The 56,847-nt window shown below is 67.6% G+C and carries 49 protein-coding genes, 1 tRNA gene and 1 pseudogene (1 of these 51 only partly in view); 29 read left to right on the top strand and 22 right to left on the bottom strand.

From position 1 onward, the window contains the following. A protein-coding gene (locus AAG816_RS14785; RefSeq protein ID WP_341990418.1) for an L-lactate permease crosses the window boundary here: on the top strand, positions 1 to 1,160 show its 3' portion. 502 nt of this gene lie to the left of the window's left edge; the window shows 1,160 of its 1,662 coding nt (coding positions 503-1,662); the start codon falls outside the window, past its left edge; the stop codon is at positions 1,158 to 1,160. A gap of 45 nt (positions 1,161 to 1,205) precedes the next feature. Here AAG816_RS14785 and AAG816_RS14780 read toward each other — a convergent pair whose 3' ends face one another. The 3 genes from AAG816_RS14780 to AAG816_RS14770 form a co-directional block, all read right to left on the bottom strand. After that, a complete protein-coding gene (locus AAG816_RS14780; protein ID WP_341990417.1) occupies positions 1,206 to 2,522 on the bottom strand; it encodes an extensin family protein in 1,317 nt (438 codons plus the stop codon). Positions 2,523 to 2,670: 148 nt separating this feature from the next. After that, positions 2,671 to 3,573 (bottom strand): RNA polymerase sigma factor RpoH, encoded by a 903-nt coding sequence (gene rpoH, locus AAG816_RS14775; protein ID WP_341990416.1) that lies wholly within the window; start codon positions 3,571 to 3,573, stop codon positions 2,671 to 2,673. Positions 3,574 to 3,689: 116 nt separating this feature from the next. Beyond that, entirely contained in the window at positions 3,690 to 4,760 is a 1,071-nt protein-coding gene (locus AAG816_RS14770) for an RluA family pseudouridine synthase (RefSeq protein ID WP_341990415.1), read from the bottom strand. On the opposite strand from AAG816_RS14770, the gene AAG816_RS14765 reads away from it, so the two are divergent. Then, positions 4,759 to 5,112, top strand: coding sequence for a hypothetical protein (locus tag AAG816_RS14765; RefSeq protein ID WP_341990414.1), 354 nt, complete (start codon positions 4,759 to 4,761; stop codon positions 5,110 to 5,112). The two genes, AAG816_RS14770 and AAG816_RS14765, sit on opposite strands and share 2 nt — an antisense overlap. A 30-nt stretch (positions 5,113 to 5,142) precedes the next feature. Here the strand turns inward: AAG816_RS14765 and AAG816_RS14760 are convergent, their stop codons facing one another. After that, a complete protein-coding gene (locus AAG816_RS14760; RefSeq protein WP_341990413.1) occupies positions 5,143 to 5,814 on the bottom strand; it encodes an LON peptidase substrate-binding domain-containing protein in 672 nt (223 codons plus the stop codon). A 9-nt stretch (positions 5,815 to 5,823) separates the two neighbouring features. Continuing rightward, complete coding sequence (gene trxA / locus AAG816_RS14755) at positions 5,824 to 6,744, bottom strand: thioredoxin (protein WP_341990412.1); 921 nt, start codon at positions 6,742 to 6,744, stop codon at positions 5,824 to 5,826. Positions 6,745 to 7,055: 311 nt separating this feature from the next. Between trxA and AAG816_RS14750 the strand changes: the two genes are divergently transcribed. The 7 genes from AAG816_RS14750 (at position 7,056) to AAG816_RS14720 (ending at position 15,113) form a co-directional block, all read left to right on the top strand. Then, positions 7,056 to 10,508, top strand: coding sequence for an AAA family ATPase (locus AAG816_RS14750; protein WP_341990411.1), 3,453 nt, complete (start codon positions 7,056 to 7,058; stop codon positions 10,506 to 10,508). A gap of 176 nt (positions 10,509 to 10,684) precedes the next feature. Then, positions 10,685 to 11,071 carry an AtpZ/AtpI family protein gene (locus AAG816_RS14745; protein WP_341990410.1) on the top strand — a complete coding sequence of 129 codons (387 nt, stop codon included), beginning with the start codon at positions 10,685 to 10,687 and terminating at the stop codon, positions 11,069 to 11,071. A 127-nt stretch (positions 11,072 to 11,198) separates the two neighbouring features. Beyond that, positions 11,199 to 11,951 carry a F0F1 ATP synthase subunit A gene (locus AAG816_RS14740; protein WP_341990409.1) on the top strand — a complete coding sequence of 251 codons (753 nt, stop codon included), beginning with the start codon at positions 11,199 to 11,201 and terminating at the stop codon, positions 11,949 to 11,951. Positions 11,952 to 12,000: 49 nt separating this feature from the next. After that, positions 12,001 to 12,228, top strand: coding sequence for a F0F1 ATP synthase subunit C (locus AAG816_RS14735; RefSeq protein WP_341990408.1), 228 nt, complete (start codon positions 12,001 to 12,003; stop codon positions 12,226 to 12,228). 100 nt (positions 12,229 to 12,328) lie between these two features. Next, positions 12,329 to 13,060: a F0F1 ATP synthase subunit B gene (locus tag AAG816_RS14730; RefSeq protein WP_341990407.1), complete on the top strand. Its 732-nt coding sequence runs from the start codon at positions 12,329 to 12,331 to the stop codon at positions 13,058 to 13,060. A gap of 122 nt (positions 13,061 to 13,182) precedes the next feature. Continuing rightward, on the top strand, positions 13,183 to 13,677 hold the full coding sequence (locus tag AAG816_RS14725) for an ATP F0F1 synthase subunit B (RefSeq protein WP_341990406.1): 495 nt from the start codon (positions 13,183 to 13,185) through the stop codon (positions 13,675 to 13,677). 167 nt (positions 13,678 to 13,844) lie between these two features. Continuing rightward, the gene (locus AAG816_RS14720) at positions 13,845 to 15,113 is read left to right on the top strand and encodes a GDSL-type esterase/lipase family protein (RefSeq protein WP_341990405.1); all 1,269 of its coding nucleotides are present in this window, start codon (positions 13,845 to 13,847) and stop codon (positions 15,111 to 15,113) included. 141 nt (positions 15,114 to 15,254) lie between these two features. Here AAG816_RS14720 and AAG816_RS14715 read toward each other — a convergent pair whose 3' ends face one another. Beyond that, positions 15,255 to 15,716, bottom strand: a complete 462-nt coding sequence (locus AAG816_RS14715) for an Hsp20 family protein (RefSeq protein ID WP_341990404.1) — start codon at positions 15,714 to 15,716, stop codon at positions 15,255 to 15,257. 252 nt (positions 15,717 to 15,968) lie between these two features. On the opposite strand from AAG816_RS14715, the gene AAG816_RS14710 reads away from it, so the two are divergent. Further along, a complete protein-coding gene (locus AAG816_RS14710; RefSeq protein WP_341990403.1) occupies positions 15,969 to 16,628 on the top strand; it encodes a hypothetical protein in 660 nt (219 codons plus the stop codon). 296 nt (positions 16,629 to 16,924) lie between these two features. Continuing rightward, the gene (locus AAG816_RS14705) at positions 16,925 to 17,869 is read left to right on the top strand and encodes an alpha/beta hydrolase (protein ID WP_341990438.1); all 945 of its coding nucleotides are present in this window, start codon (positions 16,925 to 16,927) and stop codon (positions 17,867 to 17,869) included. A 19-nt stretch (positions 17,870 to 17,888) separates the two neighbouring features. On the opposite strand, the gene hisN is transcribed toward AAG816_RS14705, so the two are convergent. Together hisN and AAG816_RS14695 are read right to left on the bottom strand one after the other, a co-directional pair. Beyond that, complete coding sequence (hisN, locus tag AAG816_RS14700) at positions 17,889 to 18,671, bottom strand: histidinol-phosphatase (RefSeq protein ID WP_341990402.1); 783 nt, start codon at positions 18,669 to 18,671, stop codon at positions 17,889 to 17,891. 1,205 nt (positions 18,672 to 19,876) lie between these two features. After that, entirely contained in the window at positions 19,877 to 20,764 is an 888-nt protein-coding gene (locus AAG816_RS14695) for an N-formylglutamate amidohydrolase (protein ID WP_341990401.1), read from the bottom strand. A 316-nt stretch (positions 20,765 to 21,080) separates the two neighbouring features. On the opposite strand from AAG816_RS14695, the gene AAG816_RS14690 reads away from it, so the two are divergent. From AAG816_RS14690 to AAG816_RS14660, 7 genes and pseudogenes are all read left to right on the top strand, one after another. Next, the gene (locus tag AAG816_RS14690) at positions 21,081 to 21,446 is read left to right on the top strand and encodes a response regulator (RefSeq protein ID WP_341990400.1); all 366 of its coding nucleotides are present in this window, start codon (positions 21,081 to 21,083) and stop codon (positions 21,444 to 21,446) included. 90 nt (positions 21,447 to 21,536) lie between these two features. Continuing rightward, a tRNA-Val gene (locus tag AAG816_RS14685) sits at positions 21,537 to 21,611 on the top strand. Positions 21,612 to 21,859: 248 nt separating this feature from the next. Beyond that, positions 21,860 to 22,933, top strand: a complete 1,074-nt coding sequence (gene hemH / locus AAG816_RS14680; protein ID WP_341990399.1) for a ferrochelatase — start codon at positions 21,860 to 21,862, stop codon at positions 22,931 to 22,933. A gap of 107 nt (positions 22,934 to 23,040) precedes the next feature. Beyond that, positions 23,041 to 24,651, top strand: coding sequence for an FAD-dependent oxidoreductase (locus AAG816_RS14675; RefSeq protein WP_341990398.1), 1,611 nt, complete (start codon positions 23,041 to 23,043; stop codon positions 24,649 to 24,651). Between the two features lie 106 nt (positions 24,652 to 24,757). Continuing rightward, positions 24,758 to 25,666: pseudogene (locus AAG816_RS14670) on the top strand (SPFH domain-containing protein); the annotation flags it as partial. Positions 25,667 to 26,029: 363 nt separating this feature from the next. Next, positions 26,030 to 26,470, top strand: a complete 441-nt coding sequence (locus AAG816_RS14665; RefSeq protein WP_341990397.1) for an NfeD family protein — start codon at positions 26,030 to 26,032, stop codon at positions 26,468 to 26,470. Positions 26,471 to 26,918: 448 nt separating this feature from the next. Further along, positions 26,919 to 28,007: a methyl-accepting chemotaxis protein gene (locus tag AAG816_RS14660; protein ID WP_341990396.1), complete on the top strand. Its 1,089-nt coding sequence runs from the start codon at positions 26,919 to 26,921 to the stop codon at positions 28,005 to 28,007. Positions 28,008 to 28,187: 180 nt separating this feature from the next. Here AAG816_RS14660 and bla read toward each other — a convergent pair whose 3' ends face one another. Next, on the bottom strand, positions 28,188 to 29,072 hold the full coding sequence (gene bla, locus AAG816_RS14655) for a class A beta-lactamase (protein ID WP_341990395.1): 885 nt from the start codon (positions 29,070 to 29,072) through the stop codon (positions 28,188 to 28,190). Positions 29,073 to 29,166: 94 nt separating this feature from the next. Between bla and AAG816_RS14650 the strand changes: the two genes are divergently transcribed. Further along, positions 29,167 to 30,048, top strand: coding sequence for a LysR family transcriptional regulator (locus tag AAG816_RS14650; protein WP_341990394.1), 882 nt, complete (start codon positions 29,167 to 29,169; stop codon positions 30,046 to 30,048). Positions 30,049 to 30,051: 3 nt separating this feature from the next. On the opposite strand, the gene AAG816_RS14645 is transcribed toward AAG816_RS14650, so the two are convergent. From AAG816_RS14645 to argB, 7 genes are all read right to left on the bottom strand, one after another. Further along, the gene (locus AAG816_RS14645; protein ID WP_341990437.1) at positions 30,052 to 30,348 is read right to left on the bottom strand and encodes an addiction module antidote protein; all 297 of its coding nucleotides are present in this window, start codon (positions 30,346 to 30,348) and stop codon (positions 30,052 to 30,054) included. Between the two features lie 108 nt (positions 30,349 to 30,456). After that, positions 30,457 to 31,470: a KpsF/GutQ family sugar-phosphate isomerase gene (locus AAG816_RS14640; protein WP_341990393.1), complete on the bottom strand. Its 1,014-nt coding sequence runs from the start codon at positions 31,468 to 31,470 to the stop codon at positions 30,457 to 30,459. A gap of 70 nt (positions 31,471 to 31,540) precedes the next feature. Then, positions 31,541 to 32,173: a chloramphenicol acetyltransferase gene (locus AAG816_RS14635; protein ID WP_341990392.1), complete on the bottom strand. Its 633-nt coding sequence runs from the start codon at positions 32,171 to 32,173 to the stop codon at positions 31,541 to 31,543. 96 nt (positions 32,174 to 32,269) lie between these two features. Continuing rightward, the gene (locus AAG816_RS14630) at positions 32,270 to 32,965 is read right to left on the bottom strand and encodes a DUF1045 domain-containing protein (RefSeq protein ID WP_341990391.1); all 696 of its coding nucleotides are present in this window, start codon (positions 32,963 to 32,965) and stop codon (positions 32,270 to 32,272) included. A gap of 129 nt (positions 32,966 to 33,094) precedes the next feature. Further along, on the bottom strand, positions 33,095 to 34,372 hold the full coding sequence (locus AAG816_RS14625) for a GGDEF domain-containing protein (protein ID WP_341990390.1): 1,278 nt from the start codon (positions 34,370 to 34,372) through the stop codon (positions 33,095 to 33,097). An 89-nt stretch (positions 34,373 to 34,461) separates the two neighbouring features. Further along, a complete protein-coding gene (locus tag AAG816_RS14620; RefSeq protein WP_341990389.1) occupies positions 34,462 to 35,214 on the bottom strand; it encodes a pyrimidine 5'-nucleotidase in 753 nt (250 codons plus the stop codon). Between the two features lie 87 nt (positions 35,215 to 35,301). Continuing rightward, positions 35,302 to 36,207, bottom strand: a complete 906-nt coding sequence (gene argB, locus AAG816_RS14615) for an acetylglutamate kinase (protein ID WP_341990388.1) — start codon at positions 36,205 to 36,207, stop codon at positions 35,302 to 35,304. A gap of 381 nt (positions 36,208 to 36,588) precedes the next feature. Between argB and AAG816_RS14610 the strand changes: the two genes are divergently transcribed. The 3 genes from AAG816_RS14610 (at position 36,589) to scpB (ending at position 40,310) form a co-directional block, all read left to right on the top strand. Beyond that, on the top strand, positions 36,589 to 38,160 hold the full coding sequence (locus AAG816_RS14610; protein ID WP_341990387.1) for a hypothetical protein: 1,572 nt from the start codon (positions 36,589 to 36,591) through the stop codon (positions 38,158 to 38,160). Between the two features lie 141 nt (positions 38,161 to 38,301). Next, complete coding sequence (locus AAG816_RS14605; protein WP_341990386.1) at positions 38,302 to 39,477, top strand: CaiB/BaiF CoA-transferase family protein; 1,176 nt, start codon at positions 38,302 to 38,304, stop codon at positions 39,475 to 39,477. After that, a complete protein-coding gene (gene scpB / locus AAG816_RS14600; RefSeq protein WP_341990385.1) occupies positions 39,474 to 40,310 on the top strand; it encodes a methylmalonyl-CoA decarboxylase in 837 nt (278 codons plus the stop codon). The genes AAG816_RS14605 and scpB overlap by 4 nt, the downstream gene beginning before the upstream one ends. 22 nt (positions 40,311 to 40,332) lie before the next feature. Here scpB and AAG816_RS14595 read toward each other — a convergent pair whose 3' ends face one another. After that, on the bottom strand, positions 40,333 to 41,655 hold the full coding sequence (locus AAG816_RS14595) for a globin-coupled sensor protein (RefSeq protein ID WP_341990384.1): 1,323 nt from the start codon (positions 41,653 to 41,655) through the stop codon (positions 40,333 to 40,335). A 426-nt stretch (positions 41,656 to 42,081) separates the two neighbouring features. Between AAG816_RS14595 and AAG816_RS14590 the strand changes: the two genes are divergently transcribed. Further along, complete coding sequence (locus tag AAG816_RS14590; RefSeq protein WP_341990383.1) at positions 42,082 to 43,212, top strand: alpha-D-ribose 1-methylphosphonate 5-triphosphate diphosphatase; 1,131 nt, start codon at positions 42,082 to 42,084, stop codon at positions 43,210 to 43,212. A 51-nt stretch (positions 43,213 to 43,263) separates the two neighbouring features. Beyond that, the gene (locus AAG816_RS14585) at positions 43,264 to 44,118 is read left to right on the top strand and encodes a GNAT family N-acetyltransferase (protein ID WP_341990382.1); all 855 of its coding nucleotides are present in this window, start codon (positions 43,264 to 43,266) and stop codon (positions 44,116 to 44,118) included. A 12-nt stretch (positions 44,119 to 44,130) separates the two neighbouring features. On the opposite strand, the gene AAG816_RS14580 is transcribed toward AAG816_RS14585, so the two are convergent. Next, positions 44,131 to 44,958 carry a DUF3313 domain-containing protein gene (locus tag AAG816_RS14580; protein WP_341990381.1) on the bottom strand — a complete coding sequence of 276 codons (828 nt, stop codon included), beginning with the start codon at positions 44,956 to 44,958 and terminating at the stop codon, positions 44,131 to 44,133. 334 nt (positions 44,959 to 45,292) lie between these two features. On the opposite strand from AAG816_RS14580, the gene AAG816_RS14575 reads away from it, so the two are divergent. The 3 genes from AAG816_RS14575 (at position 45,293) to AAG816_RS14565 (ending at position 47,847) form a co-directional block, all read left to right on the top strand. Next, the gene (locus tag AAG816_RS14575) at positions 45,293 to 46,369 is read left to right on the top strand and encodes a histidine kinase dimerization/phosphoacceptor domain -containing protein (RefSeq protein ID WP_341990380.1); all 1,077 of its coding nucleotides are present in this window, start codon (positions 45,293 to 45,295) and stop codon (positions 46,367 to 46,369) included. Between the two features lie 42 nt (positions 46,370 to 46,411). After that, positions 46,412 to 47,281, top strand: a complete 870-nt coding sequence (locus AAG816_RS14570; RefSeq protein ID WP_341990379.1) for an alpha/beta hydrolase — start codon at positions 46,412 to 46,414, stop codon at positions 47,279 to 47,281. 113 nt (positions 47,282 to 47,394) lie between these two features. Continuing rightward, a complete protein-coding gene (locus AAG816_RS14565) occupies positions 47,395 to 47,847 on the top strand; it encodes a pyridoxamine 5'-phosphate oxidase family protein (protein WP_341990378.1) in 453 nt (150 codons plus the stop codon). Between the two features lie 166 nt (positions 47,848 to 48,013). Here the strand turns inward: AAG816_RS14565 and AAG816_RS14560 are convergent, their stop codons facing one another. Beyond that, a complete protein-coding gene (locus tag AAG816_RS14560) occupies positions 48,014 to 48,505 on the bottom strand; it encodes a hypothetical protein (protein ID WP_341990377.1) in 492 nt (163 codons plus the stop codon). Between the two features lie 440 nt (positions 48,506 to 48,945). On the opposite strand from AAG816_RS14560, the gene AAG816_RS14555 reads away from it, so the two are divergent. Next, on the top strand, positions 48,946 to 49,542 hold the full coding sequence (locus AAG816_RS14555; protein WP_341990376.1) for a cupin domain-containing protein: 597 nt from the start codon (positions 48,946 to 48,948) through the stop codon (positions 49,540 to 49,542). Between the two features lie 158 nt (positions 49,543 to 49,700). Here AAG816_RS14555 and AAG816_RS14550 read toward each other — a convergent pair whose 3' ends face one another. Then, entirely contained in the window at positions 49,701 to 53,177 is a 3,477-nt protein-coding gene (locus tag AAG816_RS14550; RefSeq protein WP_341990375.1) for an indolepyruvate ferredoxin oxidoreductase family protein, read from the bottom strand. Between the two features lie 363 nt (positions 53,178 to 53,540). Between AAG816_RS14550 and AAG816_RS14545 the strand changes: the two genes are divergently transcribed. Then, positions 53,541 to 54,572, top strand: a complete 1,032-nt coding sequence (locus AAG816_RS14545; protein WP_341990374.1) for a DUF977 family protein — start codon at positions 53,541 to 53,543, stop codon at positions 54,570 to 54,572. Positions 54,573 to 54,748: 176 nt separating this feature from the next. On the opposite strand, the gene AAG816_RS14540 is transcribed toward AAG816_RS14545, so the two are convergent. Together AAG816_RS14540 and AAG816_RS14535 are read right to left on the bottom strand one after the other, a co-directional pair. Further along, entirely contained in the window at positions 54,749 to 55,729 is a 981-nt protein-coding gene (locus AAG816_RS14540) for a nickel/cobalt transporter (RefSeq protein ID WP_341990373.1), read from the bottom strand. 74 nt (positions 55,730 to 55,803) lie between these two features. After that, positions 55,804 to 56,415, bottom strand: coding sequence for a DUF1007 family protein (locus tag AAG816_RS14535; protein ID WP_341990372.1), 612 nt, complete (start codon positions 56,413 to 56,415; stop codon positions 55,804 to 55,806). Positions 56,416 to 56,847: the final 432 nt, after the last annotated feature.

Raw genomic sequence — 56,847 nt, 5'->3', positions numbered from 1 at the left:
ATGGCGCGCTGGGCACCCCCATCCAGGGGCTGGCCAGCGTCACCGGGCTCGATCCCTATCTGCTGGGGGCCATGGTCGGGCGGCAACTGCCGTTCTTCTCGCTGATCGTGCCGTTCTGGCTGATCTGGGTGTTCGCCGGCTGGCGCGGCATGATGCAGATCTGGCCGGCGATCCTGGTCACCGGCGTGTCCTTCGCCGTGCCGCAGTTCCTGATCTCGAACTATATCAATCCCTGGATCGTCGACATCGGCGCCTCCATCGTCTCCATGGCCTGCCTGGTGGCCTTCCTGCAGGTCTGGCAGCCCAAGGAACTGTGGCTGTCGGCCAAATTGCGCACCAAGGATGACAGCGCGCTCACCATGCCGCCACGCCCGGCCATCACCCGCACCGCCTCCCGCAGCGAGGTGATCTGGTCGTGGGTGCCGTGGGTCATCCTGTCCCTGGTGGTGGGGATCTGGGGCACGGGCTGGTTCAAGGCCTGGGTGAACCCGATCTTCACGGTCAACTTCCCCATCGAGGGCCTGCACAACCAGATCCAGAAAGTGCCGCCGGTGGTGGCGGCACCGGCGCGCGAGGGGGCGGTGTTCGCCTTCACCTACCTCTCCTATACCGGCACCGGCATCCTGATCGCGGCGATCCTGGCGGCGGCGGTGATGAAGTTCTCGCCGCTGCGGCTGATCAAGGCCTATGGCGAGACCTTATGGGTGGTGCGCTATTCGCTGCTGACCATCGCCGCCATGCTGGCCATCGGCACCCTCACCCGCTACTCGGGCGTGGATGCCACCTTGGGGCTGGCCTTTGCCCATGCGGGCTTCTTCTATCCCTTCTTCGGCACTCTGCTGGGCTGGCTCGGCGTGGCGCTGACCGGATCGGATACCGCCTCCAACGTGCTGTTCGGCGGCTTGCAGAAGATCACCGCCGAGCAATTGGGCCTCAGCCCGATCCTGATGGGCGCGGCCAATTCCTCCGGCGGCGTCATGGGCAAGATGATCGATGCCCAATCCATCGTGGTGGCCTCCACCGCCACCAACTGGTTCGGCCACGAAGGCACCATCCTGCGCTTCGTATTCTGGCATTCCATTGCGCTGGCCTGCCTGGTGGGCGTGCTGGTGATGCTCCAGGCCTATGTCTGGCCGTTCACCGCCATGGTCATTCACTGATCGCCTCTGGCCCGGTCGGCATCCCGCCGGCCGGGCCAGATCGCATCAATCCTCGCCGGGGATCGCCCGCGGCAGAGGAATGGGGGAGGCCTGCGGAATAGGAATGGAATAATAGCGCCGCACCGCGATGCCGGCTTCCGTGAACGGCCCCTTGGCGGTGGTCGGCCCGGGGGCGGCATAGGACATGGGACCGGGCGGGCGCGGCTGCGACGGCAGCGACCCCGGCGGCAGCAGCACCGGCTGATGGGCATCGCCCGGCTGGGCCGGCTGGGGCTGGCCCAGGGGCGGCACGCCCCGCACCGGCTGCGCCTGGACCTTCCACCCCGGCGGATAGCCCTGCTGCGGATAGGCCGAGGGCGGCGCCGCCTGCACCGGCTCGCCCCGCTGATTATAGCCCTGCTGGGGATAGCGCTGTTGCTGCGACTGCGGCGCGGACACCTCCGCCGGCAATCCCTGGACGCCATAACCGGGCCGCGGCTGGATCGGCTGGGGTGCGCCGGGTTGCGGCTGCTCGGCCTGAGGCGCCATCTCCGGCGCCTCCTGCGCCTCCTGCTCCGGTTCCTCAGCCTGGGCGGGAGGCTCGGCCTGCATCTGCGGCAGGGGCGCCTGCATGACCGGCCCGCGCGGCTCGATGCCGCCCTGCGGGAAGCCCGGCGCGGGGGCGGACGTCATCAGCGGCGGCGGCTGCATCAGTTGCGGCTTGGGCTTGCAGATCAGGCGCGGATTGTTCCGGCGCATCAGATCCACGTGGATATGGTCGTAGTGAAAGATGTTGGAGCCCGGCGCCAGCACCGTGGTGAAGGCCTCGCAGGCCCCCGCCTGCACCTGGAGCAGGAAGCCGCGCGCCTCTGCCGGGCCGCGCCAGCCGTTCTTCACCGAAATGTCCATGCCGTTGGCGAAGCGGAAGCCGGCTACGTCCAACGCATTGCCGAACGCATGCTCGGAGATCTTGGCCCCGGCCTGACCATTCATGCCGCGGCAGGAATAAGAAGAGATCTGCTTGATCGCCACCACCGGCGCGCCATACCAGGCCATGGCGGCGGGCTGCACCACTTCGGCAAGCCACACATCCAGTTCCCGGATCATCGGGCAGGCCAGCGTCGCCTTGGGCTCGATGCCGATGGTGCCGTCATTGAGGGCGGCCACCTTGAACGGGTGCTCCATGCCGCAGGCGCCATTGCCGTCGATGCCGCGCATGGGCTCGATATAGACCGAAGGCACCACGCCTTTTTCCGCCAGGCACTTCTCTTCCGCCTGGGCGCGCCAGGGCTCGCGCCGGTCGAACATGTCGAACCGGCAGCCGGTGAGCAGCCCGATGCAGAGCAGCGGGGCGAGAAGAGACCAGATGACACCGCGCGACATGCGGCAAATCTGGCCGGTCTGTCATTGAGACCGCGTTAAGACCCGGCCGGGCGCAGCGACTTTTTCCGCCCGGACCGCAGAAAAAAACCGTTCCGGCCAAAAGCCGAAACGGTTTGGATACCAATGGCCGGCGCCAGATACCGCCGACTCAGGCGTGCGCTGGCTCGGCGTCAGAGCTTTCGATGTCCCGCACCCGGTCCACCACCGCCTTCTGCACCTTTTCGAACGCCCGCACCTCGATCTGACGCACCCGCTCGCGGGAAACACCGAACTCGGTGGCCAGTTCTTCCAGCGTGATGGGGTCTTCCGACAAACGCCGCGCCTCGAAGATGCGGCGCTCGCGCGGGTTCAGAACACTCAGCGCGCCCGACAGAGCGGTGCGCCGGTTGTCCAGTTCCTCGCTCTCCACCAGGATGGCTTCCTGGTCCTGGCGGTCATCGGCCAGCCAATCCTGCCATTCGCCGCTGTCGCCATCATCGCGCAAGGGCGCGTTCAGCGAGGCGTCGCCGGACAGGCGGCGGTTCATGTCCACCACATCCTGCTCGGTGACGCCGAGCTTGGTGGCGATGATCTTCACCTGGTCGGGGCGCAGATCGCCCTCTTCCAGCGCCGAAATCTGGCTCTTGGCCTTGCGCAGGTTGAAGAACAATTTCTTCTGCGCCGCGGTGGTGCCCATTTTCACCAGGCTCCACGAGCGCAGGATATATTCCTGGATCGAGGCGCGGATCCACCACATGGCATAGGTGGCGAGGCGGAAGCCCTTCTCGGGCTCGAACCGTTTCACCGCCTGCATGAGGCCGACATTGCCTTCCGAGATCACCTCGGATATGGGCAGTCCGTAGCCGCGATAGCCCATGGCGATCTTGGCCACGAGCCGCAGATGGCTGGTGACGAGCTTATGGGCCGCATCGCGGTCCCCATGCTCCCGCCAGCTCTTGGCGAGCATGTATTCCTGCTGGGGCTCCAGCATCGGAAAGCGCCGGATCTCCTCGAGATACCGGGAAAGGCCGCCCTCAGCTGAGGGAATCGGCGCGTGTCTGGAAACGGCCATGGCGGCCTCCTTCTCTCGTGGCCCTCCGCCCGAGCGGCCACCTGCACGGCCGCTAAAAGCCGACCGCAACCGCGGAATATAGAGAGAAGAACGCCGCCGGGATAGGGAGGATCCCCTCACGCCCCCGCGAGCGCAGCCTTCAACCGTTCCAATTCGACAGGAAGCGGGCTTTCGAACGACAGCGTCTCTCCCGTCACCGGATGGGAAAAGCCCAGGCGCGCCGCGTGCAGCGCCTGCCGGTTGAGGTCCAGCAGCATGGAACGGCCTTCATCGGACAGCAGGCTGGCCTTGGTGCGGAAGCCCTGGCCGTAGACCTCGTCCCCCAACAGCGGATGGCCGATATGGGCCATGTGCACGCGGATCTGATGGGTGCGCCCGGTCTCCAGCTGGCATTCCACCAGGCTGGCAATGGGCTCCCCTGCGGCGTTGCTGAAGCTTTCCACCAGTTCCCAATGGGTGATGGCCATACGCCCGGACGGGCGCACGGACATCTTCTGCCGGTGGGCGGGGTGGCGATCGATGGGCGCATCCACGGTGCCGCGCAGCGCCGGCACGCCCCAGACGAAGGCCAGATAGGCCCGCTCCAGCGGCCCGGTGCGGCCATGGTCGGCAAACTGCTCCGCCAAGCCCTTGTGGGCGGCATCGCTCTTGGCCACCACCAGCACGCCGGAGGTATCCTTATCCAGGCGATGCACGATGCCCGGCCGGCGCACGCCGCCGATGCCTGAAAGCGTGGCGCCGCAATGGTGCAGCAGGCCGTTCACCAGCGTGCCGCTCCAATGGCCGGGCGCGGGGTGGACCACCAGGCCGGCGGGCTTGTCCACCACGATCAGATGGTCGTCTTCATAGACAATGGCGAGATCCATGGCCTCCGGGGTCGGCTCGGCGGGCTCGGGGGCCGGCACGGCCACGGTCCAGACCTCGCCGGCATTGACCCGTTGCGCGGCGTCTCCTACCACTCGCGTGCCGACGGTGACCTGGCCATCGGCCACCAGCCGCTGCAACCGCGTGCGGCTGAGGCCGGGCAGACGCCCGGCGAGAAAGCGGTCGGCGCGCACGCCGGCATCTTCGGCCTCGGCGGTCAGGACGTGCGCGGTGGCGCCGTCCGCCAAGCCGGCCTCATCCCCGATCGCAAGATCGAGGATCTCGTCTTCGTCCAAAATCTCATGTCCCAAAGGCTGACCCATGTTTCCGCGCCCGTCCGATCCGGTATCAAAAGACGATCTGGACCAGCTGACGCCCGAGCAGGCGCACGTGGTGCGCAAGCTCAAGCGAGTTTCATTGGTATCCGGGCTCATCATGGCGCTCGGTGTTGCGAGCGTCCTGGGTGTCATCGGCTATCGCATGATGCGAGGCAAGGCCGTCGTGGCCGGCGATGTCACCGCAACCTTGCCCAAAGGCGCCCGCATCGTCTCCACCGCGGTCGCCGACCGCTTGCTGGTGGTGACGCTGGATGTGGCCGGAACCCCGGAAGTGCGCACCTATGATCTGAGCACCCTGGCGCCCGTGGGCCGCCTGACCTTCGCCACCGCCCCCTGAGGGGCGGCGACGCCGGCACTGTCGTCGCGTCTACTGCAGCGAGCTTTCCCCGTCACCGGGCATGCGGGCCAGCATCATCTGGGTGATGGCCACCAGCATTTCCGCCCGCGACTTCAGGTCCGTCGCCTCCAGCAGCGCCTGCTTTTCCAGCGCGCCATAAGGCGACATCACCGAGAGCGCGTTCACCAGGGTCTCGGTGCCCGCCTGCTCGATGCCGTCCCAGTCGGCCTCCAGCTTGTTGGCCTCCAGGAAGGCCGCCAGCGCTTTCAGCAGCGCAGTGCGATCCACCGCGTCCTCGCCCACATTGGCATCGAAATCGTGGGCGAACGGCGCCACGTCGATGCGGAACTGGCGATAGGGCGTATCCGCGGCCAGTTCCTCCAGCACCTTGAAGCGGCACACGCCGGTCAAGGTGATGAGATAACGGCCATCGCCGCTCTCGCCGAACTGGCTGAGCCGGCCGAGACAGCCGACCTTGAACAGGGCCGGGCCGCGATCATCGTCGGGCTGGCTCTCGTCCGGCTGCACCATGCCGATCAGGCGGTCGCCGGCCAGGGCATCGTCGATCATGGCGAGGTAGCGCGGTTCGAAAATGTTCAGCGGCAGCTCCGCGCGCGGCAGCAGCAGCGCTCCCGACAGCGGGAACACGGGAACCACCTCGGGAACATCCGACGGTGTGATGATGGGACGATGCTTGGCCACGGACAGTCCTCAGGCGAACAAGATCGCCGACAGCTTTCTACGCCCGGAGACCGTCAGCGGATCGGTCGGCCCCCAGGCTTCGAACAATTGTACCAGTTGCTTGCGCGCCCCGTCCTCATTCCAGGTGCGGTCGCGCTTGACGATTTCCAGCAGATGGGCGAGCGCCTCGTCGCGGCGGTTTTCCGCGTTCAGCGCCAGCGCCAGATCAAAGCGAGCCTGATGATTGGCGGGGTCCGCCGCCACATCGGCCTCGAGGCCCGAGGTCTCCCCCAGCGAAGCCGCCTGCCGCGCCAGTTCCAGCGCCGCGCGGGCCGCCGCCACGGCGGGGTCGTTGGCTTTCGCCGCCGGCACCTGCGCCAGCATGGCTTCCGCCTGATCCAGATCCTCGAACAGGATATGGGCGCGCACCATGCCGGCCAGCGCCTTGAGATTCTCCGGCTCCGCCGCCAGCACATGGGCGAAGATCTCGGCCGCACCCGCCGCATCGCCCGCTGCCAGAGCAGCGTCGGCGGCTTCCAGGATCTCACCGAGGTCCGGGGCAGCCCCGCCGGTCAGGCGCTCGATGAAGGACACCACCTGCCCCTCGGGCAGCGCGCCCATGAAGCCATCCACCGGCTGGCCGTTCACGAATGCGAACACCGCCGGGATCGACTGCACGCCGAGCCGGCCGGCGATGGCCGGGTGCTCGTCAATATTCATCTTGGCAAGCTTGACCTTGCCCTTCTGCGCCCGCACGGCCTTCTCGATCACCGGACCGAGGGTCTTGCACGGGCCGCACCACGGCGCCCAGAAGTCCACCAGCACCGGGCGGGTCTTGGACTCCTCGATCACGTCGGCCATGAAGGTCTGCGTGGTGGTGTCGATGATCAGATCATCGCCGCCCGCCTGCGCCGCGCCCTGCGTACCGCTCGCCTTGTTGAAGAGCATCATGGTCGCCCTCGAAAATCTGTCCCGCCGGCCCGAACGGCCGTTGCGGCTCCCGCCCCTTAGATGGGCGCTCTCCGGCACAACGCAATCGCTGTCCGCGAGGCGCTTCTAGAGCCACAGCGCCCGTGAGGGAAGCCACCGCCGCCGCATTGGCGGGCGAAATCGCCGGAAAGCACGGCCAACGCCATCGTCAGACACCTTTGGATGACGGCCCCGCGCCTGTGGACGGCGGGGCGTCTGCGCCTTGCGGTGGCGCGGCGCGGGGGGCAGGCTGAATTTGACCTTCACGCATGGGGCTGGCACACCGCCAAGCAATGAAATTCAACCGCCTGCGGCTCGTCGGCTTCAAGACCTTCGTCGAGCCAACCGACTTGTGGATCGAGCCCGGCCTCACCGGCGTCGTGGGCCCGAACGGCTGCGGCAAGTCGAACCTCGTCGAAGCGCTGCGCTGGGTGATGGGCGAGAGCTCCCATAAAGCCTTCCGCGCCAACGACATGGACGACGTGATCTTCTCCGGCACCACGGGCCGGCCATCGCGCAACATGGCGGAAGTGTCGCTCCAGCTGGACAATGCGGACCGCACCGCCCCCGCCGGCTTCAATGATGACGACATATTGGAAGTGACCCGCCGCATCGATCGCGGCGCCGGCTCCCATTACCGCATCAATGGCCGCGACGTGCGCGCCCGCGACGTCAACATGCTGTTCGCCGACGCCTCCACCGGCGCCCGCTCCCCAGCTTTGGTGCGGCAGGGGCAGATCGGCGAGATCGTCGGCGCCAAGCCCGCCGCCCGCCGCCGCATCCTGGAAGAGGCCGCCGGCGTCGCCGGCCTGCACGCCCGCCGCCATGAAGCGGAGATGCGCCTGAAGGCGGCCGAGACCAATCTGCTGCGGCTGGAAGACGTCATCGTGCAACTGGCCGCCCAGGTGGAAGGCCTGCGCCGCCAGTCGCGGCAGGCGATCCGCTACCGGGCGGTGGCGTCCGAAATCCGCAAATATGAGGCGACCCTGCTCTGGCTGCGCTGGACCGAGGTCACCACCACCCTCGCCCAGGCCGAGCGCGCGGTGGAAGCCATGGTGCGCGACGGCGCCGAATGCACCCGCGCCCAGGCCGAGGCAGCCCGCCTCCAGGCCATCGCCGCCCATGCGCTGCCGCCCCTGCGCCAGAGCGAGGCGGAAGCCGCCGCAGCGCTGCAGCGCCTGACCATCGCGCGCGGCGAATTGGATAAAGAAGAAGCGCGCCTCGCCACCCGGCGGCAGGATCTGGAACGGCGGCTGGCGCAACTGGTGCAGGATCTGGAGCGCGAGACCGCCCTGTCGGCGGATGCCGAGAGCGTGCTCGCCCGCCTGGAGGAAGAACAGGAGATCCTCACCGAGGAGCAGGCCGGCGCGCTGGATGCGGAAGACGCCGCCAGCGCCGCCTTGGCTCAGGCGCAGAGCCGCCTCGCCGCCGCCGAGCAGGATCTGGACGAAAAGACCCGCACCTTCGCCGATCTCAGCGCCCGCCGCACCGGCCTGGAGCAGACCATCCGCGACCTGCGCCAGCGCCTGGTGCGCAGCGCCGCCGAGCGCGCCTCGGTGGAGGCGGAAGAGCGCCGCCTGAAGCTGGACGCCGGCACCGCCGATCTGGACGCCCGCCGCCTGGAGGCGGAAGCCGCCCGCGAACGGCTCGCCCACGGGGAAGAAGCCGCCGCGGACGCGGAAGCCACCCACGCCGCCGCGCGCCGCGCCCTCGACGAGGTGCGCCCGGCTTTGGCCGAGGCCGAGCGCCGGTTCGGCCGGCTCGACACCGAAGTGCGCACCCTCACCAAGCTGCTGCAATCCTCCGACAGCCGCTTTCCCCCCGTGGCCGACCTGTTGTCCGTGGCCAAGGGCTATGAAATGGCCCTGGGCGCTGCCTTGGGCGACGATCTAGACCTGCCCGTGGCCCCGGAGGCGCCCGCTCGCTGGGCCGGCTCTGCCGTGATGCCCGGCGACCCCATCCTGCCCGTCGGCGCCGAGCCGCTGGCGGCCTTCGTCTCCGGCGCTCCGGCCTTGATGCGCCGCCTGGCCCAGGTGGGCATCGTGGAGGCCGCCGCCGGCCCGCATCTTCAGGCCCAGTTGCAGCCGGGCCAGCGGCTGGTGTCCCGCGCCGGCGATCTGTGGCGTTGGGATGGGGTGGTCGCAGCCGCCGATGCCCCCACCGCCGCCGCCCGGCGATTGGCGGAACGCAACCGGCTCGCCGATCTGGAGCTGGAAGCGGAGATCGCCCGCGATGCGCTGGAGGAGGCCCGCGCCTTGCTGGCCACGCGCGACAGTGCTCTGCGGGTCGCCGCCAATGCCGAGGCGCAAACCCGCGAAGCCCGCCGCACCGCCCAGCGCGCCGCCGAGACCGCCCGCGAGCTGGAAGCCGCCGCCGAGCGCAAGGCCACCCAGCATATCGCCCGCCTCTCCGCGCTGTCCGAAGCCCGCGACCGCCTCACCGCCGCGCGGGAGGAAACCGAAGAAAGCCTGATGGAGGCGGAGACCACGCTGGCGGACCTGGAGCCGCCGGTGCTGATCGACGCCACGCTTGCAACCGCCCGCGGCGAGGTGGCCCAGGGCCGTGCCGGCCTGGCGGAGGCCCGCGCCACCCTCGACGGCCTCCAACGGGAGCGCAGTGCCCGGCAGCGGCGCCTGGAAGCCATTGCCGGCGAGCAGCGCTCCTGGAGCGGCCGCGCCGGCGGCGCCGGGGACCGGCTGGCGGCCATCGATGCCCGCCGCGCCGAAGCGGAAGCCGAATTGCTGGCCAGCGAGGATATGCCGGCCCAGATGCTGCAGCAGCGGCGCAGCCTGCTCAGCCAGCTGGAGGCGGCGGACGCCGCCCGCCGTGCCGCCGCCGACCGCCTGCAAGAGGGTGAGGCGGCACTGGCCGCCGCCGATCGCGCCGCCCGTGATGCGCTGGAGGCCATGTCCGCCGCCCGTGAGGAGACCGCCCGCACCGAAGCGCGCCTGGAAGCAGCCCGTCAGCGCCGCGACGACGTGATGCGCGAGATCGCCGATTCTCTCGAAGGCCCGCCCGAGACCGCCCGCGAACAGGCGGAACTTGTGGAGAACGGCCCGCCTTTGGATATTTCCGCCATCGAGATGGCGCTCGATCGCGCCAAGCGCGAACGGGAGCGCTTGGGGGCGGTGAACCTGCGCGCCGACCTGGAATTGACCGAGGCCGAGACCCAGCACGACACGCTGGTGACCGAGCGCGACGACCTCAATGAGGCCATCCGCCGGCTGCGCGGCGGCATCGCCAGTCTCAACCGCGAAGCCCGCGAGCGGCTCCAGGCCTCGTTCATTGTTGTGGATGGCCACTTCCGCAAATTGTTCGACACCTTGTTCGGCGGCGGCGAAGCCCAACTGGTGCTGACCGATGCGGAGGACCCCCTGGAGGCCGGCCTCGACATCATCGCCAAGCCGCCCGGCAAGAAGCCCCAGACCCTGTCGCTGCTCTCCGGCGGCGAGCAGGCGCTCACCGCCATGGCGCTGATCTTCGCGGTATTCCTGACGAATCCCGCCCCCATCTGCGTGCTCGACGAAGTGGACGCACCGCTGGATGATTCAAATGTGGAGCGCTTTTGCGCCCTCATGGACGAAATGACGCGCCTCACCGACACCCGTTTCCTGGTCATCACCCACAACCCCATCAGCATGGCGCGAATGGACCGCCTGTTCGGGGTCACAATGGCCGAACGGGGCGTTTCGCGGCTGGTGTCGGTGGACCTCCAGAGCGCCGAGCGGTTACGCGAGGTGAGCTGAGCGTGGGCCCCACGTTGTCGCAGGCAACATTTTTTCTTTTCAGATCAAATATTTAATTCAAAAACCGCCGTTCTTGACACTCATTTTTGCCGCAACTATGGTGCCGCGCGGTTTCGGCGGGCAGGGATCGCTTAGCGCATCCTTTCGCGCCCCGCCTGAAACCGGAGCAATGCAGCATGTCTGAACCCTCGGATTCCCCGGAACGGAAGTCTGATGGTTCGCCCGTGACGCAGGGGTCGCATATACCGGACCCTGCGCTTTCCGAACGGCTTCAGCGGCTCAATGCCGCGCTTGACAAGGCGCGGCCTAGAGACCAATCGCAACCGGCGGGATCACGGCGCGACACGTCCACCTCGTCGGCGATGGCCTTGGCCTTTCGCCTTGGCGCGGAGTTCGTGTCAGGTGTCCTCGTCGGAGCCCTCGTGGGCTGGGGCCTGGACAAGGTGCTTGGCATCGCGCCGTGGGGGATCATCGTCCTCACGTTGGTCGGGTTCGGGGCGGGCGTTCTGAACATGATGCGCGCGGCCGGGGAAACCGGATCGCGGAAGGGGCCGAAAGCCTGACAGCCTCGTGCTGCGGGTGGACGGTTCGACTTGAACGAGAGTTTGCGGCGCAAGCCCAGGCTTTTTTGCGGCTCCGGCCGCTTGGATGACGCGGCCGCAAACGGCCGCTGGAGACAGGGGCCGTCGGATGACCATTGATCCGATCCACCAGTTCGAGGTCCAGCGCTACGTCGAGCTGCTGAGGCTCAGCGGCGTCACCGTCTCGTTCACGAATTCTGCCGCCTTCATGGTGGGCATCGTCGCCACCATTTTCCTCTTCCTCACCTATGCCACCCGTGGCCGCACCTTGGTGCCGGGCCGGCTGCAGTCGGTGGCGGAGATGAGCTACGAATTCATCGCCAAGATGGTGCGCGATTCCGCCGGCACCGAAGGCATGGTGTTCTTCCCCCTGGTGTTCTCGCTGTTCATCTTCGTCTTCGTGGCGAATGTGATCGGCCTGGTGCCCTACACCTTCACCATCACCGCCCATATCGTCGTCACCGCCGCTCTGGCGCTGCTGGTGATCGGCACGGTGATCATTTACGGCTTCTGGAAGAACGGCACCCACTTCCTGCACCTGTTCGTGCCGTCGGGTGTTCCGGCCTTCCTGCTGCCCTTCGTGGTGCTGATCGAGGTTGTATCCTTCCTCTCGCGCCCCATCAGCCTTTCGCTGCGTCTGTTCGCCAACATGCTCGCCGGCCATATCGCGCTGAAGGTGTTCGCCTTCTTCGTGGTCGGCCTGGGCTCCGCCGGCTTCCTGGGCTGGATGGGTGCGACGCTGCCCTTCTTCATGATCGTGGCACTCACCGCGCTCGAACTCTTGGTCGCGGTGTTGCAGGCCTATGTGTTCGCGGTGCTCACCTCGATCTATCTCAACGATGCGGTCCACCCGGGACACTGATCGTCCCACCCGCACGGCCAACCAACGACGTTTTTCAAGGAGCAGATCAATGGAAGCGGAAGCTGCAAAGTTCATCGGCGCCGGTCTCGCCTGCCTCGGCATGGGCCTCGCTGCGATCGGCGTCGGTAACATTTTCGGCAACTTCCTGTCCGGGGCGCTGCGCAACCCGTCGGCTGCCGATGGTCAGTTCGCTCGCGCGTTCATCGGTGCGGCGCTCGCCGAAGGTCTCGGCATCTTCGCGCTCGTCGTCGCCCTCGTCCTGCTCTTCGTCGCCTGATCTTTCCGATCCGGCGTTCCGGGCTTCGGGGTTTCCCCGAGCCCCGGAGCGCAGTCAGGTCAGATGAGTTTCCAGTGAAGAGAAGGCAGGCGGGCGAGCCATGAACAAGACATGGAAGCTGGCTGCGGCACTCGCCGTTTCGGGCATGGCCATCCTGGCCATTCCGGCGGCAGCCGACAGTCTCGATCCAGCATCGGTTTCCGGGCGGCAAGGCGCGGCTCCGATGGTGGTCGCCCAAGCGGCGGCGCCTGCGGCTCCGCATGCGAACGCGCCGGTGGTCCATGCCGCCGGCGAAGAAGCCGGGCATGGCGAAGGCCATAGCGGCGGGTTCCCGCCGTTCAACCCCACCAATTTCGCCTCGCAGCTGCTGTGGCTCGCCATCAGCTTCGGTGCGCTCTATTTCCTCATGAGCCGGCTGACGCTGCCGCGCATCGGGCGGATTCTGGAAGAGCGGCATGACCGCATCGCCAAGGATCTGGCCGAAGCCTCCCAGCGCCGCGCCGAAAGCGAGGCGGCCCAGGCCGCCTATGAAAAGGCCCTCACCGAGGCCCGCAGCAAGGCCAACGCCATCGCCGGCGATGCGCGGAACCGGCTCAATGCCGAGACCGACGCCAACCGCAAGGCGCTGGAAGCCAGCCTGAATGCCAAGCTCGCCGATGCGGAACGCAGCATCGAGGGCACCAAGACCACGGCGCTGTCGCATGTGCGGGGCATCGCGGTCGATACGGCGAACACCATTGTGACCACCCTGGTGGGCACCCATCCCGGCACTCAGGATGTGGAAAACGCCGTGGACGCGGCGCTCGCCAGCAAGGCCGCCGCCAGCGCGTGAGACCAGGGGCGCACCAGCGCCCCTGCGATCGGACGGAACTGCGCCGCGTGACGCTCACGCAAACCGCCCGGCCCCGGCTGGGCGGGCCTATGTCAGACTAGAGAGCGATCGAGGACCCTCCCATGAGCGACATGCAACTGGCCGAACTTTGGGTCGCCATCGCGTTTCTCGTATTCGTCGGCATCCTGATTTACACCGGCGTCCACACCACCATCATCAAGGCGCTCGACACGCGCGGCGCCAAGATCGCCGCCGAGCTGGACGAAGCCCGCCGCCTCAAGGAAGAGGCGCAGAAGCTGGTGGCCGAATACAAGCGCAAGCAGCGCGAGGCGGAAGCCGAAGCCGAATCCATCGTCACCGCCGCCAAGGCCGAAGCCGAGCGCCTCGCCGCCGAGACCAAGGCCAAGCTGGAAGATTTCGTCGCCCGCCGCACCCGCATGGCGGAAGAGAAGATCGCCCAGGCCGAGCATCAGGCCCTGGCGGATGTGAAGGCGTTCGCCGCCGACGCCGCCGTCCAGGCCGCCGAGCGCATCCTGGCCGCCACCGTGCACGGCACCGCCACCGCCGACCGACTGGTGGGCAAGGCGATCGAGGACGTCCGCTCCAAGCTCAACTGAGCCGCCCAAAGCGGTTTCGATTTCTCAACGCCCGCCTCGCCCTGCGACGCGGGCGTTTTGCATTTCCAGCGGTTTCGCGCGTAGGCCACGGCTGCCGCGGCCCCTCGTCAGGCCTCCAGTGTGGGGATGGCCTTGAAAGCGCCAACGGCTTGGTCCAACACTTGCGCATGCTCGACCGCCTGACGTTCCGCGCCCTGCTGCTTCGCGTCGTCCTCGGCCTTATGGTCGTGGGAGCGGTGCTGGGCACGGCCGCCCCGGCCGCGGCGCAATTCTTCGACAATCCCTTCGTCATGCGGCCACCCGCAGCGGTGCCGGCGCCCTCGCGCAGTGCACCGGCATGGCGCCCGGACAACTTTCTCGGCATCCCGCTGCGTCCGCAGGAACGCCTGACCGAGCCGCCGCAGGAGCCGCAGGCCAAGCGCACGCCGCCGCCGGAGCCGGAAGGCGTGGTCTATTCCAATGCCGCCGATGCCATCCAAGGCAAGAAGACGCCCCCCACCCGATTCATTCTTGTGGTCGGCGACCGCTATGGCCGCCAGGTGGCCGAGGGCCTTGCGGATGCCTATGTGGGCGAGCGCGCCAGCCCCGCCGTGGTCGCCGCCACCGAAGATCCCAGCGGCTTCATGCCCACCCCGTTGGACTGGCTGACCCGCCTGCCCGCCGCATTGGAAGCCGCCCGCCCCAATGTCACCGTCCTGGCCATGGGCTCCGATGATCTGGAACCCATCAAGGACGGAGACATCCAGGCGCCGCCGCTGTCGGAACGCTGGACCGAACTCTATGGCAAGCGGGTGGACGATGTGCTCGCCGCCGCCCGCGGCCGCACCGGACGGGTGATTCTGGTGGGCCTGGCGCCGGTGCAGTCTGCCACCGTCTCGGCGGACTACGAGCGACTGAACGAGGTGCTGCGCGCCCGCGCCGCCCGTACCGGCGCGGTGTTCGTGAATGTGTGGGACGGCTTCGTGGATGAGGACGGCAAATATATGGGCTCCGGCCCCGCCGTGGACGGCCAGCGCCGCCGCCTGCGCCAGGCCGATGGGGCCCGCTTTACCCGCGCCGGAAGCCGCAAGCTGGCCTTCTTCGTCCAGAAGGAGCTGACGCGCATGCTGGCCGAGCCGGTTCCGGCCGTGGATGCCGCGCCGGTGGACGGCACCCGCCCCCCAATCTCGCTGAGCGACGGGCCGCGACCGGCCAATGCACTGCTGGGCGGGGCGAGCCCCTTTCCCGGCACCCGCGCCCCACCGGTGGCCACCACCGTCTCCGCCGGCACCGCCGATCCGGCCCGGCTGTTGCTGGAGGGCACTCCGGCGCCGCCGCAGCGGGGCCGCACCGACGATTTCACCTGGCCGCCCGCGGCGCCCGGCGCCACGCCACCCACACCGGCGCCCGCGGCGCCCGCCGCCGCCCTGTCCCCGGCGCCTGCCAGCCAGCCCTGACCAGCCAGCCCTGAGCGGGGATTTCGTCGCCGTGCGGTCGCGGCGACGCCCCTGACACGAAAACGCCTCCGACACGAAAACGCCCCGGCCTCACGGCCGGGGCGCCTGTCATGCGGGGATCTCCCGAGACTTACGCCGTCATCAGGCGGCGCGGGCATCCAGGGTCTGCGGCCCGGCGCCGGTGGTGATGGGGATCAGGCGGGGCTTCTTGGCCTCGGGAATGTTGCGCACGAGGTCCACGTGCAGCAGGCCGTTCTCAAGCACCGCGCCTTTGACTTCCACGTGGTCAGCCAATTGGAAGCGCCGCTCGAACGACCGCGCGGCAATGCCGCGATAGAGCACCTGGGCGGTGTCCGCCGTTTCCGGCGCCGCCTTCCCACCGCGCAAGGCGAGGGTGTTTTCCTTCACCTCGATGGTGAGTTCGTCCGAGGTGAAGCCCGCCACCGCGACCGTCACCCGATAGGTGTTATCGCCGGTACGCTCGATATTGTAGGGCGGGTAGGTGGGCGCGGCCTCCACGCTGCCGGCGGAATCCAGCAGCGAGAACAGCCGGTCGAAACCCACCGTGTTGCGATAGAGCGGGGACAGATCATAGCTACGCATCAGCACATCCTCCTTTGAAGCGACATGCGCAAGGACCCGCCGAAGGGCCGGGTCCCGGTTCAACGCCGTCCTCATGGACCGGCGCCGGTCTCGATCTGGGAAGCGGCTTCGCCTCCGTCAAGGGGGCGCCTTGAACAAATGAACCGCCCGTGAACGGCGCGCTCGGATGGCATTCACCTTGATGAACTATGGTTCAAGCGTCGCCGCTTTGGGGGAGGCTGGCGCTAACGGTTCATCTTGCGGGAGAAACCGATGCCCAAGCTCCCTGCGCTCGCGCTCATTGTCGGCCTCGCCTGCGCTGTCCAGCCTGCGGCGGGCCAAGCGGACGAGAGCCGCATCGCAAACGCGGCCCCCGCCTCTGCCGCGCCCGCCCCGGCGCCGGGTTTCGCGCCGTCCCACGCCACGCCGAACCTTGCGTCGCTGGCGGTGGCCGTGGGGGAGGTGGATGGCTTTCCAGCGGCATCGGTGCCGGCCCCCAGCGCCCCGCCCTCCGCGCGGGCCACCGCGCGCGATCCCGCGCCCGATGGCTCGCCGGACTTCTGGGGCCTGCCCGGCGGTCGTGCGCAGACCGCGCGGGCCGAAGATGCGGCGCCACCGGCGCCGGGGCTTCTCATTGATGCCTCCACCGGGCAGGGGCCGGACGGGGGACCCAGCCACCAGCGCCTCCCGGGGGCCTATGCGCCCTATCAAGCCAACCCGCCGATCCTGGAGCAGAAACTGGATGCGGCGGCGCTGCTGAGCAGCCTTCAGGCCCGCGGCTTCACCGACGTCAGCCACCTCAAGCTGCGCGGCAGCGCCTATGTGTGCGAGGCGACCGGCCCCCGCCGTGAACGGGTGCGCCTGGTGGTGGATGCCGCGTCCGGCGCCATATTCGGTGTCGAAGTGATCGGATACGACAGCCGCCGGAACTGACCCCGGACCAAGCCCACTGCCGCGCCCGTCCCGCCCGCGCCCTGGGCCGACCACCGGCGAGCGGGCGGAGTGGCACGGGAGGGCGATGCGCCGCGCGGCCCTGCGCCCCAGCCCTCCGATCGGCACGGGATGCGTTGTCGGCTCGGGCGCAAGCGTGTAACGCTGCGGCGGAAGCGGATCATCGGGAAGGCTCCTTCCCGGTGCGAATCCGGCTCCGGCGCCCCGCGCGGTGCCGTTCGCCGCCGGAACTGGTGGGCGCTGACGGCATCCGCGCCTTGCATGTGCACCTGCCCCGCATGAGCCTCCATCCCACCCCCGCCAATCCGGTGCCCGAAGGTGCCGTCAGTGGCTTTGTCACCACCACCGATGGGGTGAAGATCCGCTTCGCCCGCTGGCGTCCGGCCGTTGGCGGTCGCGGCACCGTCACGCTGCTGCCGGGGCGGGCCGAGTTCATCGAGAAATATTTCGAGGTGGTGCGCGATCTGCTGGATCGCGGCTTCGCGGTGGCGATTCTCGACTGGCGCGGCCAGGGCGGCTCGCAGCGGCTGCTGCGCAATGCCCGCAAGGGCCATGTGCGCCGCTTTTCCGATTATCAGCTGGATCTGGAGGCGTTCGGCCGGCAGGTGCTGCTGCCCGATTGCCCCGCCCCGCACTTCGCTCTGGCCCACTCCATGGCCGGCGCCATCCTGCTGCACGGAATTCTGGACGGCCGGCGCTGGTTCGACCGCGTGGTGCTGTGCGCGCCGATGCTGGAAATCGGCCTGGTGCGCCAGCGCCGGTTGGCGCGGGCGGCGGCAACCACCCTCAGCACGGCCGGCTTTGCCCGCGCCTTCCTCCCTGGCGGCGGCCCCACCGCTGTCACCGAACTGCCGTTCGAGGGCAATCTGGTCACCTCCGACCCGGAGCGCTATGCCCGCACCGCGCAGATCACCGCCGCCGTGCCGGAACTGGGCCTCGGCGCGCCCACCATCGGCTGGGTGCATCAGGCCTATCTGGCCATGGACCATCTGCGGGCGCCGGACATCCTGCGCCAGATCCGCCAGCCCTTGCTGATGATCGCCGCCGGCAATGAGCGGGTGGTGTGCAACGTGGCCATCGAGCACATGGCCTCGCGGCTGATCGCCGGCGCCTATGTGACGGTGCCCGCCGGCCGCCATGAACTGCTGATGGAACGCGACATCTTCCGCGCCCAGTTCTGGGCGGCGTTCGACGCCTTCATTCCCGGCAGCCCGCTGGTCTGAGCCGCTGGCCGTGTCGGCTCTAGCCCTGAAGGCGCTTGAGCACTTCTGCGTGGACGGCGCGACTGCCCGCCGCCACCACCCGGCCGCCCTGGGCGGCGGAACCGCCTTCCCAATTGGTGACGATGCCCCCTGCCCCTTCGATGACTGGGATCAGGGCGACGATGTCGTGGTCCTTCAGCCCGCTCTCGATCACCACGTCCACCAGGCCGGCCGCCACCATGCAATAAGCGTAGCAATCGCCGCCATAGCGCGACAGGCGCACCTGTTCCTCCACCCGGTGGAAGGCGGTGCGGTCCTCGCCCTGCATCAGCAGCGGGCTGGTGGTGAACAGGATGGCGTCTTCCAGCCGCCCGCAATCGCGCACATTCAGCCGGCGCTTGCCCGCCGGGCCGAGATAATGGGCCGAGCCGCCATCGCCGAAGAAGCGCTCGCCGATGAACGGCTGGTGCATCATGCCATAGACCGGCGCGCCGTCCTTCAGCAGGCCGATCAGCGTGCCCCAGGCGGGCATGCCGGAGATGAACGACTTGGTGCCGTCGATGGGATCCAGCGCCCACACATAGGTGGCGCCGGAGCGGTCGGCGCCGAATTCCTCGCCAATGATGCCATGGTCGGGAAAGGCCGAGAGGATCATCCGGCGCATCACCTGCTCGGCGGCGCGGTCCGCCTCGGTGACCGGATCGAACGCCCGGCCATGGGTCTTGTCCTCGACCACCAGCGCGGTGCGGAAGAAGGGCAGGATCGCCTCGCCCGACTTGGTGGCAAGGTCATGGACGAAGGCATCAAGGGCCACGGCGGTCATGGGGCATCCCAGGCTGGAGGCGCCCTGCGGTCAGGGCCGCTTGATCCTTAGAGCGCGCGGCGCGGGGACGGAAGCGCTTTGCGCCGCGCGCGGGACGCATCGGCCCATTCAACGCCGTGTTCGGTGGATACGGCCAGCGCGGCGGCGAGACTCACCCGCAGGCCTAGCCCCCCGTCTCAGCGGCGTGCGTGCAGCGCAACCGGTGCGGCACCGTTGCATTTTAAGGCACCGGCTGAGCGTCTTCGGCGCGCATTCTGGGCGGGCGGCCGACAAATCCCTGCAAAGACAGGAGAGTTCATTTTTAGAGCATGCCCAAACTATCATCACTTAACCGGCTTGATGACAGGGGGGTACAGGCTCATATTGATGCGGCGCGGTAGGGCTTGCCTTACCGCTGCCCTCCTTGGGCGTTTCCTCCCTAGACTTGGGCCGCTCCCCGTGAGCGGCCCCTTTCTTTTTGGGGGTCGCTCTCCGAGCCCGTGGTCGCGAGCGCTGTCCAGCACCTCGCGCAAGCAGTCGCCCCCATCCCATGATCGCCGCGCAGTGGTGGACGATCCCGGATCACCCACCGGGACACACACGCTTGGCGTGATGCCGCGCCACCTGCGGATGCCACCCCGGCGCTGGGCGCCGCAGCCCATTGAACGGCCGCATCTTCACCGGCTCAGCCAGCAGATCATCGCGGACCGCCCCTGCGTCCGCTTGGCCGCCGCATCGATGGGCGCTCCGGAGATCCTCCCACGTGCTCACCTCACGCCCAAGCCACGCCCCTCGGGGACGCGACTCGTCCGCAAGCGCTGCCAAAACCAGTGCAGCGCGATGGAGCGGAGTGGGGACGGACGGTGAGGAGGCGCCGCAATGGCGCACTTCATAGCTTGGGGTGTAAAAATTTCTTCTTATTTTTCAATAACTTGCATCTTATATACAAGCCTGCGACAAACCAGCACTTGATTTCTGGCAGCGCAATCGGCTATTGCTGCATTGCGACATAGCGATTGGCGTCGCTGTGTTGCATGCCCTCCTTGGGCGTTTCCTCCCTAGACTTGGGCCGTTCGCTTGCGGACGGCCCCTTTCTTTTTTGGGGCCCGCAATGCCAGCGGGAAAGGCCGGTGCGTTTGCCGCATCTCGGTCTCACCGGCAAATTCGTATATCTGCCATTCGAAAAACGCAAGGCGGGATTTCACGATCCCGTGTCGTGCGCGCCACTATTCCGCTGCGGCACGCGGGGCCGCAAGTTCGGTGGCCGCCAGATCGAACAGGCGCAATGCCACTGCCGCCAGATCGGCCCGTACCTTGTAGAAATCCGGACCCCGCTGGTACGTGGCCTCGTCCATGTACAGGCCGCGGTTGATCTCGATCTGCACCGCATGCAGGCCGGCGGACGGATTGCCATAGTGCTCGGTGATATAGCCGCCCGCATATGGCTTGTTGCGCACCACCACATAGCCGCGCCCACGCAATTCCTGCTCCAGCACGTCCGCGATCACCGCCGCGCAGCTGGTGCCGTAGCGATCCCCCAGCACGAAGTCCGCCCGCGGCATGTCTTCCCGCGCCGGGCCGGAGGGCATGGAATGGCAATCCACCAGCACCGCGGTGCCGAAGGTGCGGTGGGTGCGCCCGATCATCCGCCGCAGCGTCTGATGATAGGGCTTGTAGAAGGTCTCGATGCGTTCCATCGCCTCGGCGACGGTGAGGCGCTTGAGATAGATCTCCTGCGAATCCCCCACCACCCGGGCAATGGTGCCGAGCCCCCCGGACACCCGGATCGAGCGCGTGTTGGCGAAGGCCGGCAGGCGACCCTCGAACATGCGCGGATCCAGTTCATAAGGCTCGCGATTGAGATCCAGGAAGGCGCGCGGAAACAGCGCCCGCATCAAGGGCATGCCCGCGGACACCACGTCGGCGAACAATTCGTCCACGAAGCTGTCCTCGGACCGGCGCAGGGTCTCGAAATCCAGCCGCGTCTGTTCCACGAAGGCGCGCGGATAGATCCGCCCGCTGTGCGGCGAATTGAACACAAACGGCCCGGCCGGCGTCTCCGGCATCAGAATCTCGAACGGCGGGTCGATGGTATCGGCGAGGCAGGCTGTCATCGATGAACGCAGGATCCGCAAGACGAGGGCGGGCAAACCCGGCCATGGGGTGGAAACCACCACCTTGTGACAGGCCCGCCATCATGCGCAAGTCAAAGTCCCCTTGTGAAGGCACTTCGCGTAGGCTCTAAAAGCCGGGGCGCGCGGGCGCAGGTCGCCTGTGCCCGTGCCCGCGGGCAAGATGGCGCCCGTTATTCGCGCACAACCGGGCGAAGGTTCACTTCGAATTTACCCGATTGGGCCACACAAGCCTCAGGGGCCCAGCGCCCATCGTCGCCCGCAGACGCGGCACCGGACAAGATCAAGGGGATAGGGCGTGTCGAAAATTCTGCTCGCCGAGGATGACAACGACATGCGGCGGTTCCTGGTCAAGGCACTGCAGAATGCCGGATACCAGGTGGCCTCGTTCGACAATGGCCGCTCCGCTTACGAGCGGATGCGCGAGGAGCCGTTCGAACTGCTGCTCACCGATATCGTCATGCCGGAAATGGACGGCATCGAGCTGGCGCGCCGCGCCACCGAGCTGGATCCCGATTTGAAGGTGATGTTCATCACCGGCTTTGCGGCGGTGGCGCTGAATGCGGATGTGGAAGCCCCCTGCGAGGCCAAGGTGCTGTCCAAGCCGTTCCACCTGCGCGACCTGGTGAGCGAAGTGCACAAGCTGCTGGCGGCGGCCGCCTGAACCGAGTTATCCACCCCTCGTCCAACAAGCGCACGCGCATGCCTTGCGTCGCTGAAGGCGAGCCGATATAGAAGCCTCCTCCTGGCGGATGGGCGCGTAGCTCAGCGGGAGAGCACCTCGTTGACATCGAGGGGGTCACAGGTTCAATCCCTGTCGTGCCCACCATCCGCCCCTCCCGATTATCGTTGCAGCTCAAAGCATAGACGGCACGCGTCGGGCTGCGCATTGGATGCCATGCGCCGACGATCCAAGCGGCCCGCCGGTCCGTATCACCAGCCAAGCCGTGGCCATGCGCCGTGGTTCTCTCCTGGCCTGCGCATGCTGTCCTGCGGCCCGGTGCGCCCCGCGCGGCCACCGCGCGCATTGACGAGCACGCGCGCGCAAGGCCATGTCGCGTTCCAGAGGTGCCTTGAATGATCCCCACCGAGACCATCCCCCCCGCGCCCGCCGGCGATCCGCGCCATTTTCCCGACGGCCATCCGAAGGTGCCGTTCGGGCGCATCGGCGTGCTGCTGGTCAATCTCGGCACGCCGGAGGGCACCGATTACTGGTCCATGCGGCGCTATCTGAAGGAATTCCTGTCCGATTCGCGGGTGATCGAGGTCAACCGCGCGTTGTGGTGGGTGATTCTCAACGGCATCATCCTCACGGTGCGCCCCGGCCGGAAGGGCAAGGACTACGCCACCATCTGGAACAATGAGCGCAACGAAGGCCCGCTGAAGACCATCACCCGCTCCCAGGCGGAGAAGATGGCGGCCATGATCGCCGGGCGCGATCCGCGCGTGGTGGTGGACTGGGCCATGCGCTACGGCAAGCCGCCCATCGCCGAGCGCATCGAGGCGCTGCAAAAGCAGGGCTGCGAGCGCATCCTGATCGTGCCCATGTATCCGCAATATGCCGCCGCCACCTCGGCCACGGTGTGCGACAAGGCGTTTGATGCGCTGAAAGCCATGCGCTGGCAGCCCTTCATCCGCGTGGCGCCCAACTGGCATGACGACCCGGTCTATATCGATGCCATCTGCACCTCGCTGGAAGGCCATCTCAAGGCGCTGGATTTCGAGCCGGAGGTGATCCTGGCCTCATTCCACGGCGTGCCGAAATCCTATCTGCTGAAGGGCGATCCCTATCACTGCCAGTGCGCCAAGACCGCCCGCCTGATGCGCGAGCGCCTGGGCATGTCGGCGGAGAAATTGCGCCTCACCTTCCAGTCGCGCTTCGGTAATGAGGAATGGCTCCAGCCTTATACGGACAAGACCGTGGAAGCCCTGGCCAAGAGCGGCGTGAAGCGCATGGCCATCGTCAATCCCGGCTTCACCGCCGATTGCCTGGAGACCCTGGAAGAAATCGGCGTCGAGAATGCCGAGATCTTCCATCACAATGGCGGCGAGAACTTCGCCGCCATCCCCTGCCTCAATGACAGCGACCAGGGCATGCGGGTGATCGAAGCGGTGGTGCTGCGCGAACTCTCCGGCTGGATCGCCCCCTGAGCCTGTCTCGCGATCTCCCGGCGGCCCCGCCGCCGGGGCCGCTCCGACGCCTTGTTCCACGGCCCGGCTCAAGCTAGCGTCGCGCCGGCTCGGCAGGGGATCAGACGATGGCGGACTTTCAGGCACTCACCCGGCGCAAGCTCATCCTGCGCATGGGCCAGCTGGGGGGCCTGGGCCTCGCCTTCGAGGCCTTGTCCGCCCTGGGTTTCCTGGCCATTCCCCCGGCCCGCGCCGAACCGCCGCGCCTGCCGCCGGATCTCGGGCGCGGGCGCAGCGTGGCGGTGATCGGCGCCGGCCTCGCCGGGCTGTGTACCGGCCTGCTGCTGGCGCGGGGCGGCTTCGACGTCACCATCGTGGAAGCCAACGGGCGCTGCGGCGGGCGCAGCTATACCCTGCGCAACGGCCAGTCCTTCGCCGAGACCGACGGCCCGCGCCAGAGCATCGATTTCATCGGCGAGGGCGCCTATTTCAATGCCGGCGCCGGGCGCATCCCGCGCAATCACGGCGTGGTGCTGGACTGGTGCCGCCGCCTGGGCGTGGCGCTTGAGCCCTATATCTTCATGTCCGAGACCAACCTGTTCCAGAGCGACGCCTTCAACGGCGGCCGGCCGGTGCCATTGGGCGATCTGCGCTACAGCCTCTATGGCGCTTTGGCCGAACTCTTGGACAAGGCGATCCGCCGCCAGGCTTTGGACCTGCCCCTCACCGCCACGGACAAGGAGGCGCTGCGCCACCTGCTGCAGGTCTATGGCGACCTGAAATCCCGCGGCGACGCTTTGGTGTTCGAGGGCTCCCGGCGCCTCGGCTACACCGTGCCGCCCGGCGCCGGCGATGCCGCCGGCACCCTGCGCCCGCCGATCCCGCTGGAGCAGATCATCGGTAGCGAGGCGGCGGACCTCGGCCTGTTCAGTTCCATGCTGCTGTCCTGGCAGAATTCGCTGCTGGAGCCGGTGGGCGGCATGGACATGATCTGGGCCGCCTTCCTGCGCCAGGATGTGCCCGGCGGACGCCAGTTGCGCGATCTGGTGCGGCTCGGCACGCCGGTGCAGCAGCTCACCCAGAATGACGGCGGCGTCACCTTGCGGCTGGGCGACGGCACCACATTGCGCACGGATTTCGTGGTCTCCACCATGGCCCCGACCTTGTTCGCGGGCATTGCCCCGGACCTGCCGGCGGCGGTGAAAGCCAATTGCATGGCCATCCGCTTCGTCGCCGCCACCAAGGTGGGCTTTGAAACCCGCAGCCGCTTCTGGGAGGAAGAGGACCAGATCTACGGCGGCATCAGCTTCACCAAGGATGACATCAGCCAGATCTGGTATCCCTCTGCCGGCTTCGGCGCCCCGAGCGGCGTGCTCACCGCCGCTTATGCCCGGGGACCGGCCGCCGAGCGCCTCGGCGCGCTGCCGCTGGAGGGGCGGTTCGCGGCGGCGCTGGCCGGCGGCGAGAAGCTCCATCCCGGCCACTATCGCCGCAACATGCGGCTCGGGTCGGCGGTGTCGGTGGCCTGGGCCAAGATGCCGTATTTCACCGGCGGCTGGAGCTATGAGGACGACGCCACCATGGCGGTCTACGGCCAGTTGGTGACGCAACTGCCGTGGAACCGGGTCTATATGGCCGGCGACGTCTTCAGCCATGTGCCCGGCTGGCAGGAAGGCGCGCTGAGTTCGGCGGAACTGGCCGTCCGGCAGATCGGCGAACGGGTGGCCGGCGCCCGCTGATCGCCCGATCCGTCGGGAACGCCCTCACATCCCTTGCCCCCCAGCCGCGCCCATGGCCTTATCCGGGCGCTGACCTTCCCGTCAGCATCGGGAGAGACCCATGATGCTGTCAGGCCCCAATATCTTCGTGCTGGTGCTGCTGGTGCTCGCCATCGTGGTGGTCATCGCCAGCGTGAAGACCGTGCCCCAGGGCTATCAATATACGGTGGAGCGGTTCCAGCGTTATACCCGCACCCTGCTGCCGGGTCTCAACCTCATCGTCCCGTTCGTGGACCGGATCGGCCACCGGGTGAACGTGATGGAGCAGGTCATCAACGTTCCCACCCAGGAAGTCATCACCAAGGACAATGCCACCGTCTCGGTGGACGGCATCGCCTTCTTCCAGGTGTTCGACGCTGCCCGCGCCTCCTATGAGGTGGCGCGCCTGGACATGGCGATCATGGCCCTGACCATGACCAACATCCGCACCGTGATGGGGTCCATGGATCTGGATTCCCTGCTGTCCCATCGCGACGAGATCAATGAGCGGCTGCTGCATGTGGTGGATGCCGCCGCCGCCCCCTGGGGGGTGAAGATCACCCGCATCGAGATCCGCGACATCGTTCCTCCCGCCGATCTGGTCAATGCCATGGGCCGGCAGATGAAGGCTGAGCGCGAGAAGCGCGCCGTCATCCTGGAGGCGGAAGGCCAGCGCCAGTCCGAGATCCTGCGCGCAGAAGGCCAGAAGCAGGCCCGCATCCTGGAAGCCGAAGGCCGGCTGGAAGCGGCCCGGCGCGACGCGGAAGCCCGCGAGCGGCTGGCGGAGGCCGAGGCCATGGCAACCAGCGTGCTGTCGCAATCCATCAATGAGGGCTCGCCGGCGGCGCTGAACTATTACATCGCCGAGAAATATGTGAAGGCGTTCGAGAGCCTGGCCAAGGCGCCGAACCAGAAGGTGGTGCTGATGCCCTATGAGGCCACCGCCCTGCTCTCCACCCTCTCCGGCATCGGCGAACTGGCGCGCGACGCCTTCGGTGGCGGCGGCAATGGCGGCACATCCGGCGGCACCCGCCGCCCCACCGCCCCCACCGGCCCGTCCGTGGGATCCGCCCCCGCGGCAGCCAGCACCGCCGGCCGTGGCCGCGCCGGCCAGGGCTCGCAGGCGGACCCGGTGACAACGGGAAATCCCGCCACCGCCAGCGCCTCGCCGTTCGGCACCAGCGCCGCCGTGGCCACGCCCCCCGATGCCAGCCCGGTGCCGGGCGCCAGTTTCCTGTCGGGGCCGGGCCTGTCCGGCCCCGGCGCCATTTCCGGCGCGCCGCCGGTGGCGCGCCCCCGCGACGACGCCTGAGCGGGCGCCCCTGCCCCGCTTGCCCCCCCCTTCAGGAGGCAACAGCCCATGAGCGACCTGTTCACATCCGGCCCATGGGGCTGGTTCGTGCTCGGCGGCGTGCTGCTGGTGGCGGAAATCGTGCTGCCCGGCGCCTTCCTGCTGTGGCTGGGCCTCGCCGCTTTGGCCACCGGTGCCCTTGCCTTCCTGGTGATGGTGGGCTGGCAGGCGCAGGTGCTGGCCTTTGCCGCTTTGGCGGTGGCCGCGATCCTCATCGGCCGGCGCATCACCCCCGCCCCCGGCGCCGCCAGCGACCGGCCCTTTCTCAATCGCCGGGCCGAGGGGCACGTGGGCCGGGTCTTCACCCTGGATGAGCCCATCGTGGAGGGCAGCGGCCGGGTGCGCATCGATGACAGCGTCTGGCGTATCGAGGGGCCGGACCTGCCCGTCGGTGCCAAGGTGATCGTTCTGAAGGTGGACGGCACCGTCCTGGTGGTGGGCGCGGCCTGATCGTCGCCGCAGGCGTCCCGCATGCGGCGCCCAGGTGCGGTGGCCATGTCCTTAAGCTGGATGCGCGGAATGCTGGAGGCGCGAAACAGAGGCCCGGAACAGAGGCCCTGACCGGAGGCCCCCGGAGCAGCCCCGACGCACCCCTCGCCTGGTCCTCACCGCCGTGAATGCTCGCTGATCGGTTCGGACACTGCCCGATAAATAATATAGCGAACAATATTCAGCGCAAAACGTATCCCATATGAGGTACACAACTTTCCGAGAGATATACGACCTGCAATTGGCACTACAGCGCAGGGCCTACTCTCGCTCAAGAAGCGCAATATCAAATCATGAGTCCACGAACGAATCCATTAGTCTTTTGTTTTCAGAAAATGGCGTGTGTTTTGCAAGGCAGATTCAGTTGCAGACTGTCTCAAGACATTGGATGGCCGAAATGCATGGTTCCATGGCTTCCCTTCCAACCACCGTTGCCGCCGATTCCCCCGAGCAGGTGATCCAATTGGCGGATCACGCCGCAACCTTGGCCGCGGGCAAGGCGCGCGCCATTCAGATCATTACCGGCCAGACCCGCATCCTCGCCCTCAATGCCACCATCGAAGCCGCGCGCGCCGGCGAAGCGGGCAAGGGATTTGCGGTGGTGGCGGAAGAAGTCAAAGCCGTCAGCGCCGAAATCGGCAGGTTGGCCAGTGACATGGAGACCGAACTGCGCAGCGCGCTGGACGAGTTGCGCGCCGTGGGCCGGCGCATGGCGCTGGACGTGCGCGGCGACCGATTGGTCAATCTGTGCCTCAACGCCGTCGAGACCATCGACCGCAATCTCTATGAGCGGACCTGCGATGTGCGCTGGTGGGCCACCGATGCCGCCGTGGTCGCCGCCGCCGATCCGACCTATGAGAATGTCGCCGAGGCGGAGCGCCGCCTGGGGGTCATCCTCTCTGCGTATACCGTATACCTCGACCTGTGGATCTGCACACCGGATGGGCGGGTGGTGGCGCATGGTCGGGCAGATCGCTATCCGGGCCTGCGCGGCATGGACGTCTCGCATGAAGGCTGGTTCCAGCAGGCGATGGCCTCCCACTCCGGCGACGAATATGCGGTGGCCGACGTCATGCCCTGCCATGCGCTGAAGAATGCCCCCGTGGCCACCTATGCCGCCGCGGTGCGCGAGGGCGGACAGACCCATGGCAAGCCCATCGGCGTGCTGGGCATCCATTTCGACTGGGAGCCCCAGGCCCGCGCGGTGATCGAAGGCGTGCGGCTGTCGCCCGACGAGGCGGCGCGCTCCCGCGTGCTGCTGGTGGATGCCACCGGCCGGGTGCTCTCCTCGTCCGACCGGCGCGGCGAGTTCATCGAGACCGTGCCGCTGGACACCCGCCACCGCCGCAGCGCGGTGGAGCATGGCGACGACGGCAGCACCACCGCCTTTCACCTCACCCCCGGCTACGAGACCTATCGCGGCATGGAATGGGCCGGCGTCATCCTCCAGAAGCCCATTCCCGGCCATAAAAACCGGAAGATCACCAAGCACCGCTAGATCCGGATCCGCTCAGGTTGAAGCAACCTGAGCGGTGAATCCGCCTCTGGCCCTTTGCTCTCGGGAACGATGCTTTCTCCGATCCGGCTGCCGCAACCGGATCAGGAACGGCTGCGCAGACCCGAATGCCCCCTTCGCGTGCCGCCCTCAGGGCGGTGATGTGCACGGGACAGCCGCGACTCACCCCGCCGCGGCCGCCACCGCCTGCCCCACCAGGGCATGGATGGCGTTGCCGGCGGCCGCATCCAGCGGGCTCTGGGTGAGATAGCTCGTCACCAGCAGCGGCGCCCGGCCCGGCGGCCAGATCACCGCTATATCGTTGATACTGCCGCGGGGACCGGTGCCGGTCTTGTCCCCCACCCGCCACCCCTTCGGCAGTCCCGCCCGCAGGCGGGTGTCGCCGGTGCGGTTGGCCACCAGCCACGCCGCCAGCTGATCGCGGGAGGGCGGGGTCAGCACGCGGCCCAATACCAGCCGATCCAGATCGCCCACCATGGCCAATGGCGTCGTGGTGTCGCGCGGATCGCCGGGGGTGCCTTCATTGAGGGTCGGCTCGTTGCGATCTAGCCGGGTCACCGGATCGCCGCTGCGGCGCAGGAAGGCGGTCAGCCCGGCGGGACCGCCCACGGCGGCAAGCAGCACATTGGCGGCGGTGTTGTCGCTCAGGGTCACGGCCGCCTCGCACAGAGCGGCGACACTGGCCACGCTTCCCACCAGCGGCTCGGTCATGGGCGAATAGGCCACCAGATCGGCCTTGGTGATGGGCAAGGTGCGATCCAGGCGCTCGCGCCCCGCATCCACTTCCGCCAGCACCATGGCTGCCAATAGAAATTTGAAGGTGCTGCACATGGGAAAGCGCTCGTCGCCGCGATGCGCGAAGGTGGCGCCGGTGCCGGTATCGCGCACGGCGACCCCCAGCCGGCCCTGACTCTGTTTCTCCGCCGCGACGATCGCCGCCGCCAGGGCCGGACCGCCAAACGCCGGCGCGGCGCCCGCCGGCACAAGCCCCGGCAAGCAGAATGCGGCACCGCCGGCCGCCAGCATCAGATGACGTCTCGAAATCATGTCCACCTCCATGGGCGGCGACCATGCAAAAGCGGACGGCGCGGGACAAACGATGTTATCTCGTCCACGACATGAAAAAATCTAATGGACCGTCATGGAACGCCCGCACCTGCCCCTGAACGCCCTGCGCGCCTTCGAGGCAGCGGCGCGGCATCTGAGCATCACCCGCGCGGCGATGGAATTGTGCGTCAGCCAGGCCGCCGTCAGCCATCAGATCAAGGGGCTGGAGGCGCGCCTGGGCGCCCCCTTGTTCCGCCGCCTGCCCCGAGGCCTCGCCCTCACCGACGAGGGCGCGGCGCTGGTGCCACAGGTGAGCGCCGCTTTTGATCGAATCGGCGCCACGCTCGACCAGTTTTTAGGCGGACAGTTCCGCGAAGTGCTCACGGTTGGGGTGGTGGGCACATTCGCCACCGGCTGGCTGCTGCCGCGCCTCGCCCAGTTCACCCTCGCCCATCCGGGCATCGATCTGCGGGTGCTCACCAACAACAACCGGGTGGATCTGGCCGGCGAGGGCCTGGATCTGGCCATCCGCTTCGGCGACGGCGCCTGGCACGGCACCGAGGCGATCCCGCTGCTCAGCGCGCCCCTTGCCCCGCTCTGCGCCCCGGCGCTGGCGCGGGGCCTGTCGCGGCCGTCCGATCTCGCCGGCCTGCCGCTGCTGCGCTCCTACCGCGCCGAGGAATGGACCCGATGGTTCGCTGCCGCCGGCACCCCCTGCCCCACCTTGCGCGGGCCGGTGTTCGATTCTTCACCGGTGATGGCGAGCGCGGCGGCGGCGGGACTGGGCGTGGCGCTGCTGCCGGCGGCGCTGTTCGCGGCGGATCTGGCCAGCGAGCGGCTGGTGCAGCCCTTCGCCCTGAGCATCGATGCCGGCCGCTACTGGCTCACCCGCCTGCGCTCGCGGCCGCAAACCCCGGCCATGCAGGCCTTCCATCTCTGGCTGGTGGCGCAAACGGCGGCGCCGGACGGGGCGTGACGATCAGGCCGCGGGGCGCTCCGCCACCACGGTCAGCTGCAGCCCCAGCGCCTTGGTGACGCCCAATAGCGTGGACAGGCGCGGATCGCCTTCGGCGCTGAGGGCCTTGTACAATCCCTCGCGCGTGACACCTGCACGCCGGGCCACCTCGGTCATGCCCTTTGAGCGGGCAATGGCGCCGAGCGCAGCGGCGATGATGGCCGGGTCGCCGTCTTCGAACGCGGCCTCCAGATAGGCGGCCACCGCTTCCGGCGTCGCCATATGATCCGCCATGTCCCAAGGCACGGTCCGCTCGACCATCAGGCTCACGCCCCTCTTGGACACCCAGCATTGGCGCAGGGCGACCATCCGTGAACTATAATTCACATACTGATGGCCGTCGATAAGCCCTCGGACGCAGCAGAACTCCTACGCCACGCCCACATGCAGCAGATCGTGGATGTGCAGGGCGCCCACCGGGCGGCCGTCGTCCACCACCATGAGGGCGGTGATCTTGGCGGTGTTGAGGATGCGCAGGGCTTCCGAGGCCAATTGATCCGGGCGCACCGTCTTGGGCGCGCGGCTCATGATGGCGTCCACCGAACGGGTGGGCAGGTCATTGGCCATGTGGCGGCGCAGATCGCCGTCGGTGACGATGCCGGCGAGGCGCCCGTCGGAATCCACCACGGCGACGCAGCCCAGGCCCTTGGCGCTCATCTCCACCAGCACCTCGCCCATCAGCGCACCGCTGCGGGCCAAAGGCACGGCGGCGCCGGGGCGCATCACGTCGCGGACGAACTTGAGGTTGGCGCCCAATTTGCCGCCGGGGTGGAACACCCGGAAATCCAGCGCGGTGAAGCCGCGGCTCTCCAGCAGCGCCACCGCCAAGGCATCGCCCATGGCCAGTTGCATCAAGGTGGAGGTGGTGGGGGCCAGGCCCAGCGGGCAGGCTTCGCGCGCCTGCGGCAGCGCCAGCACCACGCTGGCCGCCTTGGCCAGGGCGCTGTCGGTATTGGCGGTCAGAGCGATCAGCGGCACGCCGAAGCGCTGGGAATAATCGACGATGTCGCGCAGTTCGGCGGTCTCGCCGGACCAGGACAAAGCCACGATCACATCTTCCGGCGCCACCATGCCGAGATCGCCATGGCTGGCCTCGGCGGGGTGGACATAATGGGAGGGGGTGCCGGTGGAGGCGAAGGTGGCGGCGATCTTGCGCGCCACATGGCCGCTCTTGCCCATGCCGGTGACGATCACCCGCCCGCGCGCCGCGACGATGGTGGCCACCGCCACCTCGAACGCCTCGCCGAGGCCGTTGCCCACCGCGGCGATCAGCGCGGCAAGGCCGGCCGCTTCGGTTTCCAGGGTGGCGAGGGCGGAAGCGATGGCCGCCGAATGGGGATGCGTCACGGAGGGAGCGACTGCTTTCAAGGATGCGCCTGTCATCCCCTCTCGATAGCATTGTTCGTCCGCGAAAGGGAGCCGGGGCGGGTCGAGGCCGGTTTCAGCCCCCGCCTCAGGCCGGGGGCAGGTCGGGCAGGCCCTCGTAGCGCTCCAGAAAATCCTCCACCGACAGGGCGCGGAAGTCCGCCAGCGCCGTGCGCAGGCGCTGATGGCTCCAGTCCCACCAGCCTAAGGCCATCAGCCGTTCGCCGATGGCGGGCGCAAAACGCTGCTTCACCACCTTGGCGGCGACGCCGGCGACGATGGCATAAGGCGGCACGTCCTTCGCCACCACCGCCCCAGCGGCCACCACCGCGCCAGTGCCGATGGTGCGGCCCGGCAGGATCACCGCCCCATGGCCGATCCAGACGTCATGGCCGATGGTCACCTTGTGGTCGCGGCGCCACTGGAAGAAATCCGGCTCGTCGGCGGCATCGTCGAAATAGGCCGAGGCGCGATAGGTGAAATGCGACTGGCTCGCCCGCCACATGGGGTGATTGCCCGGATTGATGCGGGTCATGGCGGCGATGGAGCAGAATTTGCCCACCGCGCTATAGGCCATGTCGGCATCGGAGGCGATGTAGGAATAATCTCCCATCTCCACCTCCAGCAGTTGGGTGCGGGCGCCCACCTCCGTATAGCGGCCCAGCGTCGAGCCGCGGACGCGGGCGGTGGGGTCGATGGCGGGGCTGAGGCCGAGCTTCATGACGGGCGGATCTCCGGGCACGCCGCACCGGGGCCGGTGCGCGGGCGGAAAATGCGACGCGGCCATGACAGGCATGCGACACCGCGGCGACGGCGCTCAGCCGCCGAAGCCGGCCCGGTGGATGATGCGGAACCGCTCGCCCGAAGCGCGCTGGGCAAACAGCGCCACCCCATCCACCAGCAGCGGCAGATGGGCGCCGCTGGCCAGATAGGCCTCCGCCAGCGCATTGGCCGCATGCCCCCGCGCCGGTTCCTCCAGCGGCCCGGTGAGGGTCATGTGGAAGCGGAACTCCTCGCGCACATAGGGATAGCCGAAGCGGTTGAGATAGTCCTGCTGCCGGGCGCTCAGCCGATCGGGGCGGCGGCGGGCGATCTCCGCCTCGGTGAGCGGGGCGCGCAGGCCGTCCAAATCCTCCACCGCACATGCCGCCATGTCCAGCAGGCTGGGCACCGGCGCCGACGGCACCAGGGCGATGAAGCTGCCCAGCTCGCGCACCTCCAGTGGCGGCAGTTCGAAGCCATGGTGGCCGGCGGCGAAGGCGGACAGCGCCTCGATCAGATCGGCCTCGTCCACCCCCTCCGCCAGGCGGAAGGGCGCCTTGAGCGTGCCGTGGAAGCCATAGCGGCGCGGCTCTTCGGTGAGAGGCCGCCAATCCTCCGGCGTGAACCCGGCGAGATCGGGCGCGGGACAGTCCTGGCCGCTGTCGGCGTCATAGCCCACCACGGCCGAGCCGAAGCGCCATAGCGCACTGTCACAGGGCGGGGCGAGATAGACGGCATAGCGAACGGACACGACAGCCTCCTGCGGCCTGCGAACAGGCCCCATCCCTAAAGCGCGCTGCGCGCCGAGGGAAGCCGGCAGGCCCCGATGCCGGCCCGTGACGGATCCGCCTGCCCGCTCGGCATCCTGCCGGCGGGCGGCTCAGAACCCGCCGGGCACCAGCGCCACCCGGTTGCGGCCGCTGGCCTTGGCGGCATAGAGCGCCCGGTCGGCGCGCTCCATCACATCTTCCAGGGGATCCTCGCCGACCGATGCGGAGGCCACGCCGATGCTCGCCCGCACCGTCAGCGACAGGGCGGCCAGGGCCATGGGCGTGCCGCCAATGGCGCTCAGCAGCCCCTGCGCCACGCCATAGGCCGCATCGCGAGAGGTCTCGGGCAGCAAGATGGCGAACTCCTCTCCCCCCAGACGGGCGACGAGATCCTGCGGACGCAGGTGGCGCCGGCAGCGGCGGGCGATTTCCTCCAGCACCCGGTCGCCCGCCCCATGACCATAGTGGTCGTTGATCTGCTTGAAGTGATCCACGTCCATCATCAGCACCGACACCGGCGCGCGCCCCTCCGACGCCGCCGTCAGCGCGATCTCGGCCTTTTCGGTGAAGCCGCGCCGGTTGAGCAGCCCGGTGAGTTCGTCCGTGGTGGCCAAGCGCCGCATCTCCTCTTCCAGGCGCCGACGCTCGGTCACATCCCAGAACACCGCCGCATAGATGTCGCCGATGAAGCGGAAGCGGAACTGCAGGTTCCGGCGCTGGTTGTCGCGACAGGTGACCTCGCCCTCCATGCTGGCGTAGCCGCTCGGTGCCGTGCGGGCGAGCGCAAGCTGCTCGCCCCACTGGGCCATCACCGCAGCGCGCTGCATCGGATCGGGGAACAGATTGGCCCACCAATCGGCATTGGTGCGATGGGCATGGATGTCGTCAAAGCCCATGAAGTCGTGGGCCAGGCGATTGGCGAACAGTTCATGGAATTGCGCGTCGAACAGCACCACGCCCACCGGAAGGCCGTCCATGACGCTTTCCAGCGTGCGCGCCCAATCCAGCGTTTCTCTCAGTTCCGAGCAAGGCGCCTCGAGGGTCAGCACCGTCCCCGCGCCGGCGCCCATCGCCAGCGGCAGCGGCTCGGCCCGAAAGGCCAGGGTGGCGGCGCCCTGCGCCGTCATGCAGGGCAGCATCAGGACGTCGGGACACCGCATGCCGGCCAGCAACGGCTGCAATCGCGCCGCGGCGTCTGCCCCGAAGAGATCCCCCAGCGCCATGCCCGCCGGGGCGACGCCGAGGAGATGCGCGGCCGCATCGGTGGCGGCGCGCACCGTGCGCGCATCCGCCCCGATCACCAGCACCGGCGCATGCACCAGCCCCAGCCAGGCAAGCTCGCTTGCATCCGTGGCCGCCTCGGCAGTCCCGGCCGTGCGGGCGGACACCGGTGCGCCCACGACCGGTGCCCCAACGCCCGGCGCGCCCGGCGCGCCCGCCGCCTCCGACCGCCTTGGCCGCCCACCGGCCGGCGCGGTCATTGACCGAGGCGTTCCAGGAAGCCGGCCAGATCCTCGGTGACATGATCGATATAGGCCGCCTCGCGGCCCTCGAACTCCCAGCTCTCGCGGGTGTCGATGCGCTCGCCCGGCGGAACCACCATGACGGTGGTCATGCCCAGGCGATGGGGCACCTCCAGATTGCGGGCCAGATCCTCGAACATGGCGGCACGGGGCGCCTCCACCCCGTGCGCCCGCAGGAAGCGCTCATAGGCTTCCTGGGTGGGCTTGGGATGGAATTCCGCCGCCACGATGTCGTGCACCGCCGCGAAATGGCTGTCGATGCCCAGCTTCTCCATGACGTTCAGCGCATGGCGCTCGGAGCCGTTGGTATAGATCAGCTTGGTGCCGGGCAGCCCCTCGATGGCCGCCGCCAGCCGCGGCGAGGGCTCCAGATTGGTCAGGTCCACGTCATGGACATGATCGAGGAAGGCATGGGCATCGATGCCATGCTCGATCATCAGTCCGCGCAGCGAGGTGCCGTAGCGCCGGTAATAGTCCTTCTGGGTGGCGAAGGCCTGCTCCGGCGTGATGTTCAGCAGGCCGGAAATATAGTCGCGCATGCGCGCGTCGATCTGGCCCCAGAGATCGTGCTGGGCCGGATAGAGGGTGTTGTCCAGGTCGAACACCCAGGTCTCCACCGCATCGAAGCCGCGCGGCGGATCGCGCGGGGCAGGCTCGGGAGCGGTGGCGGGGGAAGAGCCTGTGCGGGCAGGGTCTGAAATGGTCATGGGGGTCCGCGGGGTCGGAGGCCTCGGGATCGACCATGGTCCCGGGCAAGGACGATGCGCCGCCCGGAGGCGGCGCATCGGATCGGGTCAACGGGTGATCAGGGTACCAATGCCGTGGTCGGTGAGCAGTTCCAGCAGCACCGCATGCGGCACCTTGCCGTCCATGATCACCACCCCTTCTACGCCCGCCTCCAGGGCGTAGATGCAGGTTTCCACCTTCGGAATCATGCCCCCCGAGACGGTGCCGTCGGCGATCAGCTTGCGGCATTGCTCGATGGTCAGGGTGGGGATCAGCTGCTTGTCCTTGTCCAGCACGCCGGGCACGTCGGTGAGCAGCAGCAGGCGCTTGGCGCCCAGCGCGCCGGCAATGGCGCCGGCGAAGGTGTCGGCATTCACATTATAGGTGCCGCCATCCACCGCCGAGGCGACGGGGGCCAGCACCGGGATCAGTTCGCGGCCGAGGATCTGGTCGAGCACCATGGTGTCCACCTGGTCCGGCTCGCCCACGAAGCCGAGATCCACCACTTCCTCGATATGGCTCTGGGGATCGACGATGGTGCGGGTCGCCTTCTTGGCGCGCACCATGTTGCCGTCCTTGCCGCACAGGCCGATGGCCTTGCCGCCGGCCTCATTGATGAAGCCGACGATCTGCTTGTTGATGGAGCCGGCCAGCACCATCTCGACGATCTCGATGGTGGCCTTGTCGGTGATTCGCAGGCCGGCGGCGAACTCGGACTTGATGCCGAGCTTGGCCAGCATGGCGCCGATCTGCGGCCCGCCGCCATGGACCACCACCGGGTTCACGCCGGACTGCTCCAGGAGCACGATGTCCTGGGCGAAGGTGCGCGCGCCGTCTTCGCCGCCCATGGCGTGGCCGCCGTATTTCACCACGACGATGGCGTCGTCATACATCTGCATGTGAGGCAGGGCCTTGGCCAGCACCTCGGCCTGGAGTTGGGCTTCCGCCACCGGGGCGGGAATCGGCGCGCTCATGGCAGGGGCCTCTTAGGGCGGCGGACCGTGCTTTTCCCTGTGCGGACAAGGGCAAAGCGGCGCGCCGGCCTGGTCAAAGGGAGATGGTCCGAGGCCCCGCCCCACCGGCCGGTGGAGAGGTCTCGTCCATCGCGCGTCGTTCTACTCGATTTCTCTCCCGCGGGGAAAGGCCGAGCGCACGCGACGCACCGGCGTGCGCCCCGCGGCAAAGCTGCCGGGGTCGGCACCGTTCCGCACGGTCGCAGGCTGATGGCGGCGCAGGCCTTTTCGCAAATCCCGGCGGCGGGTCATGGAACCACCACAATGAAAGCCCTTTGCGAAGGGGCTGCCGGCGGCTATGGCCTGCCCGGCCCTCACGCTTCTAACGGACCTCCCCGGCCCATGTCGCCAAAAGTCCAGCTGCCGCCCCGCAGGGCACTCGACTTCTCCCGCCGCACGATCGCGTTGTTGTTCATCGCCTGTTTCGTGCTGGTGTCCATTCCCATCATCACCCATCCGATTCCGCCGCTGTCGGACTATGTGAACCATCTGGCGCGCATGAAAGTGATCGCCGCCCCAAGCGATCCCGACCTGTCGCGATTCTATTTCCTGGAATGGTCCATCCTGCCCAATCTGATGATGGATCTGGTGGTGCCGGTGCTGGACCGCTTCGCCGACATCTATGTGGCCGGCGAAATCTATACCCTGATGTGCTTCGCGCTCACCGCGTTCGGCACGCTGCTGCTGCACCGGGCGCTGTTCGGGGCCTGGTCGGTGATCCCGCTGCTGGCCTTCCCGCTGCTGTACAACAACATCTTCCTCATCGGGGTGATGAACTACATCTTCGGCATCGGCCTGTCCCTGTGCGGGCTGGCGGTGTGGATCCTGCTGCGGGACCGGGCCTGGCCGCTGCGCTTCATCGCCGCCCTGGTCGTGGTGCTGGCCCTGTTCTTCTGCCATCTGTTCGCCACCGGCGTTTATGCCGTCGGCATTTTGTCCTACGAGACCATGCGCCTGCTGCAGCCCCGGCCGGGCCAGAAGGCGCTGCTGCCGCGCATCACCGCCTTCGTGGCGGCGGGCCTGCCGTTCGCGGTGATCGGCCCCTTGATGCTCATGAGCCCCACATGGGGCCTCAAGGGCGAGAATTACTGGGAGCCGCGCGGCAAGATCGACGGGCTCGAGTTCGTCATCAACGTCTATTACGACTATGTGGCCTTCGCTTTGACCGCGGTGATCATCCTGGCCGCGGCCTGGGCGATCCGCCATCGGCTGCTGCGCACCCACCCCTGGCTGCTGTACGTGCTGGTGGTGAGCGGCATCATCTATCTGGCCATGCCGCGCACGGTGTTCGCCACCTACATGGCCGACCAGCGCCTGCCGGTGGCCATCGCCTTCATGGTGATCGCCTGCATCCAGGTGGATCTGCGCCACCGCATCGCCCAGCGCGGCTTCGCGGTGATGCTGGTGCTGCTGGTGGCGGTGCGGGTGGGCGAGGTGCAGGTGGTGTGGAACGAGCTGACCCAATGGACGGTGGCGTTCCAGGATTCCGTCGCCAAGATCAAGCGCGGCTCGAAGGTGCTGGTGGCCTATGCGGATCCGTGGGGCGGCAGCAAGTCGGTGGATCTGGGACTGGTGCATGCGGCGTGCCTGGCGATCATCGAGCGCTCGGCGCTGGTGACCACCGCCTTCACCGTGCCCGGCAAGCAGATCCTGCGGGTGCATCCGCCCTATAATGACTGGGTGGACACCGAGGACGGCACCCCGCCCAGCCGCGACCAGTTGATGGTCACCGAGGAGGAGCCCACCGTGGACGGCCCGCGCTACTGGGATCTGTGGCCGCAGCATTATGACTATGTCTACATGCTGTTCACCGAGCCCGGCGACCCCAACCCGGATTCCGACCGCCTCGAACTGGTCTATGCGGGCGACCGGTTCCAGCTCTACCGGGTGATCAAGCTGGCGCCGCCGGCCTGACGGGAAACATCGCCAGCGATCCAGATCGCCGCCATCGCCTCTAAGTTGTTGCGATGCGAAACTAAACGCAACCTTGACCCGTTAGCCGCTTACCGCCCACACTGCCCCCTGGTTGAAACTTTCAGGCGAAAGTTGTGGGGCATGGATATGCAAGCTGGAAATCCCGGGGCGTTGCTGGCGGGGGTGACCGTCGTGGACCTGTCCCGCGTCCTCGCGGGGCCGTTCGCCACCATGACGCTGGCCAATATGGGCGCCCGCGTCATCAAGGTGGAAATCCCCGGCACCGGAGATGATTCCCGCGCCTTCGGCCCGTTCGCCAACGGCAAGTCGCTCTATTTCTCGTCGATCAACTGCAACAAGGAGAGCATCGCCCTCAACCTGAAGGCCCCGGAAGACCGCAAGGTGTTCGAGGCGCTGCTCGCCAAGGCCGATGTGCTGATCGAGAACTACCGCCCCGGCACCATGGAGAAGCTGGGCTATGGCTGGGCCGACCTGCACGCCAAGTTCCCGCACCTGATCTATGGCGCCGCCTCCGGCTTCGGCGACAGCGGCCCCTATTCCAAGCGCGCCGCCTACGACATGGTGGTGCAGGGCATGGGCGGCATCATGAGCGTCACCGGCTTCCCGCATCAGCCGCCGGCCCGGGTGGGCATTTCCGTGGGCGACATCACCGCGGGCCTGTATCTCGCCATCGGCATCAATGGCGCGCTTTACCAGCGCGCCGCTACCGGAGTGGCCAGCAAGATCGACATCGCCATGCTGGATTGCCAGGTGGCGATCATGGAAGACAATGTCACCGTCTATGCCAAGACCGGGGAGATCCCCGGCCCCGAGGGCACGCGGCATCCCTCCATCGCCCCGTTCCAGGCGTTCCCGGCCGCCAATGGCCAGGTGATCATCGCCGCCGGCAACGACCATCTGTTCAGCCTGATGGCCAACGCGCTGGAGCGTCCCGATCTGCTCACCGACCCGCGCTTTGCCTCCAACGAACTGCGCCACGAGAATATCGACGCGCTGGAAGCGGAGATGGACAAGACCCTCACCACCAAGCCGGTGGAAGCCTGGCTCGATGCGCTGAATGCGGCCGGCGTGCCCTGCGCGCCCATCAACGACATTCCGCACATGATGGCCGATCCGCAGGTGGCGGCGCGCAACATGGTGCGCACGGTGCAGGACCCGGTGGCCGGCGAACTGAAGGTGGCCGGAAATCCGGTGAAGGTGGTGGGCGCGACCGAGCCCGCCACCCACAAGCCGCCGCCGGAACTGGATGCCAACCGCGCCGCCATCCTGGCCGAATTCACGGGAGCAGTGGCATGACCGACACCCCGGTCTCCCCCGCCCCCGCACCGGCGGCCAAGCCGGCGCCCGCCGGGCCGCTGGTCTCCGCCGCCCTCGACGGGCCGGTGGGCATCCTCACCCTCAACAATGGCGCCAAGCGCAATGCGCTCAGCGAGGAATTGCTGGATACCTTCATCAGCGCGCTGGAGGGCCTGCAGGGCCACAATGTGCGGGCGATCATCGTGCGCGCCGCCCCCGGCATGGGGGTGTGGTCCGCCGGCCATGACATCCGCGAACTGAAGCACGGCGCCGGCGATCCGCTCGGCTATGCGGATCCGCTGGAGCGGGCGCTGCGGGCCATCCGCGCCTGCCCGGCGCCGGTGATCGCCATGATCCACGGCACGGTGTGGGGCGGCGCCCTGGATCTGGTGCTGTCCTGCGACATGGTGGTGGCGGACGAAACCTCCAGCTTCGCCATCACCCCGGCCAATCTCGGCCTGCCCTACAACACCACCGGGCTGCTGCATTTCCTCGGCCGGCTGCCGCTGAATTTGATCAAGGAAATGTTCTTCACCGCCACCCCGGTGAAGGCGGAAGATGCCGCCCGCTGGGGCATCATCAACCATCTGGTGCCCTCCGCCGAGCTGGAGACCTACACCATGGGCATCGCCCAGGGCATCGCCACCAAGGCGCCGCTGGCGGTGGCGGTGGTGAAGGAGCAGTTGCGGGTGCTCACCGACTACCAGCCGGTGGCGGCGCAGGTGTTCGAACGCCTGCAGGAGATGCGCCGGGCGGTCTATGCCAGCCATGATTTCCAGGAGGGCATCGATTCCTTCCTGGAAAAGCGCAAGCCGGTGTTCCGCGGCGACTGAGCGCGCCCGCTGGCCGTGCGTCCTAGGCGGTGCGCACGGTCACCAGGAATTGGTCCACCACACCGCGGAGCTGCTCCGACAGGCGCGACAGGCCGGAGGCCGCGGACAGCAATCGCGCGGCGGCGGCCCCGGTCTCACCGGCGGCGCGGGTCACGGCGGCGATGTTGGACGACACCACATCGGTGCCGTCCGCCGCCTGCTGCACGCTGCGGGCGATCTCCCGGGTGGCGGTGTCCTGCTGCTGCACCGCCGTGGCGATCTCGGTCGCGATGGTGCTGATGGACTGGATCACCGTGCTCACGCCGCCGATGGCCGCCACCGAATCCGCCGTGGACTGCTGGATATCGCTGATCTGCATGGCGATCTGCTTGGTGGCGCTGCCGGTCTGGTCGGCCAGGGATTTGACTTCCTGGGCCACCACCGCAAACCCGCGTCCGGCGTCGCCGGCCCGGGCCGCCTCGATGGTGGCATTGAGGGCCAGGAGATTGGTCTGGGCGGCGATGCGGTTGATGAGGTCCACCACATTGCCGATCTTCTGGGCGTTTTCCGCTAGCGCGCGCATCTTCGCGGCGGTGTCGCCGGCATCGCGCACCGCGCCGGAACTGATGGTGGCGGAGGCCATGACCTGCTGGCCGATATTGGCCACCGAGTTCGACATTTCGTCGGTGGCCGCCGCCACCATCCGCACATTGGATGAGGTATCCTGCGCCGCCCCGGCGACGACGTCGGACTGGCTCGCGGTCTGCGCCGCCAGGGCGGTCAGCACCTCGGCGGCGGCCTGAAGCTCGGTGGCGGCGGAAGCGACCGCATGGGAAATGCCGCCCACCGCCTGCTCGAATTCCACCGCCAGCCGATCCAGCGTCAGGCGCCGGTCCCGGTCGCCGGCATCGGCATAGACGGCGATGGCGAAGTCCATGTCCAGCATCGCCGCCTTGATGATGGCCTGTTGCAGTTGCACCCGCCGCTCCGGAGACAGGCGCCGCGCGGTCTTCTTGGTGGCGATCACCGCGATCAGGCTGGTCACCAGGGCATTGTAGCCGCCGATGTACCAGCGCGGCTTCAAGCCCAGCCGGTTGTGAACTTCGCCGATCCGCGTGACCGAGGCTTCATAATCAGCATCGAAGCGCCCATCCAAAATCAGAGACCAATGGCGAAGCTGCATCGCCTTGGCATGCATCATGTTTTCGCGATTTTTGAAAAACCGGGCCGCTTCCGGGAAGCGCGCGACGTGGTCGTAGAATTGATCGAGGATCGCGGGCAGCGCCTCCAGAATGAAAGACTTCGACTCCCGCAATAACAGAGAAGTCTCGTTATTTATCATGGAAAAATCAAGACGCTCAGACATCGATGTCTTCTCATTCTTCAAGACAATGATCTGAATAAATATTCATATTTCATTTCTTGCGGAGACGGTTGCAAAAGTGAGAAACCGCATCCCATCACCACAAAGTATAATGGTGCGACTGCGATACGATTCTGATTTTAGTGAAATGAAATCGAAGAGATGAGTCAAGAGACAATAATTGCTCCGCTCTTACTACTTTAAAATGCAAATGACTCTCATTTTTAGTTATTCTTTACATGACACCCCGCTACCGCACGCGGGGGGCGGAGCGTCCCTCCGCACCTGCGGTTCCACACCCGCGCGCGCCGTCCCGCCCCGCGCGACCACTTGCTTCAAGATTTTGATACCGAGCCCGGCTATGACACGGGGCGAAACCTCCCCGGCGTCCCCAGCGCCGGGCAAATCCCCCCAGCGGCAAGGAACGCCATGGAAACCGTCTTCACCCATGCGCGGATCGTGCTCGATGACCGGATCGTGGACGGCACCCTGGTGCTGCGCGACGGCCGCATCGCCGACATCTCCGAGGGCGCCTCCCAGCTCCCCGCCGCGATCGATTGCGACGGCGACTATCTCAGCCCCGGCCTGATCGACCTGCACACCGACGCGCTGGAAAACCACTTCGTGCCGCGCCCCAAGGTGATCTGGCCGGACGCCCGCGCCGCGGCGCTGGCCCATGACGGCCAGACGGTGGCCGCCGGCATCACCACCGTCTATGACGCCATCTGCGCCGGCGGGTTCGACCAGACCAAGTCCGCCCGCCGCGAGCTGTTCACGGTGATGCTGGACGCGGTGGAACAGACCGCCCCCTGGTTCCGCGCCGACCACCGCATTCATCTGCGCTGCGAACTCACCGACCCCGGCCTGCTGGAACTGGCCGAGCCGGAGCTGCGCCGCAAGAAGCTGGGCCTCGCCTCGCTCATGGACCACACCCCCGGCGCCCGCCAGTGGCGCAATGTGGACCAGTTGCGCACCTATCTCATGGGCATCGGCAAGACCCGCGCCGAGGTGGATGACGAACTGGCCACCCGCACCGCCCGCGGGCAGGCGGCGGTGGCGGCCAATTTCGAGGCGCTCGCCGGCCTGCTGCGCGAAGCCGGCGTCGCCCTGGCCAGCCATGACGACACCACCCCGGAGCATGTGGCCGACGCCAAGGCGGCGGGCTGCACCATCTCGGAATTTCCCACCACTGACGAAGCCGCCCGCGCCGCCCATGCCTCGGGCCTCACCACCATCGGCGGCGCGCCCAATGTGGTGCGCGGCGGCTCCCACTCCGGCGGCGTGGCCATGAAGGATCTGGTGGCCGCGGGCCTGCTGGATGCGCTGGCTTCGGACTATGTGCCCGCCAGCATGCTCCAGGCGGCGGCCAAGCTGTTCGCCGACGGACTGCCATTGCCCGAGGCCCTGGCCCTCGTCACCTCCCGCCCCGCCGCTCTGGCGGGCCTCGCCGATCGCGGCCGCCTCGCCCCCGGCCTGCGCGCCGACGTGCTGCGCTTCCGCCTGGTGGAAGGCACGCCGGTGGTGCGCGATGTGCGGGTGGCCGGCGCCAAGGTATTCTGACCGCACACCGGCCCGGCGACCGCCGGCCGCTTGAGGATTAAGGAGCGCCCCATGGCCGCGGACATCATCCGCCCCCTCACCCCGCCCGAGGTGGACCTGGCGGTGGACTGGGCCGCCCGCGAAGGCTGGAACCCCGGCCTCCATGACGCCGCCGCCTTCCTGGCCCAGGACCCGGACGGCTTCATGGGCCTGTTCCGCGACGGGGACCTCGCCGCCTGCATTTCGGTGGTCACCTACGGCCCGACCTTCGGCTTTCTGGGCTTCTACATCTGCCGCCCGGACCTGCGCGGCCAGGGGCTGGGATGGGCGCTCTGGCAAGCGGGGATGGCGCGGCTCGGCGCCCGCACCGTCGGCCTCGACGGGGTGGTCGACCAGCAGGCCAATTATGCCCGCTCGGGCTTCGTGCTGGCCCATCGCAACATCCGCTATGGCGGCATCGCCCGGCCCGTTTCCGGCACCCCGGTGCCGCTGCGCCCGGTGGATGCGGCGCTGCGGGCGCAGGTGGGCGCCTATGACCGCGCCTGCTTCCAGTTCGACCGCCCGGATTTCCTCGCCCTGTGGCTGAGCCCAACCCAGGGACTGGCCCTGGCCGCCCTGGATGCGGACACCGGGCAAGGGCGGATCACCGGCTATGGCGTCATCCGCCCGGCGCGGGCGGGCTGGAAGATCGGGCCTTTGTTCGCCGACAGGCCCGCCATCGCGAGCGCCCTGTTCGCCGGGCTTGCCGCCCATGCGGGCGGGGAGCCGCTGGTGATCGATGTGCCGGAGCCCCAGGGCGCCGCCCGCGCTTTGGCGGAAGCGGCGGGCCTGGCGCCGGTGTTCGAGACCGCGCGCATGTACAAGGGCCCCGCCCCGGCGCTGCCGCTGGAGCTTATCTTCGGCATCACCAGTTTCGAGCTGGGATGAGGCCGCCCGTGCCTATTGCGCCGCTGCGGTCTCGGCCGGGGCAGCCGGGACGCCATTGCCCTTGTCGGTCCATTCCGGCGGGGCCCCCACCGCGCCGCTGACCAGGCCGGCGACGCCGGGGGCGCGGCCGAAGGCCTCGCAGGCGGCATATTTTGGCGCGCCGCCGGCCATGGCCTGGAACCGCTCCGCCGGCGGTGGGCCGGACAGGGATTTGAACGGATTCTCGCCCGTAACCACCAGCTTGCTGAAATCATTGCCGAAGGCGCTCGCCAGTTCATAGGCATCGCCGGCGGTGGACACGCGCGCCGCGCCCGAGAGGAAATTGGCGCCCTGCCCCCACACCATGGCCGCCTCCGGCGTGCCGTCCTTGCCCCGCGCCTCCGCCTCCATGGACAGGCTGCCGAGCCCGATGGGCAGGCGCGGCGTGGGCACCGGCACCCCCGGCAACAGAAAGGATTTCGCCACGGACACCACCTTGGTGGTGGCCACCGCTTTTTCGTCCGTGGCCGTCATATGGGTGACCACCGCACGCACGGTGAGGTCGGCGGGCTGGGAAGCGGGCACCACTTCCAGCCGATCGCTCAGGCCGGCGCACAAGGTGCGGTCGATGGCATTGCCCACCAGCTTGCGCTGATCGTCGGAAATGGTCTCGGTGCGGGCCCCCTCCGCAAAGGTGGTGGGGATGATGCGCACGGTCCTGGCGGCCAGCACCTCGTCCTTGCGGATGCGGATCTTGGACTTGGCCAGCAGGCCGTCGGCCTGATCCAGATCCGAATAAGAGGAGAGGGAGCCGGCTTGTTCCAGCGGGGCGTTGGCGCAACCGGCCATGAGCAATGGCATGCCGAAAACCGCCAGGGTCCGGCCGAACCTGCGTGGTGCAATCATAAAACGGTCCCGCCGCCAGTAGAGCGTGCGTGCGCACGGCTTAGTCCAAGATTGCCCTTGGGCGGACAAGAGACGACAATTAGGGCTGAATTGGGTGGCAACCCCAGGCTGTGACGCCCGCGCCAGACCTGCGGCAGCGCAGGCGCAGGCGAACGTGGCGGGCGAACGTGGCGGGCGAACGTGCGGGAGAAGACGCGAGGGAAGACTGCGGCCACTAAAGCCTGTACGGTGCGGCGGGTTCAAGATTTGGCATTCGCCGCGGACCCAGATCGGACTGGCGCCACCGCCGATGTTGAACACGTTCGAAGACAATGCGGCCGGGCAGCGGTTGGGATTTGCCATCCTGAACACGCTCCCGGAGCCGTTCCTGGTGCTGGACAGCCAGTTTTCGGTTCTGACCGCCAGCCGCCATTTCTATGAAACCTTCAAGACCAATGCCACGAAGACCATCGGCGTGCCGTTATATGATCTGGCGGGCGGGCAGTTCGACCTGCCGCCCCTGCGCGCGGCGCTGGCCACCATCATTCCCCAGCACACCGCCATCGACGGGTTCGAGATCGCCTGCGACCTGCCCGAGGCGGGCCGCCGGGTGCTGCTGCTGAACGCCCGCTCGGTGCGCTATGAGGACGGGGCCAATACCAGCATCCTGCTGGCCTTCACCGACATCACCGCCCGGCGCGCCATTGAGCGCGACAAGGCGGCCCTGCTGGCGCGCACCGAAGAATTGCTGCGCCAGAAGCAGGTTCTGCTGCAGGAGATGGAGCACCGGGTCGCCAACAGCCTGCAGATCATCGCCTCCATCCTGCTGCTCAAGGCCCGCGGCGTGACCTCCGAGGAAACCCGCCTGCATCTGCGCGATGCCCATCAAAGGGTGATGTCGGTGGCGGCGGTACAGCGGCAGCTGCATGCCTCCGAGGGCATCGACCAGATCGAGGTCGGCACCTATCTGACCAATCTGTGCGCGAGTCTGGCCGCCTCCATGATCGGCGAGAGCCAGTCGATCAAGATCCAGGTGGTGGCGGACAAGGGCATGATCGAATCCGGCAAGGCGGTCAGCCTGGGATTGATCGTCACCGAGCTGTTGATCAACGCCATCAAATACGCCTTCCCGGCGGACAAGCCCGACGCTTTGATCCTGGTGACCTATGAGGTCCAGGACACCGCTTGGCGGCTGACCGTCTCCGACAATGGGGTCGGCACCGCCGACCTGCCCACCGGCCCGTCCGAAGGGGGCCTCGGCACCGCTTTGGTGAGCGCGCTGGCCAAGCAGCTGGAGGCGGAGACCGTCCACGCCAGCAGCCCCGCCGGCCTCAGCATTGCCCTCACCCACGCCACCTTCCGCTCGCACATGCCCAAGGCGAACTGACGCGCCGGAGGCACCGCATTCTCCGTCCATCGAGGATATGCCATGTCTGACACCGGTGCGTTTCCCCCCTTCCCCGCCACCTTCCAGGCCCGGCAGATCCCCACCAACGGCACATCCTTGCATGTGCGCGTGGGCGGCTCCGGCCCGGCGGTGGTGCTGCTGCACGGCTATGGCGAGACCGGCGACATGTGGGTGCCGCTCGCCGCCGAGCTTGCCGCCGACCACACGGTGATCGTGCCGGACCTGCGCGGCATGGGCCTCTCGCCCAAGCCGGTGGGCGGCTATGACAAGAAGACCCAAGGGGCGGACATCGCCGGCGTGCTGGATGCGCTCGGCATCGGCGCGGTGGATCTCATCACCCACGACATCGGCAACATGGTGGGCTATGCCTTCGCCGCCCAGTATCGCGACCGGGTGAAGACCTTCATCCCCATCGACGCGCCCTTGCCCGGCGTCGGCCCGTGGGAGGAGATCTTGAAGAACCCGCTGCTCTGGCATTTCCGCTTCGGCGGGCCGGACATGGAGCGGCTGGTCGAGGGCCGCGAGCGCATCTATCTCGACCGCTTCTGGAACGAATTTTCCGCCACCCCCGCCCGCTTCGGCGAAGCGGCCCGCGCGCACTATGCAGCGCTTTACGCGCTGCCGGGGGCGATGCACGCGGGCTTTGCCCAGTTCGCCGCCTTCGACCAGGACGCCCTCGACAACCAGACCTTCCTGACAGACGGCAAGCTGACCATGCCGGTGCTGGCGCTGGGCGGGGAAAAATCCTTCGGCCTGACCATGGCGGCGGTGATGAAATTCGCCGCCGAGGACGTCACCGGCGACGTGGTTCCCGATAGCGGCCACTGGATCATGGAAGAGAATCCGGCGGCGACGGTGGCGCTGGTGCGCGGGTTCCTGAACCGGCGCTGAGGCGCACCGTCCCGCCGCAGCGCGGACCTGCCCCTTGAGCCGCATCAAGGCCGCCGGGCCTGCCCTGTCCGCATAGTGCGCTCGCCCCATTTCGGGGCGGACGGACGCGCGCCATGGCCCCCCACATCAAGCAGAAGATTCTGGCGCTGCTGGAGCAGCACCGCATCATGACGCTCGCCACCCTGCGGCCCGACGGCTGGCCGCAGGCGACCACGGTCGGCTATGTGAGCCGCGATCTCACCTTGTATTTCCTGTGCGCCCTGGACAGCCAGAAGGCGGCGAACCTGGCCCATGACGACCGGGTGTCGCTGACCATCGACCACGACACCGCCGACCTGATGGCCATCGCCGGCCTCTCCATGGCCGCCCATGCGCACAAGGTCACCGACCGGGCCGAGGCCGAGGCGGTGCTGGCCCTGCTGCCGACGAAATATCCCGGCGACACCAAATTGCCGGTGCCCATGCCCGATCCCGACCAGGTGCACATCTTCCGCCTCACCCCGACGGTGATCTCGGTGCTGGACTACGCCCAGGGGTTCGGACACAGCGAATTGGTGGTGGTGTGAAGGGGGAGAGGGACTGACGGCGGCGACCGGGGCGCCGGGACGCCGGGTCTCGAAGCGGCGAGCAAGTCAAAGCGACGCGGCGCGATGGACCATGATCACGCCGGCTCCAGATCTCTACCCTTCCCAGGTCGCTGGCCGTTCCAGGTCTCTGGGCTTGAGCGGGCCCCTACATCGCCGTGCCGAACACCAGCGGGATAAAGGCGATGAGCGCGACGCACTGCGTGGCGTTCAAAGCCATGCCCCGCACGTGCAGTCGGCGCAGCCGTTGAGCCGCCCGCGCATCGCCGGCGTCGCGGGCGGAGAGTTCGGCATCGATATGCCGCAGGAACCACCGCCGCATCGCCACCGCCAAGCTCGCGATCACCGCGGGAATGAGAACGAAAAACGGACGGCCGGCGATCACGAAGGCGACAATGCTAACGACCGCGCCGATGCAGATAATTCGGAAGTGAAGGCTGAACAAGCCCCGCATCAGCCAAGTGACGGACGGGTCATCGAACTTCGCCAGCAGGAAGGTCGGCGAGGCGATGAGAAAATAGATCGTTGGAAGCAATACGGCAACGATACCAGCGACGGCATAAGCATCGGATGACATAGCATAGCCCTCGCCTGCCACATGCTCTAAATTACGCCCGAGCCTCGACAGCGACAATTGCACTTTGGTCGCACAAAAGCAATCGCGGCCCCATCGCGTCGGGCCGGCAGGAACTCCATAGTAAGCGATGGGTCAGATCCAGCAGAGATAGGACGCATGCAAAGCAGTTTCCGTGGGACGTCCCCGCAGAGGCCTGCGAACTGACGCCGCCGCTGTTCCGCCCACCGGGGAAATCTGTAGAAGCACAGTCAATACATTAGGCCTATGGTCTAGTTGCATGAGAGCAACAGGTTCAGCACCATGGAGATTGCGCGGCCCGCCTTTACGCCAGAAACAAGAAAAACCGGCCAGGGAGGATGAATATGAGCATATTCCATTTGCTTTGGCACAAACAACACAGCAACAAACCCAGCGACACGGCACCATCGCGCCCGCAGCCACCTCAAGGTGGGGATCGGCGCCATCCGCTCCGGGCTCTGTTCGCCCTGGTTGGCGGCGGTGCCTTGGCCGCCACGGGGCAACCCGTTGAAGCCAAGGAGTCCAGGGACCTGCCGCCCCCCAGGCGGGCGCTCACCGGCCGCGATGCCGCCGGAAAATCGGTGTTCCAGTCGTTCGATGTGACCTCGAGGGTGGTGGAGATCGACTCCAATCCGGGACTGACCTTCTATGAACTCTATCGGACCGAGGGGGTGCCGAACCTCACCGGCCTTGAACCCGATCCGATGCGCGAGGGCACGACGGCGTTTCCCGGTCCGGGCGGCACGCTGTTTCGGTTGATCTCGTATCCGCCCCGGCGACCGGAAGGCTGGAAGCCGCCGCCCGGCCCCACCTTTGACAGTGCCCTGAAGGAATTGTCGGAGAAGGTGCCCGGCATGGGCGATCATTTCGACCGTGCCGCGCCGGGCATGCACACGTCCGATACCATCGATTATGGGGTGGTGGTTCGGGGCGAGATGACGCTGGAACTGGACGACGGAGCGACCATTCATTTGCGCCAGGGCGACTGCATCGTCCAGAACGGCACCCGGCATCGCTGGCGCAACCCGCTGCCGGAACCCTGCCTCATGGCGTTCGTCTCGGTGGGCGGCACGCGCGGGTAAGAGGTGCGGGTCGGACTTGCGGGTCAGAGTTGGCCTTGTCCCAAGACCAGCGGCATTGACCAGCGGCAGTGCTGCCCGGCATCGCCGGAAAGCGGCGCGCGCCGGCCGTATCCGCGCCGCGGGAAGCGGCGCGAATACGCGTTGGAATGCTTAACCTCTCACTCCGCCGCCTGCGCCGGGGCCTGGGGCGGGGCCTTGAACCGCACCAGCAGCGCCGCTTCTTCCGCCTTGGCCGCCGCCAGATGGCGCTCCTTCACATGGCCATAGCCGCGGATCTTCTCCGGGATCGAGGCCAAAGCCACGGCGGTGGCGTGGCTGTCGCGGGTGAGGCCGGCCAGCAGGGTGTCCAGCAGCGCTTCATACTGCGTGATGAGCGCCCGCTCCGTACGACGCTCGTGCGAATAGCCGAACACATCGAACGCCGTGCCGCGCAGGCCCTTGAGCTGCGCCAGCAGGCCGAAGCCCTTCATCATCCACGGGCCGAAGCGCATCTTGCGCGCCTCGCCGGTAGCTGGATCCACCTTGGCGAACAGCGGCGGCGCGAGGTGGAACTCGAACTTGAGATCGCCTTCGAATGCCGCGTTCACCTGGGCCTGGAAGGCGCCGTCCGCAAACAGGCGGGCGACCTCATATTCATCCTTATAGGCCATGAGCTTGTAGAGGTTCTTGGCCACCGCCTCGGTGAGGCCGCTGCGGCCCGGCGCCTTGGCCGCTTCCGCCTGCTGCACCCGGGCCACCAGTTCGCCATAGCGCGCCCCATAGGCGGCGTTCTGATAGGCGGTGAGCGATGACACCCGGCGGGCGATGATCTCGTCCAGGCTTTCCGACAGGCGGCGGGCATCGCTGCCCGCCTGCTGCGGCCCCACCAGACCGGCCAGCGCGGCCGGATCGGCGGCGGCGCGCCGGCCCCATTGGAACGCCGACTGGTTCATGGCCACCGCTTCGCCATTCAATTCGATGGCCTTGAGGATGGCCTCCGCCGACAGCGGCAGGCCGCCCAGCTGATAGGCATAGCCCACCAGGAAGATGTTCTGCGGCAAAGATGAGCCGAACAAAGCGGTGGCGAGGCGCGTCGCCTCGATGAAGTGGGTGTTCTCCGCCCCCACCGAGGCGGAAATGGTGCGCTTCAGCCGCTCCGTGGGCAGCGAATAATCCGCATTGCGGGTGAAGTCGCCGGGCAGAACCTCGTGGGTATTCACCACCACCAGCGAGGCGCCGGGCTTCACCGCAGTGAGCACCTTCTTGGTGCCCGCCACCACCAGATCGCCGCCCAGCACCAGATCGGCGCCGCGCGCCGGCACCCGGATGGCGGTGATGTCTTCCGGCTTGTTGGCGAGGCGAATGTGGCTATAGACCGCGCCGCCCTTTTGGGCGAGGCCGGCCATGTCGATCATGCCGCAGGCCTTGCCTTCCAGATGCGCCGCCATGCCGAGGATGGCGCCGATGGTGACGATGCCGGTGCCGCCCACCCCGGTCACGATCACCCCATAGGTGCCGTGGATCTGCGGGTGCGCCGGCTCGGGCAGCGCCGCCAGCCCTTCCACCTTGCCGGCCACGCCCGCCGCCTTGCGCGGCTTGGCGCCGTGCACGGTGACAAAGGACGGGCAGAAGCCGTTGACGCAGGAAAAATCCTTGTTGCACGACGACTGGTCGATCTCCCGCTTGCGACCCCATTCGGTCTCCAGCGGCTGCACCGAGACGCAATTGGACTTCACGCCGCAATCGCCGCAGCCCTCGCACACCCGCTCATTGATGATCACCCGCATATCGGGATCGGGATAGAGGCCGCGCTTGCGGCGGCGGCGCTTCTCCGAGGCGCAGGTCTGGTCATAGATCAGCACCGTGACGCCGGGGATGGCCGCCAGTTCCCGCTGCACCGCGTCCAGTTCGTCGCGATGGTGGATGGTCATGCCTGCCGGCCAGGAAATGTCGGCGGCATATTTGTCCGGCTCGTCGGTCACCAGCACCAGGCGCTCCACGCCCTCGGCGGCCACCTGGCGGGCGATCACCGGCACTGTGAGGTCGCCTTCGTGATGCTGGCCCCCCGTCATGGCCACCGCATCGTTGAACAGGATCTTGTAGGTGACATTCACCTTGGCGGCGCAGGAGGCGCGCAGGGCCAGATAGCCGGAATGGTTATAGGTGCCGTCGCCCAGATTCTGGAACAGATGCGGGCGCTTGGAGAAATGGTGCTCGCCGATCCAGTTGGCGCCCTCCCCGCCCATCTGGGTGAAGCCGACGGTGTCGCGGTCCATCCACTGCACCATGTAATGGCAGCCGATGCCGGCGGAGCCGCGCATGCCCTCGGGCACCTTGGTGGAGGAATTATGCGGGCAGCCGGAGCAGAAATAGGGGATGCGGTTGGCCACATCCGCGGTGGCCGCCAGCATGCGCTGGGCCTCTTCCAGCTCCGCCACGCGGGCGGCGATGTCGGGAATGTCGCCATAGCGCAGCAGGCGCTTGCCCAATTGGATGGCGATGTCATTGGGGTCCAGCGCGCCCTTCACCGGGAACAGCCAGCGGCCCTCTTCATCCTTCTTGCCGATGCACACCGGCTGGTTGGCGGAGCCGTACAGCTCCTCGCGCACCTGCACCTCGATGAGCGAGCGCTTTTCCTCCACCACCATGATCAGGTCGAGGCCCTTGGCGAATTCATAAAGGCCCTGAGTCTCGATCGGCCACGGGCAGGCCAGTTTCCAGATCCGCAGGCCCAGATCATTGGCCCGCACCTCGTCGATGCCCAGTTCATCCAGGGCCAGGCGCACATCCAGATAGCTCTTGCCCACGGTGGCGATGCCGATGCGCGGGCGTTGGCCGCCGGAGGTGATGAATTTGTTGAGCCGATTGGCGCGCAGGAAGTGCAGCACCGCGTCGCGCTTATATTCCTGGAGCCGCTCCTCCTGCGCCACCGGCGTATCGATCAGGCGAATATTAAGCCCGCCCTCGGGCATCAGGAAATCGGCGGGGTGGGCGATGCGCACCCGATCCACCCGGCCATCGACGATGCCGGTGGATTCGATGGTGTCCTTCACCGCTTTGAGGCCGACCCAAGTGCCGGCAAAGCGCGACAATGCCCAGCCATAGAGGCCGTAATCGAGGATCTCCTGCACGCCGGCGGGATTGAGCACCGGGATCATCACGTCGACGAAATGGAATTCGCTCTGATGGGCGGTGGTGGAGCTTTCGCAGGTGTGGTCGTCGCCCATGAGCGCCAGCACGCCGCCGTGCGGCGAGGTGCCGGCATTGTTGGCATGGCGGAACACGTCGCCGGAGCGATCGACGCCCGGCCCCTTGCCGTACCAGAGGCCGAACACGCCGTCATATTTGCCTTCGCCGCGCAATTCCGCCTGCTGCGAACCCCACACGGCGGTCGCGGCTAGATCCTCATTGAGGCCGGGCTGGAACACCACGTCATTGGCGCGCAGCAATTTGTCCGCCTGGCCGAACTGGAGATCGAGCCCACCCAAGGGCGAACCGCGATAGCCTGAGACATAGCCGGCGGTATTGAGCCCGGCGCGGCGGTCGCGCTCCTTCTGCATCAAGGTCAGCCGGACCAAGGCCTGGGTGCCGGAGACGAACACGTTCTCCTGCGCCAGATCGTATTTGTCCTTGAGGGAGACCTGCTTCAGTGCCATGCGCGCCTCCGCATGCGACCCGACGGGGCGACGGCGAGGGCTCATCCCAAGCGGCCATCTGCCGCAGATCGCAGCCCCTTCAAGCTGACACGCCGCGCCGGCCCCGGCAATTTCGTTGTTTGGAGCGATTATGAAACGAAGTTGCCACAAAAGCGGGCCTGACGCATTTTGGCGCATCGCACCCGAAAAACGTGCGTTGCAGCATGGGGCGCGGGGCGGCGGCCCCTGGGGCGCGCCTGTGATTGCCTTTGCGTGACCGGGTCGGGAATGGATGGAATCGGATGGACAATTGGCGTTGACCGCCCTATCCATAAATGGATGGAAATGGATGGGACATCAGAACACCCACTCACACTCACGACCTTGCGCATCACCCCACAGGTGCTGTCGCTGATCGCGGAGATCGATGAGTTCAAGGGCGCCTGGCGCGCCATTGGCCGGGTTGCGCCGGAACGGCTGTCGCGCCTGCGACGGGTGGCCACCATTGAGAGCATCGGTTCGTCCACGCGCATTGAAGGCGCGCGCCTCAGCGACCGCGAGGTGGAGCAGTTGCTCTCCAATCTGAGCATCGCCACCTTCGCCTCCCGCGATGAAGAGGAAGTGGCGGGCTATGCGCAGGTCATGGAGACGATCTTCTCCGCGCCGGATGCCATCCCGCTGACGGAGAACCATATCCGCCAGCTTCATCGCGATCTGCTGGTCCATTCCCGCAAGGACGAGCGGCACCGCGGCGCCTACAAAGCCATCGACAACCATGTCGAAGCCTTCGATGCCGATGGCAAGAGCCTCGGAGTGGTGTTCCAGACGGCATCTCCCTTCGAGACGCCCCGCCGGATGGATGAGTTGATGGCCTGGATGCGGGCCCGGGAAGAGGATCGCAGCCTTCACCCGTTGCTGGTCATCGCCGTGTTCGTGGTGGTGTTCCTCGAGATCCACCCCTTCCAGGACGGCAACGGGCGCCTATCCCGCATCCTGACCACGCTGCTGCTGCTACGGGCGGGCTACGCTTATGTCCCGTTCAGCTCGCTGGAAAGCGTGATCGAGCAGAACAAGGAAGGCTATTACCTCGCCCTGCGGCGCACCCAGGGCAGCATTCGCACCGCCGCGCCCGACTGGAACCCATGGATCGAGTTCTTTCTGACCGCCCTGCACCGCCAGAAGCAGCGCCTGGAAGCCAAGATGGAGCGGGAGCAGGTGCTGCTGGGGACATTGCCAGAGCTATCGGTGGCCATCCTGGAACTGGTCCGCGACCATGGCCGCGTGACGGTGATGGAGGCCGCCCGCATCACCGGCGCCAGCCGCCACACCATCAAGGGACATCTGAAGGCCCTCACCGAACAGGGCCATCTGGTGCCCCATGGCGCAGGGCGCGGCGCATGGTACGGGTCGGCCTAGATCGCTTCAGCGTTTCATGGAAACACTGAAGCGATCTAGGTTTTTGTTTATACGCATTTTCTTCACGCGAACCGGTGTCCACTTGGCTCGAAAATGCTCTAACGAGCGCTCGGCGCGCCGGCGGCGATCATCCGCACGCTTGGGCCTCGTTCTGCGCCCGGCCCGAAACTCCGCCCCTACCCCGGCAGCAGCCGCTCGCTCACCGCATAACCGGTGAGCAGCGCCACACCGAACACGCACACCAGCACCGCCGCGCCCAGTTCCACCGCCAGCACCAGAGCCGTGCCCCGGCCGGAGGCGGCGGAGGCGAGGCGCACCGCGAGGCGCTTGCCGTAGACGGCCAGGGCCGCGATGCCGGTCACGGTCAGCGCCGTGCCGAGGCCCATGGCGATCACCGCGCCGATGCCGGACACGAACACCCCCTGCGACAGCGCGAAGGTCAGCACCAGGATCGCCCCCGAGCACGGCCGGGCGCCGGCGGAAACCACCGCCACGGTGGCCCGCTTCCAGCCGCCGCGACCGTCCAGCAGATGGGGATCGGGGGCGTGCTTGTCGCCGCAGCCGCAGTCGGGACCGTGCACATGGGCGGCGGGCTGGCCGCGCAGCACGGCGATCAGGCTGCGGGCCTTGGAGATGGCCAGCAGGGCGCCGAAGATGGCGATGCCGCCATAGGCCGCCACCTCGATCCAGGTCATGGCCTGGGCCATGGACACCGCGGTCGCCCCCAGCACCACCGCCAGCACGCCGACGAACAGGATCGCCGCCACCGCCTGCACCATGCCGGCGGCGAGCGCCAGCAGGGCGCCGCGCTTCAGCGTGCCGCCATCCGCCAGCAGATAAGAAGAGATCACCGCCTTGCCGTGGCCCGGCCCTGCGGCGTGGAACACCCCATAAGCAAACGACAACCCCGCCAGCAGGCCGAAGGCATGGCCATCGGCCTTGGCGGCGCGCACCGCCTGGATCAAGGCGCGGTAGAATTCGCTCTGCTTGGCGATCAGATAGCCGGTGATGCCGCCCGGCCCCGGAGCGCCGGCACCGAGGCCGAACGGGGAGGTCTTGGGCGCCGCCTGGCCGAAGGCCTGGGCCAGCGCCGGTGCGGCGGCGCTCAGCGCCAGTACCACGATGGCGAGCCCCAGACCCAAGAGCGCCACTGACATAAGGGAAGGCGCCGAAGCCACCTGGCGAACCCACCGGCCGACGCGCCGGAGATGGCGCTGGGCCGGGTGAGGCCTCACGGGCACTTCACCAGGATCTTGTCGGCATATTGGGCGCCGTAGGTGCTGGACGCGGTGAGGTTGGAGAAGAAGCTCTCACCCAATGTCATGGTCTGCGGCTGGTCCGGGGTCTCCACCCGGAACGAGCAGCCGGCGGGGGCGCCCTCGAGACTCACCGTGTCCTTCTCGGCGAACTCGAACGAGACGAAATAGGTGGGGTCGTAGATGTCGAAGGTCATGGAGCCCTTGGCCGCCACCGGCTTGGCCAACGGCAAGGTGAAGTGCAGGGTCAGCGCGTCCTTGTCGAAGGTCAGGGTGTAGTCCACCGGATCCTTGAACGCGATCTTGGCCACCGCGGTCTTGCCGCGCACGAAGTAGTCATATTCCTTCAGCGAGGTGACGTTCACTTCGGCGAGAGGCTTCAGCACGCTGTCGGGATAGGAGCCGTCCTTGTTGCGCTCCATGCCCTGGAGCGCGAACACCGAGAAGGCCTCGTCGAAGGTCCAGTCCTGCTTCAGGGCGATGAGCTTGCCGTCGGGGCTGTAGACCAATTGGGTGCGCATGCTCACCCACACATGGGGGTGCGCCAGCGCCGGCAGCGCCCCCAGGCAGCTGAACGCCGCCGCCAAACCCAACGCTGTTCGCAATCGCCGCATATGACCCCACTGTGTCGGCGCCACTGGTCGCCCCGGACTTCGGCGGAAGCATGGCGGTGGTGCACGGCGGCATCGTGACATGCCGCAAAGGCAGGATCCAGCGGGCCTGGATGGGGGCCTGTCCCACTCTGGCACACCGGCCCGGAGCGATCGGAACACAGCCGGATCAAACCGCGCCCGAATCGGCGGCGCCTTGGTCTTCCCGGTCTGTTCTCACCTGCGACCGTGCGGACCGACCTCCCCCGCGAGCCGTGCTCCCTCCCCCCTTGCGGGCAGGGGAATCGCATTTGGCAGTTGTCGATTTTGGCGAAACGGATTCGATTGGTGGGCGGCGTAGAGGAGGCGCCGCCGATGTCCTGTTTGATCTCGATCTTCGACGACATCCCCGATCCGCGTGCCGGTAAT

Origin of the sequence: Azorhizobium sp. AG788 (assembly GCF_943371865.1) — a bacterium.
Lineage (GTDB): Bacteria > Pseudomonadota > Alphaproteobacteria > Rhizobiales > Xanthobacteraceae > Azorhizobium.
This window is presented reverse-complemented; position numbering and strand designations above follow the sequence as displayed.

Excerpts from the sequence above, each read along its gene's own strand:
- AAG816_RS14780 (WP_341990417.1), bottom strand. The coding sequence starts at position 2,522 with ATGTCGCGCGGTGTCATCTGGTCTCTTCTCGCCCCGCTGCTCTGCATC.
- rpoH (WP_341990416.1), bottom strand. The coding sequence starts at position 3,573 with ATGGCCGTTTCCAGACACGCGCCGATTCCCTCAGCTGAGGGCGGCCTT.
- AAG816_RS14765 (WP_341990414.1), top strand. The coding sequence starts at position 4,759 with ATGTTTCCGCGCCCGTCCGATCCGGTATCAAAAGACGATCTGGACCAG.
- AAG816_RS14770 (WP_341990415.1), bottom strand. The coding sequence starts at position 4,760 with ATGGGTCAGCCTTTGGGACATGAGATTTTGGACGAAGACGAGATCCTC.
- trxA (WP_341990412.1), bottom strand. The coding sequence starts at position 6,744 with ATGATGCTCTTCAACAAGGCGAGCGGTACGCAGGGCGCGGCGCAGGCG.
- AAG816_RS14750 (WP_341990411.1), top strand. The coding sequence starts at position 7,056 with ATGAAATTCAACCGCCTGCGGCTCGTCGGCTTCAAGACCTTCGTCGAG.
- AAG816_RS14745 (WP_341990410.1), top strand. The coding sequence starts at position 10,685 with ATGTCTGAACCCTCGGATTCCCCGGAACGGAAGTCTGATGGTTCGCCC.
- AAG816_RS14740 (WP_341990409.1), top strand. The coding sequence starts at position 11,199 with ATGACCATTGATCCGATCCACCAGTTCGAGGTCCAGCGCTACGTCGAG.
- AAG816_RS14735 (WP_341990408.1), top strand. The coding sequence starts at position 12,001 with ATGGAAGCGGAAGCTGCAAAGTTCATCGGCGCCGGTCTCGCCTGCCTC.
- AAG816_RS14730 (WP_341990407.1), top strand. The coding sequence starts at position 12,329 with ATGAACAAGACATGGAAGCTGGCTGCGGCACTCGCCGTTTCGGGCATG.
- AAG816_RS14725 (WP_341990406.1), top strand. The coding sequence starts at position 13,183 with ATGAGCGACATGCAACTGGCCGAACTTTGGGTCGCCATCGCGTTTCTC.
- AAG816_RS14720 (WP_341990405.1), top strand. The coding sequence starts at position 13,845 with ATGCTCGACCGCCTGACGTTCCGCGCCCTGCTGCTTCGCGTCGTCCTC.
- AAG816_RS14715 (WP_341990404.1), bottom strand. The coding sequence starts at position 15,716 with ATGCGTAGCTATGATCTGTCCCCGCTCTATCGCAACACGGTGGGTTTC.
- AAG816_RS14710 (WP_341990403.1), top strand. The coding sequence starts at position 15,969 with ATGCCCAAGCTCCCTGCGCTCGCGCTCATTGTCGGCCTCGCCTGCGCT.
- AAG816_RS14705 (WP_341990438.1), top strand. The coding sequence starts at position 16,925 with ATGAGCCTCCATCCCACCCCCGCCAATCCGGTGCCCGAAGGTGCCGTC.
- hisN (WP_341990402.1), bottom strand. The coding sequence starts at position 18,671 with ATGACCGCCGTGGCCCTTGATGCCTTCGTCCATGACCTTGCCACCAAG.
- AAG816_RS14695 (WP_341990401.1), bottom strand. The coding sequence starts at position 20,764 with ATGACAGCCTGCCTCGCCGATACCATCGACCCGCCGTTCGAGATTCTG.
- hemH (WP_341990399.1), top strand. The coding sequence starts at position 21,860 with ATGATCCCCACCGAGACCATCCCCCCCGCGCCCGCCGGCGATCCGCGC.
- AAG816_RS14675 (WP_341990398.1), top strand. The coding sequence starts at position 23,041 with ATGGCGGACTTTCAGGCACTCACCCGGCGCAAGCTCATCCTGCGCATG.
- AAG816_RS14665 (WP_341990397.1), top strand. The coding sequence starts at position 26,030 with ATGAGCGACCTGTTCACATCCGGCCCATGGGGCTGGTTCGTGCTCGGC.
- AAG816_RS14660 (WP_341990396.1), top strand. The coding sequence starts at position 26,919 with ATGGCTTCCCTTCCAACCACCGTTGCCGCCGATTCCCCCGAGCAGGTG.
- bla (WP_341990395.1), bottom strand. The coding sequence starts at position 29,072 with ATGATTTCGAGACGTCATCTGATGCTGGCGGCCGGCGGTGCCGCATTC.
- AAG816_RS14650 (WP_341990394.1), top strand. The coding sequence starts at position 29,167 with ATGGAACGCCCGCACCTGCCCCTGAACGCCCTGCGCGCCTTCGAGGCA.
- AAG816_RS14645 (WP_341990437.1), bottom strand. The coding sequence starts at position 30,348 with ATGGTCGAGCGGACCGTGCCTTGGGACATGGCGGATCATATGGCGACG.
- AAG816_RS14640 (WP_341990393.1), bottom strand. The coding sequence starts at position 31,470 with ATGACAGGCGCATCCTTGAAAGCAGTCGCTCCCTCCGTGACGCATCCC.
- AAG816_RS14635 (WP_341990392.1), bottom strand. The coding sequence starts at position 32,173 with ATGAAGCTCGGCCTCAGCCCCGCCATCGACCCCACCGCCCGCGTCCGC.
- AAG816_RS14620 (WP_341990389.1), bottom strand. The coding sequence starts at position 35,214 with ATGACCATTTCAGACCCTGCCCGCACAGGCTCTTCCCCCGCCACCGCT.
- argB (WP_341990388.1), bottom strand. The coding sequence starts at position 36,207 with ATGAGCGCGCCGATTCCCGCCCCGGTGGCGGAAGCCCAACTCCAGGCC.
- AAG816_RS14610 (WP_341990387.1), top strand. The coding sequence starts at position 36,589 with ATGTCGCCAAAAGTCCAGCTGCCGCCCCGCAGGGCACTCGACTTCTCC.
- AAG816_RS14605 (WP_341990386.1), top strand. The coding sequence starts at position 38,302 with ATGGATATGCAAGCTGGAAATCCCGGGGCGTTGCTGGCGGGGGTGACC.
- scpB (WP_341990385.1), top strand. The coding sequence starts at position 39,474 with ATGACCGACACCCCGGTCTCCCCCGCCCCCGCACCGGCGGCCAAGCCG.
- AAG816_RS14595 (WP_341990384.1), bottom strand. The coding sequence starts at position 41,655 with ATGTCTGAGCGTCTTGATTTTTCCATGATAAATAACGAGACTTCTCTG.
- AAG816_RS14590 (WP_341990383.1), top strand. The coding sequence starts at position 42,082 with ATGGAAACCGTCTTCACCCATGCGCGGATCGTGCTCGATGACCGGATC.
- AAG816_RS14585 (WP_341990382.1), top strand. The coding sequence starts at position 43,264 with ATGGCCGCGGACATCATCCGCCCCCTCACCCCGCCCGAGGTGGACCTG.
- AAG816_RS14580 (WP_341990381.1), bottom strand. The coding sequence starts at position 44,958 with ATGCCATTGCTCATGGCCGGTTGCGCCAACGCCCCGCTGGAACAAGCC.
- AAG816_RS14575 (WP_341990380.1), top strand. The coding sequence starts at position 45,293 with ATGTTGAACACGTTCGAAGACAATGCGGCCGGGCAGCGGTTGGGATTT.
- AAG816_RS14570 (WP_341990379.1), top strand. The coding sequence starts at position 46,412 with ATGTCTGACACCGGTGCGTTTCCCCCCTTCCCCGCCACCTTCCAGGCC.
- AAG816_RS14565 (WP_341990378.1), top strand. The coding sequence starts at position 47,395 with ATGGCCCCCCACATCAAGCAGAAGATTCTGGCGCTGCTGGAGCAGCAC.
- AAG816_RS14550 (WP_341990375.1), bottom strand. The coding sequence starts at position 53,177 with ATGGCACTGAAGCAGGTCTCCCTCAAGGACAAATACGATCTGGCGCAG.
- AAG816_RS14540 (WP_341990373.1), bottom strand. The coding sequence starts at position 55,729 with ATGTCAGTGGCGCTCTTGGGTCTGGGGCTCGCCATCGTGGTACTGGCG.